Source organism: Corynebacterium sp. NML140438 (assembly GCF_001875725.1).
Lineage (GTDB): Bacteria > Actinomycetota > Actinomycetes > Mycobacteriales > Mycobacteriaceae > Corynebacterium.
This window is the reverse complement of record NZ_MLCQ01000029.1, coordinates 222,479-277,537: the sequence shown is the minus strand read 5'-3', so window position 1 is coordinate 277,537 and position 55,059 is coordinate 222,479. Positions and strand designations below refer to the sequence as shown.

Here is a 55,059-nt window from a genome sequence, read left to right as displayed (position 1 = left end):
CAAGCCCAGACCACGCGCGGGCTGGCGCACGGCACCACGACGGTGAGTTTTGTCAACGCTGACCAGCTGGAAATGCAGGACCTGCCGCTGACCGCCGGGCGCTTTCTCGCCCACGACGACATTGAGGCGAACCGCGCCGTGGCGGTGATCTCGCCGGAGGTTGTGGAGCAGCTGTTCAATAATGACCCGGAGTCGGCGATCGGTCAGGAGGTCGAGCTGGACATCGGCGGACAGTACGCCTCGGTGCAGGTGGTTGGCGCGTACGGGCACTTTAAGAAGCAAGGCGTGCTGGTCGGAGATTTGTCACAGTCGATGATGGCAGTGCCGTACACGGTGCAGCCGGACATGATGCGTACCCCCGTGACAGGCGTGGACATGGTCAGTGTACGCGTCGCGGACGGCGCCGACCCCGACCAGGTTGCGCAGGACGTCCAGGCGTGGGCGGACCGTACCTACGAGGATGACCCCGACTACAAGGGGAAAGTCGCGGACATGAAGCGCGACATCGAGCAACTCAATCAGATGCTCACGACCATGAGCGTGGTGGTCTCCGCAATCGGCGGGATCTCGCTGCTGGTAGGTGGCATCGGCGTGATGAACATCATGCTCATTACCGTGACGGAACGCACCCGCGAGATCGGCGTGCGTATGGCGCTCGGGGCGACGCGGCGGATGATCCGCATGCAGTTCGTCACCGAGGCGATGATCGTCTGCCTGATCGGCGGCGTGTTCGGCGTGGTCGTGGGCGCGGGCTTCGGCATGCTCGGCGCGCTCCTGCTCAACGCCTTCGTGTTGCCCCCGATCACGGCAGTGCTACTCTCACTGGTATTCGCGCTGCTGATTGGCCTGTTCTTCGGCTACTACCCGGCCAACCGCGCCTCGAGAATGAACCCCATCGAAGCCCTGCGCTACGAATAACAACAACGTTTGGAGTGACACATATGGCAGCCACCGTGCTGACCACGGAAAACACGCGCCGGTACAAGCCCGAGCCCTCTGTGGCGACGGCCCTGAAAACACCGCGCATCCTGACGAAAGAGGTCCTCGCCGGGCTAGTTGTGGCGCTGGCGCTGATCCCGGAGGCGATCAGCTTCTCCATCATCGCTGGGGTCGACCCGAAGGTCGGGCTGTACTCCTCCTTCATCATGGCGATGGTGATCGCGATTACGGGTGGGCGACCCGCCATGATTGCGGCCGCCACTGGCGCGGTGGCGCTGGTCATTGCACCGCTGGTGCGGGACTACGGCTACGACTACATGGTGGCAGCCATCATGCTCGCCGGGGTGTTTCAGATTGTGTTGGCGGTAGCTGGCGTCGCAACGCTGATGCGCTTCTTGCCGCGCAGCGTGATGATCGGCTTCGTGAACGCGCTAGCGATCCTTATTTTTGTGGCGCAGCTGCCCGAAATTTTCGGTCACCACTGGGCGGTGTACCCGCTGCTGGCGCTGGCCATCGTGATCATGGTGGTGATGCCGAAGTTTACGCAGGCGGTCCCGGCGCCGCTCATTGCGATTCTGGTGGTCACGCTCATCGCGGTCGCTACCAAGGCGCCGGTGCCCACCGTCGGTGACCGCGGCGAGCTGCCGAGCAGCCTGCCCGAATTCTTCATCCCGCACGTGCCGCTGACCTGGGAAACGCTGCGGATCATCGCGCCGTACTCGCTCGGCGTGGCGCTCGTCGGCTTGATGGAGTCGCTGATGACCGCGAAGCTGATCGACGAAGTCACGGACACGCACTCCAACAAGACCCGCGAGAGCTGGGGGCAGGGCGTCGCCAACATTGTCACTGGCCTGTTCGGCGGGATGGGCGGCTGCGCCATGATCGGGCAGTCCATGATTAACGTGAAAGTCTCCGGTGCGCGCACCCGCATCTCCACATTCCTGGCGGGCACGTTCCTGCTCATCCTGATGCTCGCGTTCGGCGAGTACGTCGCCATGATCCCGATGGCGGCGCTGGTTGCCGTGATGGTGATGGTATCCGTGAGCACGTTCGACTGGCACTCGGTGACGCCGAGCACGCTGCGCAAACTCCCGGTGTCCGAAACCGTGATTATGCTCATCACGGTGGCGGTGGTGCTGGCGACGAACAACCTAGCCATCGGTGTCGTGGTTGGCGTGCTGGTGGCGTCGGTGATCTTCGTGCGCAATGTCGCCCACCTGGTCGAGGTGACCCGCGAAGTTGTCGACGGCGTCGCCCACTACGTGGTGTCCGGCCAGCTGCTGTTCGCCTCCTCCAATGACCTGACCACCTTGTTTATGTACTCGGAGGACCCGGACGAGGTCGTCGTGGACCTGCACCAGGCCCACGTTTGGGATGCCTCGACGGTCGCGGCACTGGACAGCATTGAGCAAAAGTACGCAGAGCGCAGCAAGCACGTGCGCTTTGTCGGCATGAACCCGAGCACCACGGCGTTCCACGGAAAGCTCACTGGCAACCTCGGGTAGGGCTCCACGGCGTCACTTTTTCCAGCAACTACACCGCGTGTAAAATTCGCCCCATGTGTGGAATCGTTGGATATATAGGTGGCGAGCGTGCACGCGAGCACGACGCCCTCACCGTCATTATTGATGGGCTTCGAAGGCTCGAATACCGCGGTTATGACTCGGCCGGGGTAGCAGTCATGCAGGGCGACACCATCGCGTGCAGGAAGAAGGCCGGCAAGGTCGCGGACCTTGAGCAGGCCATCGCCGAGGCGCCGCTTGCGCCCTCCAACCTGGGCATCGGGCACACCCGGTGGGCAACGCACGGCGGGCCTACTGACGCCAACGCCCACCCCCACGTCGTCGGCGATGGCGCGCTGGCCGTGGTGCACAATGGCATCATCGAGAACTTCGCGGCACTTCGTGCCGAGCTGAGCGCGAAGGGCTACACGTTCCGCTCCGAAACCGACACAGAGGTGGCAGCCACGCTGCTGCTGGACATCTTCAACACCGAGGCCAACAAGGACCTCACCGAGGCAATGCGCCTGACCGCCCTGCGACTCGAGGGCGCGTTCACGCTGCTGGCCATCGAGCAGGAATTCCCGGACCGTATCGTTGCGGCGCGCTGGAACTCCCCGCTGGTCATCGGTCTGGGCGAGGGCGAGAACTTCCTCAGCTCTGACGTTTCCGGCTTCATCGAGTTCACCCGCGACGCGGTGGAGATGGACAACGGGCAAATCGTCACCCTGACTGCCGACAGCTACGACATCATCGACTTCGAGGGCAACAGCGCCGAAGGCAAAGAGTTCCGCGTCGAGTGGGACGTCACCGCCGCGGAGAAGGGCGGGTTCGATTCCTTCATGGCGAAGGAAATCCACGACCAGCCAGCTGCCGTGCGCGACACCCTCTACGGCCGCTTCGACGCGGAAGGTAAGCTCACGCTCGACGAGCTGCGGATCGACGAGTCGGTGTTGCGCAGCGTCGACAAGATCATCATCGTGGCGTGCGGCACCGCAGCATACGCGGGGCACGTGGCGAAGTACGCCATCGAGCACTGGTGCCGCATCCCGACGGAAGTCGAGCTGGCGCACGAGTTCCGCTACCGCGACCCCATCGTCACTCCGAACACCCTGGTTGTGGCCATTTCGCAGTCCGGCGAGACCATGGACACCCTCATGGCGGTGCGTCACGCGCGCGAACAGGGCGCGAAGGTCATCGCGATCTGCAACACGGTCGGCTCCTCTATCCCGCGTGAGGCCGACGCCTCCCTGTACACCTACGCCGGCCCAGAGATCGCTGTGGCGTCGACGAAGGCGTTCATCTCGCAGATCGTGGCGTCGTACCTGCTGGCGCTGTACTTGGCGCAGGTGCGCGGCAACAAGTTCGCTGACGAGATCCAGACGATCATTGGCGAGCTCGAGGAGATGCCGGAGAAGATCCAGCACATCCTGGACAACGAGGCGGAAATCCAGGAGCTTGGCCGCGAGCTCGCCGACGCGAAGTCGGTACTTTTCCTCGGCCGGCACGTCGGCTTCCCGGTGGCGCTCGAGGGCGCGCTGAAGCTCAAGGAGGTCGCCTACCTGCACTCGGAGGGCTTCGCCGCAGGCGAGCTGAAGCACGGCCCGATCGCCCTGGTTGAGGAGGGGCAGCCGGTGTTCGTCATCGTGCCGTCGAAGCGTTCGCGCCACAACCTGCACGCCAAGGTTGTCTCCAACATTCAGGAGGTTCGCGCGCGTGGCGCCGTCACCATCGTGATCGCGGAGGAAGGTGACGAGGACGTGAACCGCTTCGCCAACCACGTGATCCGCATCCCGCAGTCGGCAGGCCTCATGCAGCCCCTTTTGTCGACGGTCCCGCTGCAGATCTTCGCCTGCACCGTCGCGCAGGCGCGTGGCCTGAACGTGGACCAGCCACGCAACCTGGCCAAGTCGGTCACGGTGGAGTAGCGCGCTAGAGTGGCCGCATGAAGAAGTTTGGGTTCCTTTCATTCGGCCACCACGCACCACCCGGGCGCCAAGGGATGACCGCGCGCGAGGCGCTACAGGACACCGTGGAGCTCGCACGCCAGGCGGACGGGATCGGCGTCAACGGCGCCTACGTGCGCGTGCATCACTTTGCGCCGCAATTCGCGTCGCCGATTGCGCTGCTTGGGGCGATGGCGTCGGCGACGAAGCACATTGAGGTGGGTACCGGCGTCGTCGATATGCGCTACGCTAACCCGCTGCAGCTCGCAGAGGACGTCGCGGCCCTCGATCTGCTTAGTGACGGCCGCCTCGCCTTCGGTGTCTCCCGCGGGTCACCGGAACCAGCCGATAGGGGGTGGCGCGCCTTCGGCTACGAGTCGGAGGCGGCGAACGGCTCCGACCTGGCGCGCGCCCACTTCCAACGCTTCATCTCCGCGCTGCGCGGGGACCCGATGGCGCTCGCAGCGTCCCTCGAGGAGCAGTACCCGCAGATGTACCCGCCAGCCAGCCCGCTATCGGTGCTGCCGCACTCCGAGGGTGCGGCGCGCCGGGTGTGGTGGGGTGCGGGCACGTTCGCCAGCGCGGAGCAGGCTGCTCGAGACGGTGTGAACCTGATGAGTTCCACGCTGATTTCGGAAGCCGACGGCCGCAGCCTCGGCGAGCTGCAGGCGGAACAGATCCAGCACTACCGCGAGGCGTGGGCGGCCGCGGGCCACGACTGGGAACCGCGCGTTTCGGTGTCGCGGTCCATTTTTCCGATCGTGGACGAGGACACCGAGCGGCTGTTCGGCTTGCTGGATACGGAGGAGCAGATCGGCCAGATCGAGCGTGGTGTGTACACAACGTTTGGCAAGACGTACGCCACAGAGGCCGACCAGCTCATTGAGGAGCTCGGCAACGACCCGGCCATTCAGGCGGCTGACACGCTGATGCTCACGGTGCCGAACCAGGCCGGGGTGGACGTGTGCATGCAGATCCTGCGCGGGTTCGCAGAGCACGTCGCACCGGCGCTTGGGTGGGAGCCGGCGAACGCCGCTTCTTAGTCCAGCTCGTGGGCGAACGGTGTGTCGGCGCCGGTGCGAGACACCGTGATCGCGGCCGCGCGGGTGGCGAACGTGAGGATCTCGCGCCACTCCTCCTCGCCGAGGGCAAGCAGGGCGTCGCGGTCCAGGCCGCGGGCGTCGAACTGGTGGACCAACGCCGCCATAACTGTATCGCCGGCGCCGATCGTGTCCGCGACCGTGACCTGCGGCGACGGGACCTCCACCGTGCCGAACGGCGCACGGACCCGCAGGCCGTCTGCGCCGAGCGTGGTCACCACGACGGGCACGTCGGAGGTGTCGCCGAGGAACTCGACCTCCTCGTCGGAGAGCTTGAGTACTGTCACCGAATCGAGCAGCCCACGCAAGAACAGGCGGTGCTTCTCGGAGGCGAACGCCGGGCGGATATTCGGGTCCAGGCAGACGATCGCGCCGTGCTCCGCCGACTGCGACGCGGCCTCCGCGTAGCGCAGCGACGCCGGTTCCAACGCCAGCGACAGGGTCCCGAACACCGCGTAGCCGTCCCGCACGGGGACGGGTTCCGCGAAGCGGTCGGCCGTGCCGTCGACATAGAACGTATAGGTTGCCGAGCCGTCCGCCTTCAACGCCGTGACCGCCAGAGTGGTCGGCTCATCCCCGCGTCCGCAGTGGGTGAGGTCCACGTGGGCGTCGACAAGCGATTGGGTGAGTGCCTCCCCGAAGTTGTCGCGAGACAGCCGCGACTGGAAGGAGACGTCTGCGCCGAGTCTGCCCAGCGCACGGGCTACATTGAACGGGCCGCCACCGAGCGCGGGCACCAGCGGCGCGAGCGGGGAAGGGTCCTGGGGGACAAGGTCAACGAGGGCTTCGCCATACACAGTGATCATGAACCCACCGTAGACTAAGCCGCATGACATACCGACCAAAGTTTCATTTGTCCCCGCCGCAAGGGCGCCTCAACGACCCAAACGGGGTCACGCTGATTGGCAATGAGCTGCACATGTTTTACCAGCATGACCCATGCTTTCCGCACGCGTCGAAGCGCACCGGCTGGGGCCATGCCGTCACCACTATTGGGGGTGAGGAGGGCCTAGGCCAGTGGCGCCACCTCCCGGACGCGCTGTACCCCGACTTCCCGTATGACAAGCACGGGTGCTATTCCGGCTCCTCCGTGGTGCACGACGGCGAGGTCATGCTGTTTTACACCGGCAACGTGAAGGAGGATGGGCGTCGCCTGGCTACGCAGAATATGGTGCGCGTTGAGGACCTCGAAGGGCCGATGGGTGGGGTGTACCACCGGGCGCCGGAGAATCCGCTGATCGATGGCCCTGCCGAAGGCTTCACCGCCCACTACCGAGACCCGCACGTCACCCGCAACGAGGACGGCACCTGGCGCATGGTGCTCGGCGCGCAGCGCGAGGAGGAACGCGGCGCGGTGGTGCTGTACGAGTCCCCAGACCTGCTGACCTGGGAGTTTGTGGGCGCTTTGCAGTTCGAGCGGCTGGATCCGCGCGTCGAGTCTGCGTACATGTGGGAGTGCCCGAACCTGCTGCGGATGCGTGATCAGGCGACGGGGCAGTGGCGCGAGGTATTAGTGCTGTGCCCGCAGTACCCAGGCTCGGACGAGTGCGGCTACGTCGTGGGCACGCTTGACGGCCTCCGCTTCCGTGTGGAGTCGCAGTTCCGGCCGTTGGATTTTGGGCACCAGTTTTACGCGCCACAGCTGGTCGCCGATGGCGAGGGGGGTGCGCTGTTGCTCGGCTGGATGGGCCTGCCGGCACGCGACGACACGCCGACCATCGCCGCCGAGGGCTGGGTGCACCAGCTGACCCTGCCACGCAAGCTCCAGCTTGTCGACGGCCAGCTCCGCACCGAACTCCTCCTGCCAACCGACCCCGCGGGGATGGTCGTGCATCGGGAGCTTCTGGGGTCGGAGCCGTGGGTGGCCGACCTGGTCGACGAAGTCGGCGGCGTTGGTGCGCACATGGCGTGGCGGCCGGGTGCGTCTGGGCGCGGGACGGTGCTGGTGACGATAGGTGGGGATGAGCGCAGCGCCGAGTGTGCTCAGGGTGAGCTCGTGGTGTGCGCTGACGGAGCGGCGCTCGAGGTTGTCGCTGGCGACGGGGAAGTGGCGTTCTCCTCGGCGGTGTTCAGCCCGGGTGGCGTTGCGTGGCGTGAAGTCCGCCACAACCGGGGGTAAACAGGCGCAAACGGGCAGGATAAGGGCTAGTTTTATGTTTGAATGTGTGGGAAGAGAAAGGATTCCCACATGGACCACAAAGAAGTAGCCCGGCGGGTCCTCGCCGGGGTAGGGGGCGAGGACAACATCGTTGGCGTCGCCCACTGCGCGACGCGACTGCGTTTCGTGCTCAAGGACATCGACAAGGTTGCCCAGGACGCGCTGGAGAATGACCCTGACCTGAAAGGGACATTTGCTACTGGCGGCATGTTCCAGATCATCGTCGGCCCCGGCGATGTGGACATCGTCTTCGACCAGCTCGACGGAATGACCAGCAAGAACATCGCGGTCTCTACGGACGACCTCAAGGAAGTTGCGGCGAACCAGGGCAACTGGTTTACCCGCTTCATCAAGGTTTTCTCTGACATTTTCGTGCCGCTGATCCCGATCCTGGTCGGCGGCGGTCTGCTGATGGCGCTCAACAACGTCCTGACGGCAGAGGGGCTGTTCGGCGACAACTCTCTGGTGGGCATGTTCCCGCAAATCCAGGGTCTCACCGAAATCATCAACGTGTTGGCTTCCGCGCCGTTCGCGTTCCTGCCGGTGCTCGTTGGGTTCTCCGCCACGAAACGCTTCGGCGGCAACGAGTACCTTGGTGCCGGCATGGGTATGGCGATGGTGCACCCGGCGCTGGTCAACGGCTACGACGTAGCAAACTCCGTGGCAGACGGAACGATGCCGTTCTGGGACTTGTTCGGCTTGCCGGTCGCGCAGGCGGGCTACCAGGGCGCGGTGTTGCCGGTGCTGGCGGTCGCCTGGATCCTGGCAACGATCGAAAAGTGGTTCCACAAGCGGCTGAAGGGCACGGCGGACTTCCTGATTACTCCGCTGGCAACCTTGCTGATTACGGGCTTCATCACATTCATCGCCGTTGGTCCGTTTGTTCGCTGGCTCGGCGACCTGCTGATTGTCGGCCTATCCAGCATGTACGACTTCGGCGGCCCTATCGGTGGCCTACTCTTCGGTCTTGTCTACTCGCCGATCGTGATTACTGGCCTGCACCAGTCCTTCCCGCCAATCGAGCTTGAGCTGTTTAACCAGGGCGGCTCCTTCATCTTCCCGACGGCCTCCATGGCGAACATTGCACAGGGTGCTGTCGCCCTGGCTGTGTACTTCCTGGCGCGCAACGCGAAGCTGAAAGGCCTCGCCGGTTCTTCGGGTATTTCGGCCGTATTTGGTATCACGGAGCCCGCAATCTTTGGCGTGAACCTGCGCCTCCGTTGGCCGTTCTTTATCGGCCTCGGTGCGGCCGGTATTGGCGCCATGCTGATCGCGCTTTTCGACGTCAAGGCAGTTGCGCTTGGTGCAGCGGGCTTCATTGGCGTGGTCTCCATCCGCGCGAACGACATGGTGACCTTCCTGATCCTCGGTGTCATTACGTTCGTGATTGCCTTCGTGGCGGCCTACGGGTACGGGCGCTACCTGGTGAGCAAACAAGGCACCATCGACCCGGATGCCACCGAGAACCCGGCTGCGGACGCAGCCACCGAGCAGGCGCTGCTTGAGGCCTCCGACGAGGCGCTCCACGTCGTGGCGCCACTGGAGGGCAACGCTGTTCCGCTTTCCAGCGTCAGCGACCCGATGTTTGCTCAGGGCAAGCTGGGGAACGGCGTCGCTATCGTCCCGACCGTTGGGGAGCTGCGCGCGCCCGTCGCCGGCACCGTCGCGGTCACATTCCCGTCCGGCCACGCCTACGCGATCCGCACTAAGGGGACCGACGGCAAGAACGTCGAAATCCTCATGCACATCGGCTTCGACACCGTGAACCTGAAGGGCGAGCACTTTACCGCGCACGTGAAGAAGGGCGACGTCGTGGAGGCAGGCCAGCTATTGGCAACGTTCGACATTGACGCCATCCGCGACGCGGGATACGAGGTAACAACACCCGTTGTGGTGTCGAATACGAAGCGGGTAGGGGAGATTGGGGCGCCGAGAAGCCTTCCTGCAGACACGAAGTTTGGCGACGACCTCTTCTTCGTCGAGCCGAAAAAGGTAGCCGAAGAGGCTAAATAAAAACTGGCAATAACAAACGCCCCCTTCCCAACCCGGAAAAGGGGCGTTTTTGCTTGCGAGGCTACCGGCGCGCCGCCAGCGGCGTTGCCGGGGTGCCGCCCTTGTTGAGCCACGCGTAGACGCCGCCCATGATGAGGCCGCCGCCGATATAGTTGCCGACCCACACGATGAACCAGTTCATCAGGCCGTTCGTCAGCGTGAACCCGGCGAAGTGCTCGGCGCCGAGGCCGTAGCCCGCCAGGGAGAAGACGACGAAGCTGGCGATGGAGTGCTCGTAACCCATTGCGGCGAATGCGGGAACGATCAGCATGATGGCGAGAAACTTCGCGGTGAAGTCTTTTCCAGCTTGGATGGCGAGCAGCACACCGATATTGACCACGATGTTGGCGAAGATGCCTTCCATGAACAACAAGCTGTCCGGCTTCGTGAGCTTGGTCTCAACGGTTGCGGCGAGGAAGCTGTCCATCCCGATCGGCTGGAACGCCGTAGCGTGGACCAGGAACACCGCGGTGATGAGGACCCCGAGCAGGTTGAAGATGGTGCAGGTCGAGACCATCATGAACCCCTTGAGCCATGGGAGGCGTCCCGAGGCGCTGCCGTAGGTCATGAACATCATGTTGCCGGTGGCGAGCTCCGCCCCCAGGACAACGATGACGTACAGCGAGAGGCAGAAGATAGCTGCGAACACGAAGCGGCCGTAGCCGGGGGCGCTGCTCTCTACTTGGGTGGAGGCGACGGTGGCGAACGCCGTCATGATCGTCAAAAACATGCCGGCGAGCATGGAGCGTACCGCGAACTTGGGGAGTTCGTAGGTGTAGAGGTACGACTTGAAGCCGATTGAATCCGCAAGTGTGCCATCGAAGTTCATAGGTATGACCATACCAAAGGTCAGAACCGGGCACGAATCAACATAAACAAAAGTGGCGGTTTGCAGGGGCGAAGGTTCCGTGCTTTAATGTTCCAGTTGTCTTTTGCCGCGTGTTTGCTCTGCGCGTTTCCGAGCTGGGCATGTACGCCTGCGGTGCCGAAGGTGCCGTCGACAAGCGAAAAGACATCGAAGACATTGACCACGTGCGTATAGGACGGAAATCTAACGCACATCGACCCAGGTCAGGAGACCAATAGTGATTCAGAAGGAATCGCGCCTGAAGGTCGCCGACAACACCGGTGCACGTGAAATCCTGTGCATCCGTGTCCTCGGCGGATCCGTTCGGCGCTTCGCCGGCATCGGCGATACGATCGTCGCCACTGTGAAGGAAGCTGCCCCAGGCGGCAACGTCAAGGAAGGTGAAGTCGTTAAGGCTGTCATCGTCCGCGCGAAGAAGGAGACCCGTCGTCCGGACGGCTCCTACATCTCGTTCGACGAGAACGCTGCAGTGCTGATCAAGAACGACACCGAGCCACGCGGCACCCGTATCTTCGGCCCAGTTGCTCGCGAGCTGCGCGACAAGAAGTTCATGAAGATCGTTTCTCTCGCACCGGAGGTGATCTAGGGATGAAAATCAAAAAGGGCGATATGGTCCAGGTCATCTCTGGCAAGGATAAGGGCGCGCAGGGCAAGGTTATCGAGGCATACCCGAAGCGTCAGCGCGTTCTCGTTGAAGGCGTGAACCGTATGAAGAAGCACGTCGCGAACTCTTACAACGAGCGCGGCGCAGAGTCCGGCGGCATTGTCACCCAGGAAGCTCCGATTCACGTCTCCAACGTGATGGTCCTGGATTCCGACGGCAAGCCGACGCGCGTGGGCTACCGTTTCGATGAGAACGGCAAGAAGGTCCGCGTTGCAAAGTCGAACGGGAAGGACATCTAAGCATGGCTGAGAACTACACCCCTCGTCTGAAGACCCAGTACAAAGAGGACATCCGTACCAAGCTCAACGATGAGTTCAAGTACGACAACGTCATGCAGATCCCAGGTCTGACCAAGATTGTTGTCAACATGGGTGTCGGCGACGCTGCACGTGACTCCAAGGTCATCAACGGCGCACTCGAGGACCTCGCTGCGATCACCGGCCAGAAGCCACAGCTTCGCCGCGCGAAGAAGTCCATCGCTAACTTCAAGCTCCGTGAAGGCATGCCAATCGGCGCGAAGGTCACCCTCCGTGGCGACCGCATGTGGGAGTTCCTGGACCGCCTGCTGACGGTCGCTCTGCCACGTATTCGTGACTTCCGTGGCCTCAGCGACAAGCAGTTCGACGGTGCAGGCAACTACACCTTCGGCCTGACCGAGCAGACGATGTTCTACGAAATCGACATCGACAAGATCGATCGCGTCCGCGGTATGGACATCACTGTCGTCACCACCGCAACGAACGACGACGAGGGCCGCGCACTCCTGCGCCACCTCGGCTTCCCGTTCGCTGACAAGGACGGCAAGATGCAGCGCGCATAACGCGTCACTGCTTTTTCGACGAGCACCCCTGCGACCCAACCGGGTTGCGGGGGTGTACGTCTTTTGGGGGGACCTGCAGCCCACACCCGAATAGTACGCATGTACTGCTTTTGAGAAACATTCGATAGACTGGCTCCTTGCAACAATCTCTCAGGTGAATTTGAGGAGGCCACAATGGCTTTGCAGGAAATGGTCCACGCAGGGGCCAAAAAGAAAGAACAGCTTCTCGATAATGAGATGCCCCGGTTTTTCGTCCGCGCGATTCTCGCCGGCATTTACCTGACCGCTGGCACGGCGTTCGCCGCGGTGGCGGGAAATGCGGTCAATGAATATGCGCCGGGGCTCGGCTCGGTTGTGTTCGCCTTGCTGTTCGGGCTTGGCCTGTTCGCGATCGTTATCCTGAACGCGGAGCTTGCAACGGGCGACATGATGTTTGCGTCCTGGGCGGCGACGGACAAGGTGTTCAGCTGGGGCAAGGGTATTTGGCTCGTTGTCGTGGTCACGGTGGCGAACCTGGTTGGCGCGATCATCTTCGCGGCTGTGATGAGCCAGTCGGCCAAGTTTGGTTCGATGGATAACAGCCACCTGATTGTCACTCTGGTTGAGGGCAAGCTGTCGAAGCCGTTCTTCGGCGCGCTGCTTGAGGCGATCTTCGCGAACTTCATCGTCAACATGGCGATTGTTGGCGCACTGCTGGCGAAGGAGTTCATCTCCAAGTTCGTCGTGATCCTGCCGCTGATCGCTATCTTCGTTGGCCTGGGCCTCGAGCACGTCATCGCGAACTTCTCGCTGTTCTCCCTGGCGTTCCTGTCCAGCACGCTGCCTGAAGGTTTCACCGCCACGGCGATCCTCAGCAACTGGGTTGCTGTGTGGATCGGCAACTTCATCGGTGGTGGCCTGTGCATCGGCGGTGTCTACGCTTGGCTCAACAAGACGAAGACGGTGTACAAGGACTAGTCTGCAAGCTCCCCGGAGTACAGATTGAAGCGCTCGCCGCGCACAAAGCCGGCGAGCGCCATTTTTGTTTCGCGGGCCAGCTCGACGGCAAGGGAGGACGCCGCCGAGACCGCCACCATTGCCGGGAAGCCGGCCATTGCTGCTTTCTGTACTAGTTCGAATGACGCGCGGGAGCTGACAACCAGGATGAGGTCGCTGGCTGGTAGCAACCCCTCGAGTAGGAGGTGGCCAATCACCTTGTCGGTCGCGTTGTGGCGGCCGATGTCCTCGCGGATGACTACAGGTTCACCGTCGAAGGTGAACGCGCCTGCCGCGTGGATGCCGCCGGTTTTTCGGAACTGCTTTTGGCCAGCGGCCAGGGCGTCGGGAAGTCGCATCACGAGGTCCGGGTCGAGGGGCACCGGAGTGATCGGCTCGGGCACCTTATCCATAATGTCGTCGATCGACTGGGTGCCGCACACGCCGCATGCGCTGGTGGTCGTCGTGAGACGGATGAACTGTGGGGCGGCTGAGGAGGCGGCGGGCCCGAGGTCGATGTCGAGCGTGTTGTACGTGTTTTCGTTGTGCGGCCCGACTGCACCCGCGCAGTAGCGCGCGGAACGAACGTCTTCTGCGCTGCTGATGAGGCCCTCCGCGAACATCCAGCCGTGCGCCAGCTCGATGTCGTGGCCGGGGGTGCGCATCGTGGTGGTCAATGTGTCGCCGGTTGCGCGGATGGCCAGTGGTTCTTCCACGGTGACGGTGTCGGCGCGGGTGTCGCGCGCGAACCCGTTGTCGGTGCGGGTGACTTTCGTGACGGCGAAGCGTCGATTAATTCTGCTCATAGGTTTCCAGGAGTTTCGCCACCTTGGCTAGCGCTTCGCGGGTCGTTGCTGCGTCCACGGCTTCATCGCCCTTGAGCGCCGCGCCGGTAGCGACGCCGACTACGAACGCAGTCGTCGGGGCCGCCGGGCGCGAGGGGCCGTTGTGGGCCACGTCAGCAGTCATTTTCAAAATGTCGCCGACCAGCGTCCGCGTGAGCTCCGGGGAGACGTTGAGCTCGCGGGAGACCTCGTCGAGCCACTCGTGCGTTGATTGCAAACCTTCGTTGTTAGCCATGTGTGCCACTCTAGTCGCGCCCCTCGCTGACGAGCCACGCGCTCGCTGCGGTGACCATCGCTTCGGCGCCGCGGTCCAGTGTCGGCTGCAGGTCGGGTGCGAATGCGGCGGAGTGGTTGCCCGGCGCATGTGGGTAGCTGGCGAAGCCGCCGAGCCCCCAGAAGGTGTACGGTACGCCGAGGGCATCCGGGATGATCGAGAAGTCCTCGCTGGCAGGGACTTGTTCCAGCGTCTGGGCTTCGTCGCCGAACTGCTCCTCGAAGGCCTTGCGTACCCGCCGCGTCACCGTTTCGTCATTGCAGGTGAGTGGGTAGGCGTCGTAGTACTCGAACTCGGGTGCTTGTGGGCTGCGCGCTGCCTCGCACTCGGCGCGCACGGTGCGCTCGATGGCCTCCTTGAGGTGCTCGCTTGTCGCCTCCGAATAGGCGCGGGTGTTGATGAGCAACTCAGCGCTATCAGGGATGACGTTGGACTTTGCGCCCGCGTGGATCGCCCCGACCGTTAGCACCGCGGTCTCCGAGGCTGCGACCTCGCGGGACACCACTGTGTGCAGCCTCGTCACAATTGTCGACGCCAACAAGACCGCGTCAACGCCCATCTCAGGCATGGAGCCGTGCGAACCCACGCCGTGCACCGTCACTTTGACCGAGAACGCCTGGGACAGCACCGGGCCTGGCCGGGTCCCCACGTGTCCCAACGGAAGGGTGCCGAGCACGTGCTGGCCCAAGTACACATCAGGGTGGGGAACCGTGTCGGAGATGCCGTGCTCAACCATGGAGCGCGCACCCGACGCAGTTTCCTCGCCGGGCTGGAACACCCCCACCAGCGTGCCCGACCAGACGTCGCGGCAGGAATTGAAGGCGTTGAGCGCCGCGAGTACCGAGCAGATGTGGAAGTCGTGACCACACGCGTGGGATACTGGCACCTGTTGACCAGTCGCCGCATCCACCTGGGTTCGGGTGCAGGCGTAGTCCTTGCCGGAATCCTCCTTGACGGGCAGGCCGTCGGTGTCGCCACGCAGCGCGACCACGGGGCCGGGGCCGTTCTCGATGGTGGCGACGACGCCCGTCTCGCCCAGCTGGCTAAACCGAATTCCGGCGGCTTCGAGCTCCTGTATGATGCGCTGCGTCGTTTCGGTTTCCTGCATCGACAGCTCCGCGTGCTGGTGGAACCAGCGGTAGAGCTCCTCACGGTGCGAGCGGGTGGCGGAGAGGGCGTCGAAAAGTTCGTCAAGGTGCTTCATGCTGCCGACTATACGACGACGCGCATCGCCGAACGCGACTTGTTTCCTGCGGGCAGAAGGTGTAATGTGGCCGAACGGACTTGTGCACAGATGGTTGTCTGCGCGCAAAATCCGAAAGAACATTGTACATCCAACTTTGTTGCAGGCCCCCCGCCGAGAAGCGGACCGCGTGCAAGGGAGGCGGCGAGCGCCCCGCGTTATTGAGCGTGGGGAGCGTGAAGTAGCCCCCGACAGATCATGCGGAAAACGCGACCTGGCACGACACAGTCTTGCTGGTCAGGTGGGTAGGGAACCGCAACGAGAAAGGTAAACGGTCACATCTTATGACGATGACTGATCCAATCGCAGACATGCTGTCTCGCGTGCGCAACGCGTCGCACGCACAGCACGAGAGCGTGACGATGCCTTCCTCCAAGATCAAGGCGAACATCGCCGAGATCCTGAAGCAGGAAGGCTACATTGCTGATTACAAGGTTGAGGACGCCAAGGTTGGCAAGCAGCTGACCCTGGACCTCAAGTACGGCCCGACCCGTGAGGCAGCCATCGCTGGCCTGCGTCGCGTGTCCAAGCCTGGTCTGCGCGTGTACGCAAAGTCCAACGACCTGCCGCAGGTGCTGGGTGGTCTGGGTGTGGCGATCATCTCCACGTCCCACGGTCTCCTCACCGACCGTCAGGCCCAGGAGAAGGGTGTAGGCGGAGAAGTTCTCGCCTACGTCTGGTAAAGGGAGGTTGAAAAGACTATGTCGCGTGTAGGTAATGCACCCATCGCCATCCCGAATGGTGTCGAAGTAAACGTTAACGGTCAGGTCGTAGAGGTCAAGGGCCCAAAGGGTTCCCTGAACTTCGAGATGCCTGAGCCAATCACCGCTGCGGTTGAGGACAACGAGATTGTCGTCTCCCGTCCGGACGATCACCGTAAGCACCGTGCGCTGCACGGTCTGTCCCGCTCCATGATCAACAACCTCGTTGTTGGCGTGACCGAGGGCTACAAGATCAACATGGAGATCTTCGGTGTCGGCTACCGTGTCCAGGCCAAGGGTAAGAACCTCGAGTTCTCGCTCGGCTACTCCCACCCGATCCTCATCGAGGCTCCGGAAGGGATCAGCTTCGCAGTCGATGGAACTACCAAGTTCTCCATCGAGGGCATTGACAAGCAGCAGGTTGGCCAGATCGCGGCGAACATTCGCCGCCTCCGTAAGGATGACCCATACAAGGGTAAGGGCATCCGCTACGAGGGCGAGCAGATCCGTCGCAAGGTCGGAAAGACGGGTAAGTAATCATGAGCAATTCTGCAGAGAACACCAAGCGCACTCCGGTCGGCAAGGATATTTCCTCCCGCCGTCGCGAGGCTCGTGCACGTCGCCACTTCCGTATCCGCAAGACGCTGCGCGGCACCCCAGAGACTCCACGTCTCGTTGTGCACCGCTCTTCGCGTCACATCCACGTCCAGGTGATCGACGATCTCGCTGGCCACACGCTCGCAGCAGCGTCCTCCATCGAGGCCGACGTGCGTGCGTTGGAAGGTGACAAGAAGACAAAGGCAGCCAAGGTTGGCCAGCTGATCGCTGAGCGCGCCAAGGCTGCAGGCATCGAAGCTATCGTCTTCGACCGCGCAGGTTACAAGTACCACGGTCGCGTCGCAGCTCTTGCCGACGCCGCTCGTGAAGGTGGTCTGAAGTTCTAATGACCACCGCAATCATCACCATCAACGGAAGGATCGCGTAATGGCCGAACGTGAACGGCGTGACGGCGGACGCTCCGCCGACAACCAGAACAAGAAGAATGAGCGCAACAACCGCGGTGGCCGTGGCCGTCGCGATGACCGTCGCAACCAGAACGATGACCGCGACAAGTACATTGAGCGCGTCATCACCATCAACCGTGTCGCAAAGACCGTGAAGGGCGGACGCAACATGTCCTTCACCGCTCTCGTCGTCGTTGGTGACGGCAAGGGCATGGTCGGCGTGGGCTACGGCAAGGCGAAGGAAGTTCCTGCCGCTATCCAGAAGGGTGCAGAAGAAGCACGTAAGAACTTCTTCCGCGTCCCAATGATCGGTGGCACCATTCCTCACCCAGTCCAGGCAGAAGAGGCCGCTGGCATCGTTATGCTGCGCCCGGCTGCTCCAGGTACCGGTGTTATCGCCGGTGGCGCAGTCCGTCCAGTGCTCGAGTGCGCTGGTGTCCAGGACATCCTTGCGAAGTCGATCGGTTCTGACAACGCGCTGAACGTTGTCCAGGCAACGGTTGCTGGTCTCAAGCAGCTCGTACGCCCAGAGGAAGTTGCTGCGAAGCGCGGCAAGGACCTCGAGGACGTCGCACCTGCTCGCATGCTGCGCGCACGCGCAGGACAGGAGGCGTAAGAACAATGGCTTTGAAGATCACATTGCACCACGGCAAGGTTGGCGAGAAGCCGCTGACCCGTAAGAACCTCGAGGCACTCGGTCTGCGTAAGATCGGCCAGTCCGTCATCAAGAAGGACAACGCCGCTACTCGTGGACAGATCCTGAAGGTTCGCCACCTCGTTACCGTCGAAGAAGTTGCAGGGGAGTAGAACAACATGGCTGAAATTATCAAGCTCCATGATCTGCGCCCAGCAAAGGGCGCGAACAAACCAAAGTTCCGCGTAGGTCGCGGTGAAGCAGGCAAGGGCGGCAAGACCGCTGGCCGTGGTACCAAGGGCACCAAGGCTCGCAAGCAGGTTTCCGCAGCATTTGAGGGTGGCCAGATGCCACTTCACATGCGTCTGCCGAAGCTCAAGGGCTTCAAGAACCCGAACCGCGTGGAGTACCAGGTAGTCAACGTTCAGGCGCTCGCAGAGGCGTTCCCGAACGGTGGCACCATCACCATCGACGACATCGTCGCAGCTGGCTTGGTTCGCAAGAACCAGCCGGTCAAGGTGCTGGGCAACGGCGACATCAACGTCAAGTTGGACGTCACCGCTACCAAGTTCTCCAAGTCTGCGGTTGAGAAGATCGAGGCTGCTGGTGGCTCCACCACCCAGGCGTAAGCTTTCATCTTCGCACCACAGCGAATAGCAAAGCTCCCCACTCGTCCAGGACGAGGTGGGGAGCTTTCGTATTAGAGAGTTTCGACGGCGGCGAGCACGCCCCGCGCGAGCCCAGGAAGTGCCCGGTAGATTGCGGTGTTCGCGTGCTTTTCGATGCACCCGAGCACTTGCTCGGCGAACCTGGCGGGGTGCTCGGTGGTGAACGTTTTGAGCGCTCCGAGCGCCGCGGTGCGCGCCTCCTCGCCGGAGGCGTTGAGCGCCAGGGCGCACAGGTGGCTGATGCAGCGGAACTCGAGCCCGATGTGGTCCGGTGGCAAATTGTCCGCACCGGGGGCGAAACCTACCTGGTGGTAGAAGGCGGCGACTGCCGCGGTGTCATCGTCCATGACGAGGCCGTCCTTGGAGAAGTACGGGGACTCGTACGGTTGGGCAAGTGGGGAGCTTACGCCGATGAAGAGGTAGAGGTGGTCGCGCTGCAGGGCCTCGGCGGTGTCGCGCTCTGCCTGAAGCAGCCCGGTGATGGCCTGCTGCGATGTGTTGTCCTCGAGCGGCCATGACTGCAGGAAGGAGGGGTCGGAGAGGGCGTCGAGAAGCGGGCCCTGGGGCTCGTCGAGGAAGAGTTGCCCCACGATGTCCGCTGCGATGCGGCAGCGCTCAAGTAGCTCTGTACCCATCAGATTCCGATCCGGTCAACTGCGCCGTAGAACATGAACCGGCCGAGCAGCTCCGCGATGACCACCAGGATGTAGGCGACGGTGATCCACAGCATCGCGCTCCCGGTCGGGCGGCGGGTGCGGCCACCGAACGCCAGGATGAGCCCGACGATAAACGCGCCGATGAGCAGCAGGCCGATGCGGATGACGAACGCGGTCATGTTGAACTCGAACTGCGCCGGGTTAGGGCCGGCGGGGCGGCCGTAGTTGAAGATCATCACGATGAAGATCAGCGGTACAACGACGGTCAGTGCGATACCGATCCAGCGCAGCGATGCGTGGATCAGGTCCCAGACCTCTTCCTTTTGGGCCTCGGTCTGGTCCTCGTTGCGCGCGGACGGGATGAGCTTCTTGATCAGCGCGGAGTCCTCGAGCCAGTTGTAGGCCGTGAGCGCGACCGCAATCGCGAGGAGTCCTGTGACCGCCGCGGAGAGGTAGAACGCCGCCGGGGTGGTCCAGTGGTTCCACGAAGGGATTGTTGGCAGCATGTAGAGGCGCGCCATGGTGGCGATGAACCCGATGCCCGCAATCGCGGTCACCACAGCAATTGCCGTGCGGGTGCCCACGGAGCCCCAGTCGAAGAATTGGCAGGCCGCGAACAAGAACCCGAGTGCTGCGAAGATGCAGCCACCAACCAGCTCTTGCGTGAGCCCGGAGGAGCTGATGTGGCGCATCACGTTCAGCGCGTTAATTGGGTTGCCGAGGTGGAAGAACGCGAGGCAGAAACCCGCGATCATGATTGGGCCGATTGCGTAGAGCGCTGGCACGCAGATGCGGTTGATTGCGTTGGCGGAGTAGCGGGTGCGTCCGAGCATTGTGATCACGCCGAGGACGAAGAACGCGCCGACTGCCATCTGTCCGAACGTGGTGAAGAACGTCAGGGGCCATTCGTGCATATTCATGGGTTAGACCTCTTCCGGGTTCATGATCTCGCCGGCGTCGGTCGCGTCCCAGCGTTTCGCGTCCTTGTGCGGCTTGATGGTCAGGCGTGGTTCGGTAAACGTCGGGTCCGGCAGCGGGGCGATGCCAGCGACGTCGCCGTGTTCCTTACGTAGTTCGTCGATTGGGCCCCAGTCGAGCGCGCGCGACGGGCAGGCCGCTACGCAGGCGGGGTCTTTGTCCTCGGCGCGGTAGTCGGCGCACAGGTCGCACTTCGTCATGACGCCCTTTTCAGGGTTGAACTGTGGCGCGGAGTAGGGGCACGCCCATTCGCAGTAGCGGCAGCCGACGCACTTGTGTGGGTCGACGGAGACCACGCCGTCTTCGCCAATGTGCATCGCGGTGGTCGGGCAGACCTTGGTGCAGATCGGGTTGTCGCAGTGGTTGCAGGACACCGATGTGTAGTAGGTGAACGTGTTGGTGGTCAGCTCGCCGTCGGCGTTGCGGTTCCAGTCGCCGCCGGAGTACTCGACGACGCGGCGCCAGTTCACCCCGAGTGGTGTGTTGTGCTTGTCCTTGCAGGCGATCTGGCAGGCCTTGCAGCCGTTGCACAAGGTTTGGTCGAAGAAGAAACCAAGGCGCTTGCTTGGCTTGTCGTTGCTTTTAGCCATGTTGTTGTTTCACTCCTTGGTGTTCTTATTTCGCTTTTTCGACTTGGCACAGTGCGGTGTGCTGCGCGTTGCCCTTGGCAAGAGGGGAGGGGTGCCAGCTGGTCAGCGTATTTACGGACGCCCCTACGTCCACGCCGCCATCCTTCGGGTTGAACCAGGAGCCCTGCGGAACCGAGATGACACCGGGGGCGATGCGCGGGGTGACGCGGGCGATGGAGCGGATCCGGCCACGCTTGTTGTAGGCGTAGACGGGGTCATCGTTTTTGATGCCGCGTTCCTTGGCGTCGATGGGGTTGATCCAGAGGACTTGCGGGTGGGCGTCGTCGCGTAGCCAGTCGACGTTGCCGTAGGAGGAGTGGGTGCGGCCCTTGGTGTGGTGGCCAATGACCTGCAGCGGGTACTCCTTGTTGTCTGCGGCTTCCTCGGCGCCTTCCCACGTGGCGACGTGCTCCGGCAGTGGCGTCAGCTTGTCACCGGCGATGTTCGGGTCGAATTCCCACTCCTTCGACATCTCGTAGAGCTCGGAGGAGAAGATCTCGATCTTGCCGCTTGGGGTCTCAAGCGGGTTGGCCTCGGGGTCCTCGCGGAAGTCCTTCAGCGCGACTGTGGTTTCGCCTTCTCGACGCCACACACCCATCTTCTTGAGCTCCTCAAAGGATGGCAGCTCCGGGATCTCCTTGCGGGATTCGTCGAGGGTGTAGCGCAGCCACTCTTCCTGCGTGCGACCTTCGGTGAACTTGTCGCGCACGCCGAAACGCTCGGCGAGGTCGGCGATGACGTCGTAAATCGGGCGGCAGTCGTAGAGCGGCTTGATGGCGTTGGAGGCCAGGATGGTGTACTCCAGGTTGCCTGCCGAGCCCTGCTGGATGATATCGGTCTGCTCCGCGGTGGAGCAGTCCGGCAGGACGTAGTCGGCGTAGCGGGCGGATACGGTCATCTGGATGTCGCTGACGACGATGAGTTCGGCCTTGGAGTCGTCGCGAAGCAGCTCGACGGTGCGGTTCAGGTCGCCGTGCTGGTTCGTGTTGGTGTTGCCGGCGTACTGCCAGATCATCTTGATCGGGACGTCGAGCTTGTCCTTGCCCCGCACGCCGTCCTTTGTCTTGGTCATTGCTGGGCCGTGGTCGACGGCCTGCGGCCACATCGCAACCGAGATCGAGGTCTCCACCGGGTTCTCGTACTGCGTGTTGAACGGGTACGTCATCGGCAAGCTTGCCGAGCCTTCGCGAGCACCGGTACCACCGCCGGGGATGCCGATCTGCCCGAGCAGCGCCGCAAGCGTAAACACCGCGCGCGACTGGTTCTCGCCATTCGCGTGGCGCTGCGGGCCCCAGCCCTGGGTAATAGCGGTCGGCTTTGCGGTGCCCATCTCGCGGGCGAGCTGGCGGATCTTCTGCGCGGGTACACCGCAGACGCGGGCGGCCCACTCGGGAGTCTTCTCGACGCCATCCGGCCCCTTGCCTTCAATGTAGGAGCGGTACGAGCCGTTCTTCGGCGCACCCTTCGGCATGTGGTCCTCATCAAAGCCGACGCAGTACTTGTCCAGGAACGCCTGGTCGTGCAGGTTCTCGGAGAGTAGCACGTGCGCGAGGCCGGCAACCAGCGCTGCGTCGGTGCCGGGGCGGATCGGGACCCATTCGTCGCCAAGCCCGACGGCGGTCTCGGAGTAGCGCGGGTCGATCACGATGGTCTTCACGCCGTACTTGCGCTTCGTCTGCTGCGTCACGAACGTTTCGCCGCCACCGGACATGCGGGTCTCCAGCGGGTTGTTGCCGAACATGACCTGCAGCTTCGAGTTCTTCACGTCGTCGAAGGAGTTCGACGTGACCCACGCGCCGTAGTGGTACGGGTAGGCGGCCGTGATCTGGGCGGTGGAGTAGTCGGCGTAGTGGTTCAGGTAGCCGCCGATGAGGTTCATGAAGCGTGCGAAGGGGGTTTCAGCGGGTGGCCAGGAGCGTGCCACGGTGCCACCGATGGTGCCGGTGCCGTACGCGAGGTAGATGGACTCGTTGCCGTACTTGTCCAGGATGCCCTTCATCTGGTCGGCAATTTCGTCGAGCGCCTGCTCCCAGGAAATCTCGACCCATTCGCCGTCGCCGCGCTTCGTGCCAGGCTTGCGCTTCAGTGGCGTCTTCAGACGGTCCGGGTTGTAGATCCGGTGGCGGATCGATCGGCCACGCACGCACGCGCGGATCTGCTGGGAGCCGATGGTGTTGTCGCCGCCGTCGTCGGGGAGGACGCGGGTGACGCGGCCGTCCTCGATCTGCAGGCGCAGCGGGCAGCGTGAGCCGCAGTTGACGGTGCAGGCGGACCAGACGAACTTTGGGTCGGTGCTGGAGCCTTCAGCGGCTTCCGCAGCGCCGACGCCCGGCGTGCCTCGAAGCAGCGTGCCGGAGGCGGCGGTCGTGGCTACGGCTGCACCGCCCACGAGGCCTGACCATTGGAGGAACTTACGCCGACTGACGGGAGTCCGCGTCGTTGGCGGTGTTGGTGCTGTGCTCATCGCTGTCCCTTCACATGCGAAGAATTTTTACGGAAAAGTCGTGAATAAATGTAATGCCAATTACCTATTGGTGAGTGTAGTGATTTTCAACCGAAAGTTGGAAACGTTTCGAGGTGTGCTGGCCAAAGCGGGGGTTTGCGCTGCTAACTGGTAGAGTGGTGGGGTCAATCCTGTCTGGAGTGTCTCGTCTGACCGCCGCGGTGGTTGTGACGTGCACTTTTGGCAACCGTACTGTCCACTATCTCCTGCGTGAGTGCTGCAGGAGCCAGGAGGCTTTGTGTCCGCTATATTCCAAGCGTTCAAGGACCCGGATCTTCGGAAGAAGATTCTGATTACCCTTGCGTTGATGATTCTGTACCGCATTGGTGCCCAGATTCCGACGCCTGGTGTCGACTATGCGTTGATCAACTCCCGCCTGCAGGAAGTCGCAGACGGGGATAACGCCACGATGTTCTCCATCATCGGGTTGTTCTCCGGTGGCGCGCTGCTGCAGCTGTCCATCTTCGCGATTGGCATCATGCCGTACATTACGGCGTCGATTATCGTGCAGCTGCTGACTGTCGTGATTCCGAAGTTTGAAGAACTGAAGAAGGAAGGGCAGTCCGGCCAAACCAAGATGACGCAGTACACGCGTTACCTCACGGTGGCGCTGGCGCTGCTGCAGTCCGCGGGCATCGTCGCGTTGGCTGACCGCGAGCAGCTGCTCGGTCAGGGGACGCCGGTGCTAGTTGAGGATCGCAACATCTGGACGCTCATCATGATGATCATCGTCATGACGTCGGGTGCGGTCTTGATCATGTGGCTTGGCGAGATCATCACCGAGAAGGGCGTCGGCAACGGCATGTCCCTGCTGATCTTCGCTGGTATTGCGACGAAGCTTCCGTCCGAGGGTGCCTACATCCTGAAGAACTCCGGTGCGGTTACTTTCGCCATGGTCGTCGCGGCGATCGTCGCGTTGGTGGTGGGCATTATCTTCATCGAGCAGGGCCAGCGTCGCATCCCGGTGCAGTACGCGAAGCGCATGGTTGGGCGTCGTCAGTACGGCGGTTCCTCAACGTACCTTCCGCTGAAGGTGAACCAGGCAGGCGTTATTCCTGTGATCTTTGCTTCCTCGCTGATGTACGTGCCCGTGCTGATCACGCAGATTGTCACCATGAACAATCAGACCCCGCCGGACAACTGGTGGATGAACAACGTCATGGCGTGGCTGCAGAACCCGGGCTCCTGGCAGTACATCCTGGGGTACTTCGCCATGATCATCTTCTTCTCCTACTTCTACGTCTCCATCCAGTACGACCCGGTCGACCAGGCGGAGAACATGAAGAAGTACGGCGGCTTCATCCCGGGAATTCGTCCGGGCCGCCCAACCGCCGAGTATCTCTCCTTTGTGATGAACCGCCTGCTGTTCGTTGGTGCGCTCTACCTGGCACTCATCGCGATCCTGCCGAACCTGGCACTCGACGCCGGTATTGGAGGCGCTGGCCGAGGTGGCATGAGCGCGTTCGGTGGTACAGCCATCCTGATTATGGTTTCTGTAGCATTGACTACGGTTAAGCAAATTGAATCCCAACTTCTCCAATCCAACTACGAAGGACTGTTGCGATAATGCGACTTGTACTACTTGGCCCTCCCGGCGCTGGCAAAGGCACTCAGGCAGCGATTCTCTCCGAGAAGCTCGGCGTCCCTCACATCTCCACCGGCGACCTGTTCCGCGCAAACATCGGACAGGGCACTCCGCTCGGTGTTGAGGCGAAGAGCTACATCGATGCAGGCAAGCTCGTCCCGACGGACGTCACCGCGCGCATGGTGGAAGACCGCCTCAACCAGGAGGATGCCGCGAACGGCTTCTTGCTCGACGGCTTCCCGCGCACCGTTGAACAGGCAGAGATCCTCAAGGAGCTGCTGGGCAAGCAGGGCCTGAAGCTGGACGGCGTGCTCAACTTTGTTGTCGACGAGGATGTGGTCGTCGAGCGCATGCTCGCCCGTGGTCGCGCGGACGACAACGAGGAAACGATCCGCACCCGCCTCAAGGTCTACCGCGACGAAACCGCGCCGCTGATTGACCACTACGGCAACGAGATCATCTCCATCGACGCTGTCGGCGATGTTGACGAGATCAACGAGCGCGCGATGGCGCAGCTGAAGAAGTAACAAACAGCGCCTGTAGAAGCACAAGGGCCGGTAGGGACTCGGGGAGTGCCTACCGGCCTTTTCACGCAGCATTATAAGGAAGGAAACAGATGATGGGGTTCCGGAAGCGCAAGATTGTCGCGAAGACGCCTGAGCAGCTCGACGCGATGGAAAAGGCTGGGCGGATCGTTGGTCTGGCGCTGCAGGAGGTACGTGCGTCCGCCGCACCGGGCGTGTCGACGCTCGACCTGGACAAGGTTGCGGAGACCGTCATTCGTGATCACGGTGCAACGCCGACGTTCCTGGGGTACCAGGGCTTCCCGGGGTCGATTTGCGCGTCGGTCAACGAGGTTGTTGTGCATGGCATCCCGAATAAGGAGACTGTGCTGCACGAAGGCGACCTGGTGTCCATCGATTGCGGCGCGACGCTGGACGGCTGGGTGGGGGACTCCGCGTGGACGTTCGGTGTGGGTGAGCTCGAAGAAGGCGTCGAGAAGCTGAATCAGGCGACCGAGTGGGTCCTGTACGAGGGGCTCAAGGCGATGGTGCCGGGCAACCGCCTGACTGACGTCTCGCATGCGCTCGAGCGCGCGACGTACGCAGCGGAGGAGAAGTTTGGGGTAGAGCTCGGCATTGTCGACGGGTACGGCGGGCACGGCATCGGCCGGACGATGCATGAGGATCCGTACCTCGCAAACGAGGGGAAACCAGGCCGGGGACCGCTCATCCAGGAGGGGTCCGTGCTGGCCATTGAGCCGATGCTGATCCTCGGCGGGGAAATTGATACGGAGGTGCTCGGCGACGATTGGACGGTCGTTTCCATCGACGGTGCGCCCGCCTCTCACTGGGAACACACGGTTGCTGCGACGGCCGACGGGCCGCGCATCCTCACGGTGCGAGACGCGAAGTAAGCTATACTGCCGACATGCGTTATCAACCTCGACATGCGAAGCCGTCCCAGCTGAGCCGCAAGCTTGCTGGCATTGGCGTTGGAATCGGCGTTGCTGCTTCACTATTTGCCCAGCCAGTGCTGGCGGAGGCACAGCAACAGCCAGCGATGTCCTCGGAAGGCGGATTGGGCGCGCTGCTTGAGCAGACGCAATCTCAGCTTTCGAGCATCGGCTCCAGCACACCTGACGCTCGGGAACGTGCTTGGCAGACGCGTAACTCGCTGCGTGCGCAGGCCGATGGCCTGGCGGTCATCAATAAGGACCTGCCAGCACAGGCAAAGGCGAGCATCGACGCGACTGTCGAGCGCTTCTACCCAGGCCTGATCGCTGAGAAGACCCCGAAGCCTGCGCCGAAGCCCGCCGCGCGCCCTGCTCCTCCTGCGCGCCCTGCTCCTCCTGCGCAGCCGGCCTTCGACTACGGCCCGTGCCCGAAGGACGCGAAGGTGTGCGTCGATACCGGCGGCCGCCGATCCTGGCTGCAGAACAACGGTCAGATGTACTACAAGGCTGACCTCATTGGCCCTGGTAGGCCAGGTCTTGATACGCCGAAGGGTACGTTCTACGTCAACCGCAAGGTCAAGGACGAGATCTCGTGGGAGTTCGGCAACGCGCCGATGCCGTACGCGACGTACTTCACTAACAACGGTATTGCGTTCCACCAGGGCGATCCATCGATCCTCTCGCACGGTTGCGTGCGCATGTACCGCGCCGACGCGCAGCGCTACTTCCAGGACTTGGCAATCGGGGACAAGGTCTTCGTCTTCTAGCCGTTCGCACTTTTCGACGCCCACCTGCGGACCTCACCGTCCCAGGTGGGCTTGTGTTTGTGCTGGTGAAGGGCTATAGTTGATCACCGGTGTTTATGCACCACGTAGTACAAGTATGTTTTACGTCAGCTACCAGCGGAAACACTGTGTGTCACTGTGTGCGACCGTGTTTCGCGGGTTATAGGAAGTGGAGTGTATGGCAAAAGAAGGCGCCATTGAGGTAGAGGGTCGCATCGTCGAACCTTTGAAGAATGCTATGTTCCGTGTCGAACTCGACAACGGGCATGAGGTCCTTGCTCACATCAGTGGCAAGATGCGCCAGCACTACATCCGCATCCTCCCGGAAGACCGGGTCATCGTGGAGCTATCTCCGTACGACCTGGACCGTGGGCGTATTACGTACCGCTACAAGTAATTTCGTTTGAAGCCTCCTTACCCAGACGCGTGGCGTTGCTGCGCGTCGCTTACCTTTGGCTACGGTGGCCAAAGCCACGTGTATCACGACCCATCCTCCGGTACGGTCCGGATAAAGAGTCGGTTGGCGTGGACGGATAGGGAGAAAACCGCCGTAACAACCCGAAAGGTACGTTCCACATGGCACGTCTAGCTGGTGTTGATCTTCCGCGCAATAAGCGCATGGAGATCGCACTTACTTACATTTATGGCATCGGCGCTACCCGCGCCAAGGAGCTGCTCGAGAAGACGGGCATTTCTCCAGACCTGCGTACGGACAACCTGAGCGACGATCAGCTGTCCGCACTGCGTGACGCAATCGAGTCCTCCTACACCGTAGAGGGCGACCTGCGTCGTGAGGTGCAGGCAGACATCCGCCGCAAGATTGAAATCGGCTCCTACCAGGGCCTTCGTCACCGTCGTGGCCTGCCTGTTCGTGGGCAGCGCACCAAGACGAACGCTCGCACTCGTAAGGGCCCGAAGAAGACCATCGCAGGAAAGAAGAAGTAATCCATGCCTCCTAAGACTCGTTCCGGTGCGCGCCGTGGTGGCCGTCGCATCGTAAAGAAGAACGTGGCAGCTGGCCACGCATACATCAAGTCGACCTTCAACAACACCATCGTCTCGATCACCGATCAGACCGGTGCTGTGATCTCCTGGGCTTCCTCCGGCCACGTTGGCTTCAAGGGGTCCCGCAAGTCCACGCCGTTCGCTGCTCAGATGGCAGCTGAGAACGCTGCTCGCAAGGCGATGGACCACGGTATGAAGAAGGTTGACGTTTTCGTCAAGGGTCCAGGCTCCGGCCGTGAGACCGCAATCCGTTCGCTCCAGGCTGCTGGCCTGGAGGTGTCCTCGATCTCTGACGTGACCCCACAGCCGTTCAACGGCTGCCGTCCGGCGAAGCGTCGTCGCGTTTAAGGCAGAAAGGAAAAGAGGTAATACATCATGGCTCGTTATACCGGCCCTGCTACCCGTAAGTCCCGTCGCCTCCGCGTCGATCTCGTCGGTGGTGACATGTCCTTCGAGCGTCGCCCCTACCCTCCAGGGCAGGCTGGCCGCGCTCGCATCAAGGAATCTGAGTACCTGCTCCAGCTCCAGGAGAAGCAGAAGGCTCGCTTCACCTACGGAGTGATGGAGAAGCAGTTCCGTCGCTACTACGAGGAGGCCAACCGTCTCCCAGGTAAGACCGGCGACAACCTGCTGATCCTGCTTGAGTCCCGTCTGGACAACGTTGTCTACCGGGCAGGTTTGGCGCGCACGCGCCGCCAGGCACGTCAGCTTGTTTCCCACGGCCACTTCACCGTGAACGGCAAGCGTATCGACGTTCCTTCCTACAAGGTCACGCAGTACGACATCATCGATGTTCGTGACAAGTCCCGCAAGATGCTCTGGTTCGAAGAGGCCCAGGACAACCTGCTGGACGCCGTTGTTCCGGCATGGCTCCAGGTCGTTCCGGACACCCTGCGCATTCTCGTGCACCAGTTGCCGGAGCGCGCTCAGATCGAGGTGCCGCTGCAGGAGCAGCTCATCGTCGAGCTCTACTCGAAGTAAGCCCGCTTACTTCACCCCGCGCTACGTCGATACGTGGTGCGAAATCGTTCCGAAAGTCCATATTCTCGCGGCTTCATATAGTGGTAGCCGGAAAAGGAGAAGTTCATGCTCATCTCACAGCGTCCACAGCTGACCGAGGAGTACATCGATACCAACCGCTCGAAGTTCGTTATCGAGCCGCTCGAGCCAGGTTTTGGGTACACGCTGGGTAACTCCCTGCGTCGTACGCTGCTGTCGTCCATCCCGGGCGCGGCGGTGACCTCGATCAAGATTGATGGTGTGCTCCACGAGTTCACCACCATCAACGGTGTGAAGGAAAACGTTTCCGAGATCATCCTCAACATTAAGGACATCGTGCTGTCGTCGGAGTCCGACGAGCCAGTCGTGATGTACCTGTCCGTTGAGGGGCCCGGGGTCGTGACCGCCGGCGACATTGAGACGCCAGCTGATGTTGAGATCCATAACCCGGATCTGCACATCGCGTCGCTCAATGAGCAGGCACGCCTTGAGATGGAGCTCGTCGTGGAGCGTGGCCGTGGCTACGTTCCGGCGGTGCCGAACTCTGGTGGGGAAGCCGGTCGTATTCCGGTCGACCAGATCTACTCCCCAGTGACCCGTGTCGCCTACAAGGTTGAGGCAACCCGTGTCGAGCAGCGCACCGACTTCGACAAGCTGATCATCGACGTGGAGACGAAGAACTCCATGTCCGCTCGTGACGCGCTTGCGTCAGCTGGTTCCACCCTGGTGGAGCTGTTCGGCCTGGCACGTGAGCTGAACACGGCAGCAGAAGGCATCGAGATCGGCCCGTCCCCACAGGAGACGGAGTTCATCGCGGCCTACAACCTGCCGATTGAAGATCTCAACTTCTCCGTCCGGTCCTACAACTGCTTGAAGCGCGAGGGCATCAACACTGTCGGCCAGCTGGCCGAGTGCTCTGAGACCGACCTGATGGATATCCGCAACTTTGGCGAGAAGTCCATCAACGAGGTCAAGATCAAGCTCGCCTCCATGAGCCTGACGCTGAAGGACGCTCCGGAAGATTTCGACCCGACCCAGATCGAAGGCTACGACGCCGAGACTGGTGACTACGTCGACGACACCGCGGAAGAAACCGAGTAAACCAAGAGCACGCGCTCACAATCCCATACGAGGAGTACGAAAATGCCTACCCCGAAGAAGGGTGCCCGTCTCGGAGGGTCCGCCGCCCACCAGAAGCACATTCTGTCTAACCTGGCGCAGTCCCTGTTCGAGCACGGCGCCATCACGACGACCGATGCAAAGGCGAAAGCACTTCGCCCATACGCAGAGAAGCTGATCACCAAGGCGAAGGGTGGTTCCCTGCAGGAACGCCGCGCTGTGGCTGCGAAGCTTCCGAACAAACAGATCGTTGCACACCTGTTCAACGAGCTTGCACCGAAGTTCGAGAACCGTGACGGCGGCTACACCCGCCTGATCAAGGTTGCACCTCGCTCCGGCGACAACGCTCCAATGACCCAGATTTCCCTGGTTCTGGAGCCAGCTGAGGCGAAGGCTGCCAAGGAGGACTAAATCCTCCGCTGAGCCAATTCTTCTGGCTCGCTAGCACGATGCCCCGCGTCCACCCACACGGTGTGGCGTGGGGTTTTCGCATTCCAGCGGTGCGTCTCCTGTTTGCTAGCCTGGTACGAATGAACACGATGCGCCTGCGTTTCGATATCGCCTACGACGGCACCGACTTCCACGGCTGGGCCCGTCAGAAGGGGGACCTTCGAACAGTGCAGGCGACCGTGGAGGATGCGCTCGCATTGGTGCTGCGTCACCCCGTTGCGCTGACAGTCGCCGGTCGCACGGATGCGGGGGTGCACGCCCGCGGTCAGGTGGCGCACGCGGACATCGACCCGGAGGCGTTGCAACAACGCTCGCTGGACGGCGACCCCGCCCGCTTGGTGCGGCGCCTGGCGAAGCTGCTGCCCGAGGACATCCGAGTGCACTCGGTGCGCGAGGTTTCCCCTGATTTCGACGCCCGCTTCTCCGCGCTGGCTCGTCACTACATCTACCGCGTCACTACCAGCCCCGCCGGGGCGTTGCCGACGCGCGCCCGCGACACCGCGGTGTGGGCCAGGCCGGTTGATCTGGCGCTGATGCAGCAGACCGCCGACGTGCTGCTCGGTTTGCACGACTTCGCGGCGTTCTGTAAGCCGCGCCCACACGCGACGACGATCCGCGACGTGCACTCCTTCCGGTGGGTGGACGCATCCACGGAGGCGGAACCGCAACTGTACGAGGCGCACATTAGCGCCGACGCGTTCTGCTGGAACATGGTGCGCGCACTGACGGCGACGTGCCTGACCGTCGGGCAGGGCAAGCGCGACCTCGCGTGGGCGACCGGGCTGTTGGACGCGACCGAGCGTCGTGCGGATGTGCCACTCGCCCCTTCGAAGGGGCTCACGTTCGACCATGTTGTGTACCCGCCGGAGCGGGAGTGGGCGGCTCGCGCCGCAACGACGCGCGATCGGCGTTCGCTCTGAGCGCCTAAAGCGATAAGATTTCATCGTTACTGTTCTGAGCGCGCGAAGGAGTACGTGTGGTCACTGCCGGGATGTTTCTAGCTGCTGTGCTTGTGTTTGTGCTGCCCGGATTTGTGGTCAACGTTGTTTCCGGGATGCGGGTGCCGGCGTCGGTGGTGGCGTCGATACCCGTGAGCTTCGGCATCATTGGGCTCAGTGCGTGGTCGTGGGGTCTGACGTCGGCGAAGTTTTCGCCGTGGACGTTCTCGGTGAGCGTGGTCTTCGCGGTGTTGTGTGCGGCTGGCTGGCGCTGCGCGTTCGCGCGGCGCGCCCGAAAGCGCTGGGCCGGCGCTGACGCATTGTCGTGGAGCCGAGCGCTGTTGCCTGGGACCCCGCAGGAGCGACGCGAAGGCAGCGTGCTTGATCCCACGTGGGTGCTGCCGCTGCTCGGCGTGTTGGTGGGCTCGGCGATGCTGATCAGCGATAAGTTGCGCTGGCTCGAGGAGACGCCGCTGGGCCTGGCCAACATCGTGCAGGGCTGGGACTCGCAGTGGCACGCCAATACGGTGCGTTTCATTATGGAAGAGGGTGTGGCGTCGCCGACGCGGATGGGTGAGCTGATGTATCAGGAGACGCACAGCTCGCTGTTGTACCCCTCGGGCTATCACGCGGGCGTGGCGCTCTTTGCAAAGACTGCTGGGATGGCGCCGATCCCCGCGTTGAACGTGGCGCAGGCGATCGTGCCGTCGGTGGCGGCGTGTATGTCTGTGGCGTGTTTGGTGTTTGCGTTTCTGCGGTCGCGGGGGCTGACGGCGCAGATCGCGGCGGGGTTTGCACCAATCCTGGTCTATGGTGCGCCGCAGCTGATGTGGGTGTCGGATTACGTCGGCATGTGGCCGTACATGATGGCGGTTGCGCTCACTGGCATTGTGATCTGGCAGTTCCTGGAGGTGCCGAAGCACCACAATGCTGCGTTCGCTGCGGCCATCGGATTCTTCGGGGTGGTGGCGGTGCACCCGTCGCCAGTGACGACGATTGCGTTCGCTGTGGCCTTCGCCTGGTGCTTCTCGACGCTACTTCGCCCCGTCCGTTCCCGCCTCGTTGACACGGTCTGGTTGGTGGCCCCGGCGTTTGTCGGCGCGGTGCTGTTCTTGCCCCAGGTCTTTGCCGGGTCCGAGCAGGCGCAGGAGGTCGCGGGGTGGGCCACCCCGGAGGACGGCAAGGCTCCCAACCCGTGGGCGCTTGCGATCACGATGGACACGCGCCACGTCACTGAGTACTTCCCGAACTATAACCCGACGGTGCTGCTGTGGCTGGCGCTGGTAGGGGCGGTGGCGCTCGTGGTGTGGCGTGGACAGGTCTGGCCGGTGGTGTTCTACGCACTCTCGCTGACCACGGTCGTGCAGGCGGCCGCGCCGCTTCCTCCGGTGCTGGATGTGGTGCCGTCGCTGATTGCTGGGCTGCATTACAACACGGCGCACCGCCTGGTGTTGCCGGTAGTGATGTGCGTGATCGCGGCGGCGGCAATTGGGCTGGCGGTAATCATCCGGATGCTGACGTTGGCGCCGGTCGCGGAGCGTGTCGGGACGGTGGTGGCGAAGGGGGCGTCGACAATTGGGGCGGTGCTTGTGGCGCTCGTGGTTGCGGCGAGTACTGCGACCGTCGTGCACGCGAGTACGGCGCAGGCCGCGGAGAATATCTCCACCGCCCCACGTATCAGCGGGCGGATGGTGAACAACAATGACTTGGCGGCGTTCGACTGGCTCGCGACGCAGCCCGCGGCGTGGGAAGGCGTTACCTACGGCGAGCCCGCGGACGGACACTCGTGGATCTACGCCTACAACGGCGTGCCGACGCTCTCCCGGCACTACCTGTGGCCGGCGAAGTCGCGTGGCGACGACACCGCAACCGCCTTGTTCGACGTAGAGATGCTCGGACGCGGGGAGCACGGCGACGCGACTGCGAAGAACGCGGTGGACCGGGCTGTTGAACGGCTGAACATCAAGTTCTACATCGCTTCGCCTCCGTCGTTCTGGGCACAGCAGCCGCCGCGCGTGAACTTGAACAACGGCACGGCCAACAGTGGGCTGACCCCGGTGTACGTGAAGGGGGACACGTTGATCTTCGCCGTCAACGAAGCGTTTACGCGCGCAGAGCTTCGTGCGATGCAGCGCGACGCCGTCAAGCACGGCTCGGAACCGTTGGAGCTTTGGTAGGGTAAGTCAGCGTTATTCGTTATCGGGGGATACAACATTTGGGGGAATTAATGCAGCAACGTTTGTTGCCAACAACGCGACCGCAGGTGTCGGGGCACAGGTTTATGCAGCGTCGCGTGGAGCACGGCCTTATCTATGGCGACATCCGGATGATCCACGACCCGCTGGCGGCGCGACGGCGCGCCGGGATCTTCGGGGCGGTCGGCGTCGTGCTGATTGCCGCGGTGATGGGGCTGTTCGCCTGGATGAGCCCCAACCCGCACCCCGGCGAAGCCCCCATCGTGCGCGCTACCGACGGTGGCCTGTACGTGCGCGTCGACGGCACCCTGCACCCGGTGACGAATCTGACCTCCGCTCGGCTTATCGCCGGGGAGTCGGCGGAACCCGCCCGGGCCGGCGGGGACTACTTGGCTACGGTGCCGCGCGGCCTGCCGGTGGGCATCGTCGCGGCGCCCGGCATGTTCGCCTCGGAGGCGACGGAGGCGCACGCCTGGTCAGCATGCCATGGAAAAGACAAAGTGACGGTGGTCGCGGGTCAGGCAGCGGCGCCGCTGCCGCAGGGCACAGCGGTGTTGGCGGTGGCGGATCACCGCGAGTGGGTCGTCGACGCGCACGGTCGCAGGCAGCTGCCGCCATCCACGACGCCGGAGGGGCGCATCATGCGCCGCGCACTAGGCATCGACGGCGCGACGCCACGCTGGTCGCCGCCGAACGCGGTGCTCGGCGCGCTGCGCGAGGGCCCGGCCTTTGTTCTGCCGCCGCGCCTTCCGGAAGTCCTGCGCACGCCGGAGGCCGCCTGGGTGCTCACCGAGCACGGCGGTGTGCAGCAAGTCTCGGACACCGCGGCCCAAGTGCTTCTCGACGCCGGCGCCGCCTCCCGCAACGTCAACCGCGCAGACATCGCGCACTACCCGGACGCGCAGCCACCACTGGACCTGCGCATCCCGCACGAGGCGCCGCGCTGGGTACAGCCAGCGCAGGACACGGTGTGCGTGAACGGCACACATGACGCCGCTATCTGGCCGAAGGATGCAGGTGAAGTGCTTGAGGGGGCGATTGCGCTGGCGGGGACCGGTACCGCAACCCATTTCGCGGGGCTGCGTGAGGGCGCCGTCGGCGTGGATACAGGGCAGGGGCTGCTCGTGGTCTCCCCGGAGGGCACCCGCCACGAGGTGGCGGGGCAGGCCACGCTGGACCTGATCGGTGTGCGCCATACGGAGGACGCGCCGTGGCAGATCGTGTCGCTGCTCCCAGCTGGCGCGCCGCTCGAGCGGGCCGTGGCGCTGCGACCGGTGACGTCTTAGCGCACGCGGTCCCCGCGCAGGGAGCGCGCCACGATGGTCAGCGCGATGAGCGCTAAGAGCCCGCCGAGTGCCAACCCGGCGCGCCGGGCTGCGAGCGAGGTGGTGGGCAGTGGTGCGTCGATGGCGGTGACGGTGGCCGCGCGGGGTGGCGTGGGTGGGAGTTGGGTGACGATGTCTTCTGGGCGCAGCGCCCCGCCGTGTGGTTCGGCTGCGGCGTAGACGATCTCGCGGATTTGCTTCGGTGAGAGGTGCGGGTAGCGCTCGAGGAGGAGGGCGATGGCGCCACTGACGATGGGCGCGGCGAAGCTGGTACCAACGTAGGGTTGGATGGTTGGTGTGCCGTCGGGTTGGAGTTCCCCGGCGACGCCGGTGGCGAAGCCTGTGCCGTCGGATGCGAGGACCACGGGCGTGGTGCCGCGGGCGGACAGTGGGGGCTTGGGGGATGGGATTGAGTAGTCGGCGACGGCGTGGGTGTCCTCGCGGGCGCCGACGGCGAGGACGGTGGGCATGTGGGCGGGGAAGACGGCGAAGCCGTCGGCGCATTCGTTGGTGGCGTTTCCGGCGGCGGCGACGATGACGGCGCCGGAGGTTTCGGCGCGGTGGAGTGCGGCGTCGAGTTCTTGGGTGTCGAGGCGTGCGGCGAGGTAGGGTGCCATGCAGGAGACAACGGAGATGTTGATGACGCGTGCGTGCTCATCGAGTGCGTTGTGGATCGCTTGGCTGAGCGTGGCGAGGGACCCAGAAGCGTGTTCTTCGCGGTAGCGGGCGGAGGTCTGCCGGATAGCAATAAGTTGCGCGGCGGGGGCGATGCCGAGGTCGCGACCGGCGATGATGCCGGCGACGACGGTGCCGTGGCTGTCGCAATCGAGAAATGGGGCAGGGTCGTCGGGTGTGACAAAGTCTCGGCCCGGGGTGACTGGCGGTAGCTGTGGGTGGCGGGCGATGCCGGTGTCGATGACGGCGACGCGCACCCCGCGCCCGCTTGCGTGGCGGCGCGCGGCGGCGACAGAGGGATCCGGTTCCGGTGGCGTGTCGCGGTCTGGTTGCAGGTGGGCGGGCCGGGCGCAGGCGTAGTCCTGGGCCAGCGCAGGCGGAGCCGGAGCCGCGATGGGCAGGGTCGCACCAACGGCGAGCGGGACGCAGAGGGTAGCGAAGAGGTGTCGAGAAGCAAGGGGGCGCATGGGCTTAGAGCCCCCTGATGAGGTCGAACAGGCCGGTGAGGTGCACCGCGAGCGGGATGACCGCGATGATGGCGACGGCCTCGGCGCGCTCGAACCACACCACCGTGGTGGGTTCGAGGTCGGGGACGTGGCGCGACCAGATGATCGCGGTGGCGCACACAACGGCGATGGCGCCCGCGGCAACGAGGAAGGCGGGGTGCGGACTGGGCTCGACAACGGTGGCGAGCACCACGGCGCCGAGCGCGCCGAGCGCGAGCGCCGTCAGCGCGATACGCGGGGTGGGGTAGTGGTGGCGCACCGCGTGGATGAGCAGCGCGCCCGCCACACAACCGGCGAGTGCGACGCGCCAGCCCAGCGCGACGTCCATCGTTGCGATGCCGTAGAGCGCCGGCAGGCAGCAGGTGGTCACGGCGCACGCGATCGCGGCCGCTACGGTCAGTGCGGCCTGGCTGCGCGTATCGACGTCATGCTGGTACACATCCGAGCGGTCAAAGTCCTCGCCTGCGGTGGGAATGCGTGGTACCTTCAGGCCCGCGGAGACCGTCGCGATGTGGGGCGTGAGCATCACCAACAGCAGCCCGAGCAACACAACCACCGCCGCCCCCGCGTGGTGCTGCGGCAGCCACGCGCCGAGCGAAGCCGCCGCCAGCTGCAACGCGCACACCGCCACGAACGTCGCGACGGCCGGGCCGCACAGCCTGAGCATCGCGCCTATGACCACGCAGGCCACGGTGGTGAGTGCCGCGGCGAGCATCCCGATCGCGGTGTCGCTTGTTGCGCCCCAGCCCGCAGGAGGACCAGCCACCCAGGCGCCCACCCCGAACGTGGCGGCGCACAGAAACGCCACGTAGACCGCGCTGCTTCGCGCCGCCAGCGACAACACCAGCGCCGCCGCAGCCGCCAGGCCCGCGCCGAACGCCCAGCCGCCGACCGTGCCAGCCACCGCTGCAATACACAGCAGGCCCAGCATCGTCGCGCCAATGTGCAGGCCACGCACGTCGCGCGCAGAGGCCGCGGCCGCACTGAGCGAATGGGCCGCGTCGCGGATCACGGGAGGCGACGGCTGCTCCTGCGGGCGCATCACCACCGTCGCACCGTTTCTCATCTTCAGCTGGTATAGCGGCGCATGCCCGTCGAGCGGGATACCGGCCACGCTGGTGAACTCCCACGGGCGGTGCAACTGCGGCAGCTCCACAAAACGCGCGATCTCGGGTATCAGTTCTTGGAGCGACGAGGACGTCGGCAAACTGAGGTCGATATCGCGGTGAAGCGAAGCGACGTCGATACGAATGGTGACGTGCACGATGTGATGCGTTGCAGAAACTGCCACGATGAATCCCCCCGGAAAACAAACAAATGCGCGACTTGGCGCTTAACTTGAACAATGTAGCGCACCATCGCCTAGAATGCATGCAGAAGTTGCGCGAGGGGGATTGCGCAACCGGGGAATGCATGAGGGGGAAAGCATGCTTGGTCTTGACCACGAACCAGTCGTGACACCATCGACGGCGCACACACTCGCGCCGCCACCACCACTGCCGACCGGGCAACTCCGCGCCGAAGCAGTGCCACAGGCGCACAAGGACCAACCGATGCCGCTGCTGAAAGTGCTACTGCCGGTGGTCATGGTGGTTGCCATTGGTGCTGTGATGGCGCTGATGGTGATGTCCGGGCGCACCGTGAGCCCAATGATGCTCATCTTCCCGGTCATGATGCTCTTCGGCATGGTCACCATGTTTTCGCCACAGGAACGCCAAGGCGACATCGACGAGACGCGCCGGGTCTACCTGCGCCACCTGGACGCCCTCGCTCACCGAGCGCGAAGCAACGCCGAGGTCCAGCGCGAGCACGCCGAATACCTCCACCCGGCACCGAACGCCCTGCTCACGGCGGTGCCTGCGGAGCGCGTCTGGGAGCAGCACGCCGCCTCCCCGTACGCGCTACAGGTGCGGATCGGCGTCGGGGCGGTCGCGCTGCACACCCCGATCGAGGTTGACGACCCAGGCTCGCCCGAGGACCTCGACCCCGTGTGCGCGGTGAGCCTGCGCAGGACGGTCGCTGCGGTCAACACGGTCCAAGAGATGCCGATCGTGGTGGCACTCAACGCGTTTCCAGTGATCACGCTGGTAGGGCCACGTGCGGCGGAGGTCGCGCGCTCGATTATCGCACAGCTGGCGTTCTTCCACGGCCCGGAGCTCGTCGGCATCGACGCCACCCAGGCTCCAGCAGACTTCGCGTGGGCGAAATGGCTGCCGCACTCCGCCACGCCGGAGGCAGCACAATTCCAGCTCATACTTCTCGACGCCACCACCCACCCCTCCGTGATCTCCTTCAGCACCAGCGCCGCCAGCAGCGAGAACGTGTGTGTGCTCGTCATCCACCCGGACCCGGACTGGCTGGTGGACGAGGATGCGTTCCACCTGGTCTGCGACGACCAACTCCACGCGCTGACCGGGATGGGCCTGGAGTTTCTGGGCAAGCCCGACAGGATCGGCGTCGCGGAGGCGGAACTGATCGCGCGCCAGCTCGCGTTCTACCGCCGCCCGGAGCTCCTTAGCGCCGAAAGCGCCTCCCACGGCGGCAAGCTGCTCCCGATGCTTGGTATCAACGACATCGCCGAACTGGACGAGCACACCATGTGGACCGGGCGCGACGGCACCCGCCAACGCCTCATGGTCCCGATCGGATCGACTGCCCAGGGCCAGGCTCTCTACCTGGACCTGAAGGAGTCCGCCCAGGGAGGGATGGGCCCGCACGGGTTGTGCATTGGTGCGACGGGGTCCGGTAAATCAGAATTGCTACGAACACTCGTGGTGGCACTCGCCGCCACGCATTCGCCGGAGGAGCTCAACCTCGTGCTCGTGGACTTCAAGGGCGGCGCAACGTTTCTTGGTTGCGAGTCGTTGCCGCACACCTCGGCGGTAATTACCAACCTGGAGGACGAGTCCATCTTGGTCGAGCGCATGTACGACGCCATCTCTGGTGAGATGAACCGGCGTCAAGAGCTGCTGCGCAAGGCCGGTAATTTCGCCAACATCACCGACTACACCGCGGCCCGGCTCGCGGGCGAGGACCTTGCACCGCTTCCGGCGCTGGTCATCATCTTGGACGAGTTTTCTGAGTTGCTCAGCCAACACCCGCACTTCGCTGACCTGTTCGTGGCCGTCGGCCGACTTGGCCGCTCGTTGGGCGTGCACCTGCTGCTCGCCTCCCAGCGCTTGGAGGAGGGCAAGCTGCGCGGGCTGGACTCGCACCTTTCCTACCGTATCGGTCTCAAGACCTTCTCAGCGGCCGAGTCGCGGCAGGTGCTCGGCGTGCCGGACGCCTACGAGCTACCCAGCGAACCCGGCGCGGGCTTCCTGTCTACGGGCTCTGGCCAGCTGGAGCGTTTTCGCGCGGCGTACGTGTCGGGCCCGTTGGAGCGGGCCCGCGGCGTCACCAGGAGAGAGGCGGCCGCGGCGGTGCGCCTGTTCCACGGGTGGGAGCCACCGCGGGTGGAGGACGCGGAGGAACATGTGGGCGTCGATGCTGATGTGACGACGACGTTGTTGGAGGCGGTCGTCGAGAAGTCGAGGGAGGTCGCGAACGCCCTGGGGATGCGGGCGCACCAGGTGTGGTTGCCACCGCTGCCTGCACAGATTGAGCTTTCGCAGGTCTACGGTGGCAGTGAGTCGATGCCGAAGCTGCAGGCGATTATCGGGGTGATTGACGAGCCGATCAAGCAGCGCCAGGTGCCGCTCGTGCTGGACTTGTCGGTGGCAGGTGGCCACGTGGCGCTCGCCGGCGGGCCGCAGACTGGCAAGTCGATGGCGGTGCGCACGATGGTGGCGTCGCTCGCGCTGCGGCACACCACGGACGAGCTGTGCTTCTACATTATTGACGCCGGCTCCGGTGACTTCAGCGACCTGTCCGAGCTGCCGCACGTGGCGGGCGTCGCGCAGCGCACGGACGAGGAGCGGGTGCGCCGCGTCGTTGACGAGCTGGTGGAGGTCCTCGACGCCCCGCAGCGGCGCACGAACCGCCACACCGTGCTGATCGTGGACGGTTGGCACACGTTGCTCGCACCAGATGCGAAGACGGAGGACCTGCGCGAGCCGCTGACGCGCCTCGCTGCGGAGGGGCCGGCCGTCGGCATTCACCTGGTGGTGACCACGCAGCGCTGGAACGCGATCCGCGCGAACGTGCGCGACGTGATCGGCACCAGGATTGAGCTGCACCTGACTGAGCCGATGGATTCGGTCATCGATAGGAAGGTACAGGCGAAGCTGCCGGCGCTGCCCGGTCGAGGCATCACAGAGGAAGGGGCGTTCATGCTGGTCGCGCATACCTCCGCGCAGGACGTGGCCCACGTGCGCGCCGCGACGCAGGGCCAATCGCCGGTGCCGCGCCTGCGGGTGTTGCCGCACCACGTGGAGGTGGCGGAGCTGCTCACCCCTGGCGGGCAACGGTTGCCGCTCGGTGTCGGCGGGCCACGCCTTGCGCCGCTGTGGAGCGAGTCTGGCCACCTGCTCGTCATCGGCGCGAGTGGCGCCGGTAAGTCCACCGCGATTGCCTCGGCTATCACCGCTATTGAGGCCATGGGCCGTGAGCAGGCCCGCATGGTGATTCTGGACGTGCGCCGCACGCACCTCGGCCGGGCGAACCCGGACATGGTGGCGGCCTACGCGGCCTCGACCAGCGCCGTCGATGAGGCGGTGAGCGCGCTGATCACCACGCTGCGCGGCAGGCTGCCCGGCGCGGACGTGACCCCGCAGCAGCTGGCGCAGCGTTCCTGGTGGGAGGGCCCGGAGCTCTACCTCGTCATCGATGATCTCGAGCTGGTCCCGGAGGACACCCTGCGCGAGTTGGCCACTTTGTTCCCGCACGCTCGCGACATTGGCCTGCACGTGGTGGCTGCCCGCAAGTTCGGTGGCGTATCGCGTGCCATGTTCGGCAGCTTCCTGTCCTCGCTGAAGGACCTGCTGCCCGACGTAGTCATCCTCGACGGCACCAGGGACGAAGGCGCGCTCTTCGGGGTGCGCCCAGCCCCGCAACCACCCGGTCGAGGCCTGCTCGTCCAATCAGGTGAGGCCCGAGGCCTGGTCCAAGTCGCTGCACCCTACTCCGAAGGAGCCACCCTATGAAACCCGATCTTCGCATCACCATGACGCCCACGAACACCGTGTTCACCGGCGCCGCCAACGTGCACCGCTTCGACGCGCCCGGCCCGCGGGAAGTTGCGCAGTACGTGCGTGGGCTCTTCGGGCCCAACCCGGGAGGCGCGGTGATCCAGATCGCTGCCAGCCCCGAGGACCTCGACCAGTTCGAGCAGGCCCTGAGCGGCTACGACGTCACCATCGCCGCCGAGCCCCTCGAAGTGGAGGTTGACCCGCCGACTGAGGAGCAGCCCGCGATCACCGCCGCTGACCTTACGCCGCGTCGCGCGTGGTGGCCGTTCGTTGCCCTCGGCGTTGCCGTAGTCGCGGTAGCGGCTATCTGCGGGTTTGTGCTCTTTCGTTTCTTATCGACGCCATCTTCGCCCACCACAGCCCAGGCCGGGTCCGGGGCAACGTCGACAACTGTGTTACATAGCCAGTCGGTGGCCTCGCGGGCGTCGACAAGTCCTGCTCCTTCTGCGGCGAGCGAGCCGACCGCCGTGCGACTCGCGCAAGACGGCCTGGCGATTGAGCTGCCTCCCGGGTTCCAGCTCGCGCAGCATGAACAGGGGTGGATGGCCACCGGCGCTGACCCCGACATGCGCGTACTGATCTCCGCAGAGAACCGCTACACGCTGCCGCCCGAGCAGTTCGTGTCCCAGTTGCTCGGCGGTATCGAGCGCGACCCCGAACTCACGCTCGTGGACCACAACCTCCACGCCGTGACCTACCGCGAGGTTGCCCCGGGCGGCGCCGAAACGCTGTGGCGCACCTGGGCGCACGACTCCTACCAACTCTTTGTGGCGTGCCAAACGCGGCAAGCACCCAGCCGAGTGCAGCAAGCGACGTGTCAGATGGCCTTCGATACCGCTGAATTCACGCCACCGGCAGGGGAGGGGTGAGGCAAACTCGCAGGCGAAAGATGGTGGGAGGGCGGGAAGAAAAGTTTCTTCAACATTGAGGGAACCGGAACGCAGGTTTTTGCGTCCAACTCTATGAACAGCTTGGAACGCTGTCGTTACAACCAAGACACAGTACCTAGTAGGGGGATTGAACATGGAACAGTTCAGAACAGAAGCCGACGTCATGCGCGCAACTGCCGATCGGGCAGACGACACCAACGCAAGCGTCAACCGAGAGATCGACCGCGTGCAGCAGGTCGCAGAGTCCACGCGCAGCTACTGGGTGGGCAACGCGCAGCGCAGCTTCGATGACTTGATGGTCCGCTACGACGACGCGCAGCGTCGCCTCTCCGAGGCGCTGCGTGACATCGCGAACAACATTCGCGACAACGCGAAGAACTACGAGAGCACCGACGCTACGAATACCGACAATTTCCGCTTGCTGTCCGGCTCAGCAGGCTTGGCGCTCTAAACCTGCCAGGCTTTTTTGAAAGCCGACGCAACGACCATCTTTCCAACGTAAAAGGACATATCTATCATGCAAATCAAGTACGACTTCGCCCAGATCGCTAACGCAGCCGAGGACATGCGCTCGTCTGCGACGCGTATCACCAGCCAGCTCAATGAGCTGAAGCAGATCATCCAGCCGATGGCGCAGACCTGGGAAGGTACCGCAGCATCCGCTTACCAGGCCCACCAGGCGAAGTGGGACCAAGCCGCTGAGGACCTCAACACCATCCTGAACCAGATCGCCAGCACCGTCGAAGACGGCAACTCGACCATGCTGGCTGTCAACAACGCCGCGGCGAACAGCTGGGGATAACAACACATAGCAGCCGCTGAACAGCAAGGCGCCAGGGGGAGCGTCTTGCTGTTCAGCGTTTTGTGCTGTAAGGTTTCCAGCTTGTGTGCCGTGCTGCTTGTCGGGTCTCCACCGGCCGCCGTCTGAGCAGGATACAGCGCACAGTTTTATACGTTATGGCCGGCAGCCAACTAGACAGACTTGAAGGAGTCATGCATGTCTACTTACCACCCAAAGAGCGGTGACATTACCCGTAAGTGGTACGTCATCGACGCCACGGACGTGGTCTTGGGCAAGCTTGCGTCGACCGCAGCGGATATCCTGCGCGGCAAGCACAAGCCACAGTTCGCACCGAACGTTGACACCGGCGATCACATCATCGTGATCAACGCCGAGAAGGTCCACATTTCCTCGAACAAGCGCGATCGTGAGATGCGCTACCGCCACTCCGGCTACCCGGGTGGTCTGACTGCTATGACGCTTGGTCGTGCGCTCGACGAGCGCCCGGACCGCGTTATCGAGGAAGCTGTCAAGGGCATGATGCCGCACAACAAGCTTTCCCGCGAGTCCATCAAGAAGCTTCACGTCTTCGTCGGCTCCGAGCACCCATACGAGGCTCAGAAGCCGGAAACCTACGAGTTTAAGCAGGTGGCACAGTAATGGCTGATCAGAACAACATCGCAGCTGAGACCGACATCGACGCGGCAACCGCGGCGACGGAAGAGTTCAACTACACCATCGGTGACGCTATTGCTCCAGAGGTCGAGGAGACCCAGGACACCGTTGAGGTTGCACCGCTGCACGAGGGCCCAATCCAGACCGTTGGTCGTCGTAAGCGCGCAATCGCTCGCGTGACCGTCGTTGAGGGCGAAGGCAAGATCACGGTTAACGGCCGTGAGTTCGAGGACTACTTCCCGAACAAGCTGCACCAGCAGGACATCTTGCTGCCACTGACCCTGCTCGAGCGCGAGGGCCAGTTTGACATCAAGGCAAACATCAAGGGTGGCGGCCCAACTGGTCAGTCCGGTGCGCTGCGTCTCGCGATTGCCCGTGCGCTGAACATCTACAACCCGGCTGAGCGCCCAACCCTGAAGAAGGCTGGCCTGCTCACCCGTGACGCTCGTGCGGTCGAGCGTAAGAAGGCTGGTCTGCACAAGGCCCGTCGTGCACCGCAGTACTCCAAGCGTTAATCACTACGCTGGTTGTATCACCAACCGCCCCCTGGCACTCGCCGGGTGGGCGGTTGTTGTTTTTGTATAACAGTCGGTAGTGCATAATAAACAGCATGACTCGATTGTTTGGAACTGATGGTGTCCGTGGTCTCGCCAATGAGCGTTTGACGGCGTCGCTGGCGCTGAAGCTCGGTGCTGCCGCCGCGACCGTACTGACGAAGGATCGCGGGGCTTCAAAGCGTCGCCCCACGGCGCTGATTGGCCGCGACCCGCGCGTGTCCGGTGAGATGCTGGCGGCTGCGATGGCTGCGGGCATGGCGTCGAAAGGCGTGGATGTCCTGCGCGTTGGAGTAATCCCCACTCCTGGGCTGGCGTTTCTTACCGATGACTACGGTGCGGATATCGGCGTGATGATTTCCGCGTCCCACAACCCCATGCCGGACAACGGCATTAAGTTCTTCTCTGCTGGCGGCCGCAAGCTACCTGACGAGGTGGAGGACGAAATCGAGCGCACCCTGGACACGCTGGAGGACGGCGGACCAACCGGCACCCGTATCGGCCGCGTGATCGAGGAGGCCCCGGACGCCCAGGACCGTTACCTGGCGCACCTCAAGGAAGCCATGGGGACCAGCCTCAAAGGCATCAAGGTAGTCGTGGACTGCGCGAACGGTGCCGCCTCTGAGGTCGCCCCGAAGGCGTATGAGACTGCCGGGGCTGAGGTCGTCGCCATCTACAACGAACCGAACGCCTTCAACATTAACGACGGCTCCGGCTCCACCCACATGGACAAGATCCAGGCGGCCGTCGTCGAATACGGCGCGGACCTTGGCGTCGCCCACGACGGTGACGCGGACCGCTGCCTCGCCGTCGACGCCGAAGGCAACATCGTCGATGGGGACCAGATCATGGCGATCCTTGCCTGCGGCATGAAGGCGGAGCACACCCTGCGCGAGAACACGCTCGTTGCCACGGTGATGAGCAACCTCGGCCTGACGCTTGCGATGGAGCGCGAAGGCATCGAGTTGAAGCAGACCGCGGTGGGCGACCGCTACGTCCTGGAGGAGCTCAACCGTGGGGACTACTCGCTGGGTGGCGAGCAGTCCGGCCACATTGTGGTCCCGGAGCACGCAACCACAGGCGACGGTACCCTGTCCGCACTGTTGCTGATGGAGCAGATGGCTGAAACCGGCAAGAGCCTCAAGGAGCTCGCGCAGGTGATGCAGGTGCTTCCCCAGGTGCTCATCAATGTTCCTGTGTCGGAGAAGTCGAAGATCATGAGCTCGCAGGAAGTGCTTGCGGCGATCGCTGAGGCCGAGGAAGAACTTGGCCACTCCGGCCGCGTACTGCTGCGTCCTTCGGGCACGGAGGAGCTGTTCCGCGTCATGGTGGAGGCCGCCGAGGAAGAGCAGGCTCGAAAGGTGGCGGGTCGCCTCGCGGCGGTCGTCGCGGCAGTGTAGAGTCCGTTGTAAGAAATGTTGGCCTCGCGGGGAACCGCGGGGCCGTTGGGGGAGTCTAACTAGGGGAACCTGTTAGAGCTGTCGGCTTTTGGTCGACGTGGATTTTGGGGGAAATTTTGAACACGGTAAGCACTGTGAACAACAGCGGCGTCAACCTCGACGTTGACGCGGTGCGGTCGTATTTTGCCGACGCCATCTCCGCCTACGAAGACACCGCCACTGACTTTGCCCGCCAGCAACCCGACCTGGGTGTCAGCGATTTTGGTGCTGGGTTTGCGGAGCAAGGCCAGCGCATCACTACGGCTGTGCAAGAGGTCTATGCGGACTCGCTTCGGCTGCTGCAGGAGCGAACACAGCAGTGGGAAGGGATCCGAAGCCTTGCCCAGGAGGTCCAGGGCGCTGACGAGGACGCTGCTGACGCTATTTCGGGGGTGGGTGGCGCATGGTAACCAGCGATGTTGTGGAGCAGGGGGTGCAGCGGTTCTCGCAGTCCGTTGCGACGGCCCCAGGACTCGAAGGGCCCGAACGTGACGAGCTGCAGGCGCTGGCGAGGGACGTCATTCGGGAATTACAAAACACACGCTGCCAAGACTTGGGCGGGTTCCGCCAGGTCGGCGTTTCGCTGAGCGCGTTCAATTGTGACGCCGTTGGCTACAGGTTCTCGTTGAAGTCGCCGTGCCGGGACACGCCGGGCAGCAGCGAGTGGTTTGAGCAGATCGGGGTGGGGCCGCGGGAGCGGTGCTCTGCAGATACGGAGAAACGCCATTTCGCTCGTCTCAACGAACTGGGTAGCTCGATCACGTCGTGCTGCTGCACGATTGACGACGTCAAAAAGACGTCGAACCTGGCCATAGAACAGTTCATCACCCTGGCTCATTCGCACCTGGAGATGTTGGCGAAGCTGGGGATCGCAACCCTGATCCGGCCGTTGGTGCAGGTGGTGGTGGAGGCGATGCGGCAGGCGAGCCAGACGGCGAAGGAATGCAACGTGGCGGTCTCGGAGTGCCTCGACGCGATCGCGGTGTGCGTGGAGGAAGTGCAGCAGCCGTGTAGCCAGCCACCGGGAGGGAAGCCAGTTGGGGCTGTGGCTGCTGCAGCGTCGGCCACGGCGGCCGCGAGTGTGAGCGTCGCTGCGCCGCCTGCGCCTCCGGCCCCAGCACCCGCACCTCCAGCTGCGCCAACACCACCGTCGACGCCGGCCCCAGCACCAGCACCGCCGACGGCGCCGCAGCCATGCGAGCGCCTCATCTCTTTGGGGAGCGTCGGTACACAGTCGGCATCGGCGGCCCTGGCAGGCGCGGCCGGGTTGAACGTGGCCTTCAATTTCGATGTTGACGTGCACGTCAACGCACCAATCGAGGCCATGACCCGCGATGCAGCAGCGCTGTTTGCGCCGATCCAGCAGCAGTGTGACACCGCGCAGGCCTTTACGGGCACGTTCGCGCAAACGGGTGCGGCCGTGGTCATCGAGAGCATCAACGTGTTTGCCGCAAACATCGATGCGGCGTGGCAGTGCGCGACGGAGACCGTAGAGGTGCCGTGTGACGTCGCCGAACCTGCGCCCGAACCCGCTCCTGCGCCCGCTCCGAAGATGGATGCGAACGGGGTATTCGTGCCGCCAGAGCACCTCGGCCAGGTGGAGCAGCCACCGGTACCGGCAGAAAAGCAAGCGATGACAGCACCGGCCGCAGCGGAGGCATCATCAGAACAACACGCTGAGCAGCAGTCAGAGGACACACACCCGACTGATGCTTGGGGCGTCAAGAAATTGGGGGAATGGTAAATGGATTTCTCAAGGTTTGCAGCGGAGTACCGTCAGCGCACGGCGATGCGGATGGAGAACTTTGAAAAGATGATCGCTGAGCACCATCGCCAAATGGAGATGATGCTGACTGAGCAGCGGCGCGCTGCCGCGCTTGGATATAAGCGCCAACCGGTCGTCATTCCGCAGGGCGGTGAGCGGTTGTTCCCGATTCGCCGACCGGTCCAGGGCGGCATCGCCTCGATCCGTACCGAGGCGCGCCCGAACACCGCGGATGCCTCAGTAGATGTGCGGCGTCCCGATCAGTCCGGAGTGCTAGAAGAATGAGAAGAGGCTGTCGTCCTTGGTAAGCCCTGCCAGTTCGGCGAGGTCTTCACCGGTGTAGGACGTCACGTTTTTTCCCGTGGCATCCGGGGCGGAGTAAGAAGCGTACTTCTTTTCGTCGGCGAGCTGGTGGAGGAGGAACCCCGTGAGCAGACCACGCACCGTGGTCTGCAGCGAGGCGCTTGACTTGCCCAGGCCGAGCAGACGCTTGGTCAGTGTGTCCTCCGAGAAGCTTTGCTGGTCGCCTTTCTTGATGCTGCGGTAGGCCACTTCACCCGCCCAGTTGTACGCGAGCTTGGCAGGGTTACCCGGGTCAAAGAGTGAGTCGCCGTCTTCGCCGGGCCCGATGATGAGACCTGGGCGAAGCGCGCGCCGGGCCGCCTCTACTGCGGAGGGGGCCACGTTCGCCGGGTAAATAGCCGCGACTGCCTGCACCTTCGGGTTTTCTACCGCGGCGAGTACGGCTGCGCCGCCACCCATGCCGTGGCCGACAACGCCGAGGCGCTGCGGGTGGATGCTAATTTTGCCGTTGCCCAGGCGCACGCCGGTCAGGATCTGCAGGGCGGTCTCTAGATCGGCAGCGAAGCCAGCATGGTCGGGCCGCCACCCTTTTTCGGTATCTGGAGCGGCGACAGCAATCCCCCAACTGGCGAGGTGGCGCAGCGTGCCGTGGTAGTCGTCGACGCTCTGGCGCCAGTCGTGGCCGAAGGCGACGGCGGGCAGATTCTTGCCCTCAGCAGGAGTGTAGACCTTGCCGGGCAACCCGGTGTATCCGAGATCGCCTTCCAGTACCTTGTGTGGGCCTCGTTTGGACAGTTCAGCTAACTTCTTCAAATTCGCAGACACGCAACCCACCCTACTTGAATTCTGCAGTACTGAAATAGCGCTTCAGCGTTTTCGTAGTTTAGGGTTAGGGACCAGTTCGAGATGGAGTCGCGCAGAAGGAGAGTTACATGCTTGGAGCGTTGTCCTTTGCGTTTATTGATTCCATCAACGTGCTGTTGATCGGTGTCATCGTGGCAGTCGGGGTGGTTGCCTCCCAAGCGCAGCACCAATACGCGAAGATCACGGCGCTGCTCATTGCTGGCGACTGGCTCGGAGTGGCGAGTCTCGCGGCGGTGATGCTCTTCGTCTTCGATGGGCTCGGTCCGGTTGTGCAAACGTTCGTCGAAGGTCCCATATTTGGGTGGCTCCTCATTGCCACTGGCCTGCTGACTGCGGTGCTGGCGCTTCGCGGGGGAGACAACCGCGCGCTGGTTGAGCGGGTGATGCGCCCGCTGCGCGCGCCCAATGCGCTGACGGTGCTGACCGGGTTCGTGCTGGGGATCGTGCAGTCGGCGACGTCGTTTCCGTTCTTCGGCGGGCTCGCGGTGCTCTCCGCGACGGGCATCGATACCGCGACGAAGTACAGCTTCCTGGTGCTCTACGCGACGGTCGCGCTGTCCCTACCCACGCTGTGCGCCCTGCTGGTCGGTTGGGTACGGGCGAAGCCGGACTCGTTGGCCGGGCGTGGTTTCGCGTGGGCGCGCTCACACCCGGATACGGTTGGTTTGACTGCAACGTGGGCAGTATCGCTGCTGCTAGGGGTAGTCGGCGTGGCGCATTTGCTGTGATCGTTGTTCAATAGATGCCCATGAACGCTTTGAAACTTCGCATTGACCTGGCGGCGATTGCGCATAACACGAGGCAGTTGCGTCGTCAGGCTGGTGGCGCGCGTTTGATGTGTGTGGTGAAGGCGGATGCCTATAACCACGGAGCGGCGAAGTGCGTCCCCGTCATGGAGGCGAACGGTGCGGATGCGTTCGGCTGCGCCACGATCGCGGAGGCGGCCAGTGTGGCGAAGCTGACGTCGAAACCCGTGATGGCGTGGCTGTGGGCTCCGGGGGAGGAGCTGGTGGAGGGCATCGAGATGGGTGTGCCGAGCCTCGCGCACCTGCGCGCGCTTATCGACGCCCCCTTCGCCACCACCGTGCACCTGATGATCGACACGGGGATGAACCGCTCGGGTGTGGATGAGGAACAGTGGCCGGAGCTGTTCGCGATGGCCGCCGAGGCGCAGCGTGCCGGTCAGATCCGCGTGGCTGGGCTGATGAGCCATTTTGCGTGCGCGGATAACCCAGCGGACCCGTACACGGACCGCCAGCTGGCGACGTTCCGTCAGGCGCTCCGCCAGGCGCACCAGGCGGGCTTGGAGGACCTGGTGAACCACGTGGCGAACTCACCAGCGACGTGGACGAGGCAGGACGCGCGCTTTGAACAGATCCGTCCCGGGATTGGCCTGTACGGGCTGGAGGCGATCGACGGCACCGACAACGGGCTGCGGCCTGCGATGAGCTGGGTCGCAACGGTGACCGCCGTCAAGCCGATCCGGGCGGGGGAGCCGGTGAGCTATTCGGGCACATGGACCGCGCCCGAGGACGGGTGTACCGCCGTGGTGCCCGCCGGCTACGCGGACGGCGTGATGCGCATTTGGCAGGACCGGATGGACGTCACCATCCGTGGGGCGCGCTACCCCCAAGTGGGCCGGGTGTGCATGGACCAGATCGTGGTGTGGCTGGGCGCGAACGAGGCCGGGGTCGCGCCAGGCGATGAGGCGGTGCTGTTCGGCGTCGGCGGCGTGAGCGCGGACGAGTTCGCGCTGCGGGCGAACACCATTCACTACGAGGTGCTGTGTGCACCGAAAGGACGGACAGTGCGGGAGTACGGCGGCAGGCGCGTCTGCGAGACACGCGAGGAAACACAGGCGTTGGGGCGTGAGCTGGGGGAGACCTTGCGCGCCGGGGACGTGGTGATTCTCGACGGTCCGCTCGGAGCCGGGAAAACCACCCTGACGCAGGGCATTGCCGAAGGGATGCAGGTCAAGGGGCGTGTGACGAGCCCGACCTTCACCATCGCTAGGGAGCACCGCGCGAAGGAGGCGGAGGGGGCGTCGTTAATTCATGTTGATGCCTACCGCCTGTTGGGGGAGGGCGGATCCGGCGACCCGCTGGGTGAGCTCGACGCGCTGGACCTCGAGTCGGAACTGGACCGCAGTGTCGTGGTGGCCGAGTGGGGAGGTGATCTTGCAGCTCACCTCAGTGACGAGTACCTCTTGGTCACGATTGATCGCACCACACTCGTGGAGCGAGACGACGACAGTGAGGGCCGCATCATTACATGGCGGTGGGTGCACGCAGAATAGGAAGATGTAGGCTGTTAGCCATGCTGAAGCTGAACAATACTAGCCGTGGTTGGGTCGCTATTGCGTGTGCGCTGTGGGTGATTGTGCTCGTCGCTCTCATCTTCATCCCGTTGACCAAGCCGTCCCCGATGGCGGCTGCGACGCCAACGAACTCTCTTTCCCGCTCCCTTGAAGAGGTCAAGCCTGGTGGTGAAGCCGTTGCGGGCCAGCTGATCGACCTGACTCGCGTTTACGACAAGGACTACATCGGGTTCACCACGCTGTGCCCGAACGAGCCTGACCAGCTGCTGCTGAGCAAGCTGCAGGCGCTGAAACTTGACCAGGACCGCTTCGACTTCTCCGGCGACTGGGGGTACATGCTGCTGTTCCAGGAGGACCAGAACGCGGAGATCGACCTGGATAAGGTGGAGCTTTCCAAGGTGAACATCTGTTCCATCCCGCAGTCGGAGATGTTCCCGATGAACACGCCGCTGCCGTTCCACAAGGACGGTAATGGCTGGGTCATGGGAGTAGCGGCTTAATGCTGACGCTGGCGCTCGATACCGCCACGCACGACTTGGTTGTCGGTGTGGGCGATCAACAGTCGCGCCGCGTGGACGCACAGCGGGTGATCAGGACCCGCTCCCATAACGAACTTTTGGTCCCCACTGTCAACGACCTACTGGCGGAAGTCGGCCGCTCCTACGGTGAGCTCGACGCCGTTGTTGCTGGCGTGGGGCCTGGCCCGTTTACGGGGCTGCGCGTAGGCATGGCCACCGCGTCCGCGTTTGGGCAGGCGCTGGGGGTGCCGGTCTACGGCGTATGCACCCATGACGCCATTGCCGCCGAAGCCGGGGACACCGACGGGAAACGCGTGCTGGTGGTCACCGACGCGCGCCGCCGCGAGGTGTACTGGAGCCTCTACCGCGACGGCGCGCGCGTCGACGGGCCGCACGTCAGCGCCGCCAGCGCGATCGAGGTCGAGGGCGACGCGGTAGATCTCCTTGTCGTCCCGGAAGCACTGCGCGAGGCTGTGCCGGTCCAGGCTGGCGAGGTACGTGATCTCGCGCCGGGCGTGCGTGGCCTGCTGGCCGCGTGCGATTCGTCCGTTGCGCCCGGGCCGCTCACGCCTCTGTACCTGCGCCGCCCGGACGCCGTGCCGCCCAAGCCGCGCCCGCGCTCTGCTGCGCTGCCGGACATCAAACTGTGAATATCCGGGAACTGACAACCAGCGACGCAGACGCCGTCGCCGCGCTGGAGGCGGTGCTGTTCGCCGATGAGACCCCGTGGTCGCGCGAGGTGCTGCTGACGCAGTTCGCGCAGCCGTACACGTTCTATATCGGCGCCTTCGATGGTGAGGGGGCGCTGCTTGGCTACGCCGGCCTTGCGATGCTCGGCCCCCGCAGCGACCCTGAGTTCGAGATCCACACCATCGGGGTCGCACCCGCCGCGCAGCGCCGCGGGGTGGGCAGGGAGCTGATGGATCAGCTCGTCCACGCCGCCGACCTTCTCGACGGCCCGATGTTCCTCGAAGTGCGCACCGACAACGTCGCGGCGCTCGGGATGTATGACCGCTACGGCTTCTCCGTGGTTGGCACGCGCAAGAACTATTATCAACCTTCTGGGGCGGACGCGTTTTCCATGATGCGCCCGCGTAAGAGCGAAAGGGAGCAAGCATGATCGTTGCCGGGATTGAGTCCTCGTGTGATGAAACGGCCGTCGGAATTGTCGACGTCCACTCCGACGGCACCATGGAGATCCTTGCGAACCAGGTGGCGTCCTCGATGGAGCAGCACGCCCGCTTTGGCGGCGTGGTACCCGAGATCGCGTCCCGCGCCCACCTTGAGGCAATGCCGCAGGTCATGGCAGCAGCCCTGGAGGAGGCCGGTATTGATGCCCCGGATGTTGTCGCTGCAACTATCGGGCCGGGATTGGCGGGTGCGCTGCTGGTCGGGGCGTCCGCGGCGAAGGCGTACGCGGCGGCGTGGGGTGTGCCGTTTTACGCCGTGAACCACCTCGGTGGCCATGTTGCGGTGGCGAACCTGGAGGGCCAGGAGCGGCTTCCGCACTCGGTGGCCTTGCTTGTTTCTGGCGGGCATACGCAGTTGTTGGAGGTTGAGGCCGTCGGCAAGCCGATGCGCGAGCTGGGCTCCACTCTTGACGACGCCGCCGGCGAGGCCTACGACAAGGTCTCTCGCCTACTTGGGCTTGGTTACCCCGGCGGCCCGGTGATCGACCGCCTGGCTGCGAAGGGTAACCCGGATGCGATCCCGTTCCCGCGCGCGCTGAGCAGGGCCGACGATTTGCGGGGCGAGCACCGCTTCGACTTCTCGTTCTCCGGCTTGAAGACTGCCGTGGCGCGCTACGTGGAAAAGGCTGAGCGTGAAGGCTGGGTGGTCAACGTGGAGGACGTGTGTGCGTCGTTCCAAGAGGCGGTGTGCGACGTGCTCGTCCGCAAGGCGATGTTGGCGCTGGAGGAGACCGGCGCGAAAACGCTCCTGCTTGGCGGCGGCGTGGCGGCGAACAGTCGCCTGCGCGCTCTTGCCCAGGAGCGTTGCGAGAAGGCCGGGGCGGAGTTGCGCGTGCCGCGCTTCGGGCTGTGCACCGACAACGGTGTGATGATCGCAGCGCTGGCCGGCCAACTCATCCACGAGGGGGCGCAGCCTTCGGCGCTGTCCGTGGCGACGGATACGTCGCTGGAAGTGGAGATTCCGCTCGTTCACCAGTAACTATTGGTGAGAGCCGTCACAATGTTGAGTGTTAGCACTCGCAGGGGTAGAGTGCTAACAAGGTTGTTGAGAGCGCAGTTGTACACCCGCGACGACGGCTGGGCCTTCGAATAACCACACACTACTGAACTGATAGATACAACATTGAAGGAAGGCGTTCAGATCATGGCAAACGTCAACATCAAGCCACTGGAAGACAAGGTTCTGGTACAGATCGCTGAGGCGGAGACCACGACGGCATCCGGCCTGGTTATCCCTGATTCCGCCGCTGAGAAGCCGCAGGAGGCAGTTGTTATTGCTGTTGGTCCTGGCCGCTTGGATGAGCAGGGCAAGCGCATTGCTGTCGACGTCAACGAGGGCGACACCGTGATCTTCTCCAACTACGGCGGCACCGAGCTGAAGTACAACGGTGAGGAGTACCTGCTGCTTTCCGCTCGCGACCTGCTGGCCGTCGTCGAAAAGTAATTGAAGGGGGCATAGCCACCAATGGCAAAACTTATTGCATTTCATCAGGAGGCCCGCGAAGGCATCAAGAAGGGTGTTGACACCCTGGCGGATACCGTCAAGGTCACCCTTGGCCCGCGCGGCCGCAACGTGGTGCTTTCGAAGTCGTGGGGTGGCCCGACCGTCACGAACGACGGTGTGACGATCGCCCGCGACATCGACCTCGAGGAGCCGTTCGAGAACCTCGGTGCGCAGCTGGTGAAGTCCGTCGCTGTGAAGACGAACGACATCGCCGGTGACGGTACCACGACCGCGACGCTGCTCGCGCAGGCGCTGGTCACGGAGGGGCTGCGCAACGTGGCGGCTGGCGCGAACCCGATCCAGCTCAACAAGGGGATCCAGGCTGCGGCAGAGAAAGTTATCGAGGAGCTGAAGTCGCGCGCGACGGAGGTTTCTTCCTCCGCCGAGATCGCCAACGTCGCCACCGTTTCCTCCCGTGACCCTGAGGTCGGCGAGATGGTTGCCGGTGCGATGGACAAGGTCGGTAAGGACGGCGTCGTCACCGTCGAAGAGTCCCAGACGATCGACTCGTTCGTCGACGTCACTGAGGGCGTGTCCTTCGATAAGGGCTTCCTTTCGCCGTACTTTATGACGGACCCCGACGCCGGCCAGGCGGTGCTGGAAAATGCCCGCGTGCTGCTGGTCCGCAACAAGATTTCTTCGCTGCCGGACTTTCTGCCTCTGCTGGAAAAGGTTGCGGAGGCTTCCGTCCCCCTGCTGATCATCGCCGAGGATGTCGACGGTGAGCCGCTGCAGACACTCGTGGTGAATACGCTGCGTAAGTCCCTGAAGGTTGTCGCTGTGAAGTCGCCGTACTTCGGCGAGCGTCGTAAGGCGTTCATGGACGATCTGGCTGTGGTGACCAACGCGACCGTCATCGACCCTGAGGTCGGCATGGCGCTCAAGGACGCCACGCTGGACGACCTCGGCTCGGTGCGCCGCGTCACCGTGACCAAG

The 55,059-nt window shown here is 63.6% G+C and carries 58 protein-coding genes and 1 pseudogene (2 of these 59 only partly in view); 47 read left to right on the top strand and 12 right to left on the bottom strand.

Going from position 1 to position 55,059, the window contains the following annotated elements:
- The 4 genes in view from BJP08_RS09900 to BJP08_RS09885 are tightly spaced (at most 53 nt apart) and all read left to right on the top strand, a layout consistent with a single transcriptional unit that may run on beyond the window.
- Positions 1-918, top strand: the 3' portion of a protein-coding gene (locus BJP08_RS09900; RefSeq protein ID WP_071569408.1) for an ABC transporter permease. 345 nt of this gene lie to the left of the window's left edge; the window shows 918 of its 1,263 coding nt (coding positions 346-1,263); its start codon lies beyond the left edge, outside the window; its stop codon occupies positions 916-918.
- Between the two features lie 23 nt (positions 919-941).
- Positions 942-2,444, top strand: a complete 1,503-nt coding sequence (locus tag BJP08_RS09895) for a SulP family inorganic anion transporter (RefSeq protein WP_071569407.1) — start codon at positions 942-944, stop codon at positions 2,442-2,444.
- 53 nt (positions 2,445-2,497) lie between these two features.
- The gene (gene glmS / locus BJP08_RS09890) at positions 2,498-4,366 is read left to right on the top strand and encodes a glutamine--fructose-6-phosphate transaminase (isomerizing) (protein WP_071569406.1); all 1,869 of its coding nucleotides are present in this window, start codon (positions 2,498-2,500) and stop codon (positions 4,364-4,366) included.
- 17 nt (positions 4,367-4,383) lie between these two features.
- Positions 4,384-5,427: an LLM class flavin-dependent oxidoreductase gene (locus BJP08_RS09885; protein WP_071569405.1), complete on the top strand. Its 1,044-nt coding sequence runs from the start codon at positions 4,384-4,386 to the stop codon at positions 5,425-5,427.
- On the opposite strand, the gene BJP08_RS09880 is transcribed toward BJP08_RS09885, so the two are convergent.
- Positions 5,424-6,290, bottom strand: coding sequence for a carbohydrate kinase (locus BJP08_RS09880; protein ID WP_083428511.1), 867 nt, complete (start codon positions 6,288-6,290; stop codon positions 5,424-5,426). The genes BJP08_RS09885 and BJP08_RS09880 overlap by 4 nt on opposite strands.
- A gap of 23 nt (positions 6,291-6,313) precedes the next feature.
- On the opposite strand from BJP08_RS09880, the gene BJP08_RS09875 reads away from it, so the two are divergent.
- Both BJP08_RS09875 and BJP08_RS09870 read left to right on the top strand, forming a co-directional pair.
- Positions 6,314-7,603, top strand: a complete 1,290-nt coding sequence (locus BJP08_RS09875) for a glycoside hydrolase family 32 protein (RefSeq protein ID WP_071569404.1) — start codon at positions 6,314-6,316, stop codon at positions 7,601-7,603.
- A 69-nt stretch (positions 7,604-7,672) separates the two neighbouring features.
- On the top strand, positions 7,673-9,655 hold the full coding sequence (locus tag BJP08_RS09870) for a sucrose-specific PTS transporter subunit IIBC (protein ID WP_071569403.1): 1,983 nt from the start codon (positions 7,673-7,675) through the stop codon (positions 9,653-9,655).
- Positions 9,656-9,716: 61 nt separating this feature from the next.
- Here BJP08_RS09870 and BJP08_RS09865 read toward each other — a convergent pair whose 3' ends face one another.
- Positions 9,717-10,523 (bottom strand): formate/nitrite transporter family protein, encoded by an 807-nt coding sequence (locus BJP08_RS09865; RefSeq protein WP_071569402.1) that lies wholly within the window; start codon positions 10,521-10,523, stop codon positions 9,717-9,719.
- A 256-nt stretch (positions 10,524-10,779) separates the two neighbouring features.
- Here BJP08_RS09865 and rplN point away from each other — a divergent pair, with 256 nt between their 5' ends.
- The 4 genes from rplN to BJP08_RS09840 all read left to right on the top strand — a co-directional run bounded on the left by rplN (position 10,780) and on the right by BJP08_RS09840 (position 13,003).
- Entirely contained in the window at positions 10,780-11,148 is a 369-nt protein-coding gene (rplN, locus tag BJP08_RS09855) for a 50S ribosomal protein L14 (protein WP_071567389.1), read from the top strand.
- A 2-nt stretch (positions 11,149-11,150) separates the two neighbouring features.
- Complete coding sequence (rplX, locus tag BJP08_RS09850; RefSeq protein WP_070363082.1) at positions 11,151-11,465, top strand: 50S ribosomal protein L24; 315 nt, start codon at positions 11,151-11,153, stop codon at positions 11,463-11,465.
- A 2-nt stretch (positions 11,466-11,467) separates the two neighbouring features.
- Positions 11,468-12,046 carry a 50S ribosomal protein L5 gene (gene rplE, locus BJP08_RS09845; protein ID WP_070363081.1) on the top strand — a complete coding sequence of 193 codons (579 nt, stop codon included), beginning with the start codon at positions 11,468-11,470 and terminating at the stop codon, positions 12,044-12,046.
- A gap of 174 nt (positions 12,047-12,220) precedes the next feature.
- Positions 12,221-13,003 carry a formate/nitrite transporter family protein gene (locus BJP08_RS09840; protein WP_071569400.1) on the top strand — a complete coding sequence of 261 codons (783 nt, stop codon included), beginning with the start codon at positions 12,221-12,223 and terminating at the stop codon, positions 13,001-13,003.
- On the opposite strand, the gene fdhD is transcribed toward BJP08_RS09840, so the two are convergent.
- Genes fdhD through BJP08_RS09825 form a run of 3 tightly spaced genes read right to left on the bottom strand, consistent with a single transcriptional unit; the run spans position 13,000 to position 15,344 of the window.
- Entirely contained in the window at positions 13,000-13,827 is an 828-nt protein-coding gene (gene fdhD, locus BJP08_RS09835; RefSeq protein ID WP_071569399.1) for a formate dehydrogenase accessory sulfurtransferase FdhD, read from the bottom strand. The genes BJP08_RS09840 and fdhD overlap by 4 nt on opposite strands.
- Entirely contained in the window at positions 13,814-14,101 is a 288-nt protein-coding gene (locus BJP08_RS09830; RefSeq protein WP_071569587.1) for a DUF6457 domain-containing protein, read from the bottom strand. The genes fdhD and BJP08_RS09830 overlap by 14 nt, the downstream gene beginning before the upstream one ends.
- Positions 14,102-14,111: 10 nt before the next feature.
- The gene (locus tag BJP08_RS09825) at positions 14,112-15,344 is read right to left on the bottom strand and encodes an amidohydrolase (protein WP_071569586.1); all 1,233 of its coding nucleotides are present in this window, start codon (positions 15,342-15,344) and stop codon (positions 14,112-14,114) included.
- A 323-nt stretch (positions 15,345-15,667) separates the two neighbouring features.
- Between BJP08_RS09825 and rpsH the strand changes: the two genes are divergently transcribed.
- The 6 genes from rpsH to rplO are packed head-to-tail and all read left to right on the top strand — an operon-like array spanning position 15,668 to position 18,351.
- A complete protein-coding gene (gene rpsH, locus BJP08_RS09820; protein WP_071567385.1) occupies positions 15,668-16,066 on the top strand; it encodes a 30S ribosomal protein S8 in 399 nt (132 codons plus the stop codon).
- A gap of 18 nt (positions 16,067-16,084) precedes the next feature.
- Complete coding sequence (gene rplF / locus BJP08_RS09815) at positions 16,085-16,621, top strand: 50S ribosomal protein L6 (RefSeq protein ID WP_071569398.1); 537 nt, start codon at positions 16,085-16,087, stop codon at positions 16,619-16,621.
- A 2-nt stretch (positions 16,622-16,623) separates the two neighbouring features.
- Positions 16,624-17,028 (top strand): 50S ribosomal protein L18, encoded by a 405-nt coding sequence (gene rplR, locus BJP08_RS09810; RefSeq protein WP_071569397.1) that lies wholly within the window; start codon positions 16,624-16,626, stop codon positions 17,026-17,028.
- Between the two features lie 40 nt (positions 17,029-17,068).
- On the top strand, positions 17,069-17,704 hold the full coding sequence (rpsE, locus tag BJP08_RS09805; RefSeq protein ID WP_070363075.1) for a 30S ribosomal protein S5: 636 nt from the start codon (positions 17,069-17,071) through the stop codon (positions 17,702-17,704).
- Between the two features lie 5 nt (positions 17,705-17,709).
- Positions 17,710-17,895 carry a 50S ribosomal protein L30 gene (gene rpmD / locus BJP08_RS11250; protein WP_070363074.1) on the top strand — a complete coding sequence of 62 codons (186 nt, stop codon included), beginning with the start codon at positions 17,710-17,712 and terminating at the stop codon, positions 17,893-17,895.
- Positions 17,896-17,901: 6 nt separating this feature from the next.
- Complete coding sequence (gene rplO / locus BJP08_RS09800; protein ID WP_083428509.1) at positions 17,902-18,351, top strand: 50S ribosomal protein L15; 450 nt, start codon at positions 17,902-17,904, stop codon at positions 18,349-18,351.
- Between the two features lie 71 nt (positions 18,352-18,422).
- Here the strand turns inward: rplO and BJP08_RS09795 are convergent, their stop codons facing one another.
- Genes BJP08_RS09795 through BJP08_RS09780 form a run of 4 tightly spaced genes read right to left on the bottom strand, consistent with a single transcriptional unit; the run spans position 18,423 to position 23,117 of the window.
- The gene (locus BJP08_RS09795; protein ID WP_071569396.1) at positions 18,423-19,025 is read right to left on the bottom strand and encodes a molecular chaperone; all 603 of its coding nucleotides are present in this window, start codon (positions 19,023-19,025) and stop codon (positions 18,423-18,425) included.
- Positions 19,025-19,966 (bottom strand): DmsC/YnfH family molybdoenzyme membrane anchor subunit, encoded by a 942-nt coding sequence (locus tag BJP08_RS09790; protein WP_071569395.1) that lies wholly within the window; start codon positions 19,964-19,966, stop codon positions 19,025-19,027. The genes BJP08_RS09795 and BJP08_RS09790 overlap by 1 nt, the downstream gene beginning before the upstream one ends.
- Before the next feature lie 3 nt (positions 19,967-19,969).
- Positions 19,970-20,614 (bottom strand): DMSO/selenate family reductase complex B subunit, encoded by a 645-nt coding sequence (locus BJP08_RS09785; protein WP_071569394.1) that lies wholly within the window; start codon positions 20,612-20,614, stop codon positions 19,970-19,972.
- Positions 20,615-20,639: 25 nt separating this feature from the next.
- Entirely contained in the window at positions 20,640-23,117 is a 2,478-nt protein-coding gene (locus BJP08_RS09780; protein WP_071569393.1) for a DMSO/selenate family reductase complex A subunit, read from the bottom strand.
- A 277-nt stretch (positions 23,118-23,394) separates the two neighbouring features.
- Between BJP08_RS09780 and secY the strand changes: the two genes are divergently transcribed.
- The 13 genes and pseudogenes from secY to eccB all read left to right on the top strand — a co-directional run bounded on the left by secY (position 23,395) and on the right by eccB (position 34,974).
- On the top strand, positions 23,395-24,723 hold the full coding sequence (gene secY, locus BJP08_RS09775; RefSeq protein WP_071569392.1) for a preprotein translocase subunit SecY: 1,329 nt from the start codon (positions 23,395-23,397) through the stop codon (positions 24,721-24,723).
- Positions 24,723-25,268, top strand: coding sequence for an adenylate kinase (locus BJP08_RS09770; RefSeq protein ID WP_071569391.1), 546 nt, complete (start codon positions 24,723-24,725; stop codon positions 25,266-25,268). Before secY ends, BJP08_RS09770 begins: the two co-directional genes overlap by 1 nt.
- A 92-nt stretch (positions 25,269-25,360) precedes the next feature.
- Positions 25,361-26,158 (top strand): type I methionyl aminopeptidase, encoded by a 798-nt coding sequence (map, locus tag BJP08_RS09765; protein WP_071569585.1) that lies wholly within the window; start codon positions 25,361-25,363, stop codon positions 26,156-26,158.
- Between the two features lie 14 nt (positions 26,159-26,172).
- On the top strand, positions 26,173-26,964 hold the full coding sequence (locus tag BJP08_RS09760) for a L,D-transpeptidase (protein ID WP_071569390.1): 792 nt from the start codon (positions 26,173-26,175) through the stop codon (positions 26,962-26,964).
- 196 nt (positions 26,965-27,160) lie between these two features.
- Positions 27,161-27,379, top strand: a complete 219-nt coding sequence (gene infA, locus BJP08_RS09755) for a translation initiation factor IF-1 (protein ID WP_018017508.1) — start codon at positions 27,161-27,163, stop codon at positions 27,377-27,379.
- 179 nt (positions 27,380-27,558) lie between these two features.
- A complete protein-coding gene (gene rpsM, locus BJP08_RS09750; protein WP_070477572.1) occupies positions 27,559-27,927 on the top strand; it encodes a 30S ribosomal protein S13 in 369 nt (122 codons plus the stop codon).
- 3 nt (positions 27,928-27,930) lie between these two features.
- A complete protein-coding gene (gene rpsK, locus BJP08_RS09745; RefSeq protein ID WP_070363064.1) occupies positions 27,931-28,335 on the top strand; it encodes a 30S ribosomal protein S11 in 405 nt (134 codons plus the stop codon).
- Positions 28,336-28,362: 27 nt separating this feature from the next.
- Positions 28,363-28,968 carry a 30S ribosomal protein S4 gene (gene rpsD / locus BJP08_RS09740; RefSeq protein WP_070363063.1) on the top strand — a complete coding sequence of 202 codons (606 nt, stop codon included), beginning with the start codon at positions 28,363-28,365 and terminating at the stop codon, positions 28,966-28,968.
- A gap of 105 nt (positions 28,969-29,073) precedes the next feature.
- Complete coding sequence (locus BJP08_RS09735) at positions 29,074-30,087, top strand: DNA-directed RNA polymerase subunit alpha (RefSeq protein WP_071569389.1); 1,014 nt, start codon at positions 29,074-29,076, stop codon at positions 30,085-30,087.
- A 42-nt stretch (positions 30,088-30,129) separates the two neighbouring features.
- Positions 30,130-30,483 (top strand): annotated as a pseudogene (gene rplQ, locus BJP08_RS09730) (50S ribosomal protein L17); the annotation flags it as partial.
- Between the two features lie 152 nt (positions 30,484-30,635).
- Positions 30,636-31,475: a tRNA pseudouridine(38-40) synthase TruA gene (gene truA, locus BJP08_RS09725; protein WP_071569388.1), complete on the top strand. Its 840-nt coding sequence runs from the start codon at positions 30,636-30,638 to the stop codon at positions 31,473-31,475.
- Between the two features lie 56 nt (positions 31,476-31,531).
- Positions 31,532-33,670: a DUF6541 family protein gene (locus tag BJP08_RS09720; RefSeq protein ID WP_255364818.1), complete on the top strand. Its 2,139-nt coding sequence runs from the start codon at positions 31,532-31,534 to the stop codon at positions 33,668-33,670.
- 50 nt (positions 33,671-33,720) lie between these two features.
- Complete coding sequence (gene eccB / locus BJP08_RS09715; protein WP_071569387.1) at positions 33,721-34,974, top strand: type VII secretion protein EccB; 1,254 nt, start codon at positions 33,721-33,723, stop codon at positions 34,972-34,974.
- On the opposite strand, the gene BJP08_RS09710 is transcribed toward eccB, so the two are convergent.
- Positions 34,971-36,155 carry a S8 family serine peptidase gene (locus BJP08_RS09710; RefSeq protein WP_071569386.1) on the bottom strand — a complete coding sequence of 395 codons (1,185 nt, stop codon included), beginning with the start codon at positions 36,153-36,155 and terminating at the stop codon, positions 34,971-34,973. The genes eccB and BJP08_RS09710 overlap by 4 nt on opposite strands.
- A gap of 4 nt (positions 36,156-36,159) precedes the next feature.
- A complete protein-coding gene (eccD, locus tag BJP08_RS09705; RefSeq protein ID WP_071569385.1) occupies positions 36,160-37,485 on the bottom strand; it encodes a type VII secretion integral membrane protein EccD in 1,326 nt (441 codons plus the stop codon).
- A gap of 136 nt (positions 37,486-37,621) precedes the next feature.
- On the opposite strand from eccD, the gene eccCa reads away from it, so the two are divergent.
- The 10 genes from eccCa to BJP08_RS09655 all read left to right on the top strand — a co-directional run bounded on the left by eccCa (position 37,622) and on the right by BJP08_RS09655 (position 47,712).
- Positions 37,622-41,278 carry a type VII secretion protein EccCa gene (gene eccCa / locus BJP08_RS09700; protein WP_071569384.1) on the top strand — a complete coding sequence of 1,219 codons (3,657 nt, stop codon included), beginning with the start codon at positions 37,622-37,624 and terminating at the stop codon, positions 41,276-41,278.
- The gene (locus tag BJP08_RS09695) at positions 41,275-42,192 is read left to right on the top strand and encodes a type VII secretion-associated protein (RefSeq protein WP_071569383.1); all 918 of its coding nucleotides are present in this window, start codon (positions 41,275-41,277) and stop codon (positions 42,190-42,192) included. The genes eccCa and BJP08_RS09695 overlap by 4 nt, the downstream gene beginning before the upstream one ends.
- Positions 42,193-42,346: 154 nt before the next feature.
- Complete coding sequence (locus BJP08_RS09690) at positions 42,347-42,664, top strand: WXG100 family type VII secretion target (RefSeq protein WP_071569382.1); 318 nt, start codon at positions 42,347-42,349, stop codon at positions 42,662-42,664.
- 66 nt (positions 42,665-42,730) lie between these two features.
- Positions 42,731-43,015, top strand: a complete 285-nt coding sequence (locus BJP08_RS09685; protein ID WP_070477587.1) for a WXG100 family type VII secretion target — start codon at positions 42,731-42,733, stop codon at positions 43,013-43,015.
- A 195-nt stretch (positions 43,016-43,210) separates the two neighbouring features.
- On the top strand, positions 43,211-43,654 hold the full coding sequence (rplM, locus tag BJP08_RS09680) for a 50S ribosomal protein L13 (RefSeq protein ID WP_070363053.1): 444 nt from the start codon (positions 43,211-43,213) through the stop codon (positions 43,652-43,654).
- Positions 43,654-44,184 (top strand): 30S ribosomal protein S9, encoded by a 531-nt coding sequence (gene rpsI, locus BJP08_RS09675; protein ID WP_070363052.1) that lies wholly within the window; start codon positions 43,654-43,656, stop codon positions 44,182-44,184. Before rplM ends, rpsI begins: the two co-directional genes overlap by 1 nt.
- A gap of 95 nt (positions 44,185-44,279) precedes the next feature.
- Positions 44,280-45,623, top strand: a complete 1,344-nt coding sequence (glmM, locus tag BJP08_RS09670; RefSeq protein WP_071569381.1) for a phosphoglucosamine mutase — start codon at positions 44,280-44,282, stop codon at positions 45,621-45,623.
- Positions 45,624-45,757: 134 nt separating this feature from the next.
- Positions 45,758-46,072 carry a hypothetical protein gene (locus BJP08_RS09665; RefSeq protein WP_071569380.1) on the top strand — a complete coding sequence of 105 codons (315 nt, stop codon included), beginning with the start codon at positions 45,758-45,760 and terminating at the stop codon, positions 46,070-46,072.
- Complete coding sequence (locus BJP08_RS11725; RefSeq protein ID WP_071569379.1) at positions 46,066-47,406, top strand: hypothetical protein; 1,341 nt, start codon at positions 46,066-46,068, stop codon at positions 47,404-47,406. The genes BJP08_RS09665 and BJP08_RS11725 overlap by 7 nt, the downstream gene beginning before the upstream one ends.
- Positions 47,407-47,712 carry a hypothetical protein gene (locus BJP08_RS09655; protein WP_071569378.1) on the top strand — a complete coding sequence of 102 codons (306 nt, stop codon included), beginning with the start codon at positions 47,407-47,409 and terminating at the stop codon, positions 47,710-47,712.
- Here the strand turns inward: BJP08_RS09655 and BJP08_RS09650 are convergent.
- On the bottom strand, positions 47,701-48,555 hold the full coding sequence (locus BJP08_RS09650; protein WP_071569377.1) for a dienelactone hydrolase family protein: 855 nt from the start codon (positions 48,553-48,555) through the stop codon (positions 47,701-47,703). The genes BJP08_RS09655 and BJP08_RS09650 overlap by 12 nt on opposite strands.
- 107 nt (positions 48,556-48,662) lie before the next feature.
- Here BJP08_RS09650 and BJP08_RS09645 point away from each other — a divergent pair, with 107 nt between their 5' ends.
- The 8 genes from BJP08_RS09645 to groL all read left to right on the top strand — a co-directional run.
- The gene (locus BJP08_RS09645; RefSeq protein ID WP_071569376.1) at positions 48,663-49,322 is read left to right on the top strand and encodes a GAP family protein; all 660 of its coding nucleotides are present in this window, start codon (positions 48,663-48,665) and stop codon (positions 49,320-49,322) included.
- Positions 49,323-49,342: 20 nt separating this feature from the next.
- Positions 49,343-50,890, top strand: coding sequence for an alanine racemase (alr, locus tag BJP08_RS09640; RefSeq protein ID WP_143110093.1), 1,548 nt, complete (start codon positions 49,343-49,345; stop codon positions 50,888-50,890).
- Positions 50,891-50,910: 20 nt separating this feature from the next.
- Complete coding sequence (locus BJP08_RS09635) at positions 50,911-51,411, top strand: hypothetical protein (RefSeq protein WP_071569374.1); 501 nt, start codon at positions 50,911-50,913, stop codon at positions 51,409-51,411.
- The gene (gene tsaB / locus BJP08_RS09630) at positions 51,411-52,079 is read left to right on the top strand and encodes a tRNA (adenosine(37)-N6)-threonylcarbamoyltransferase complex dimerization subunit type 1 TsaB (protein WP_071569373.1); all 669 of its coding nucleotides are present in this window, start codon (positions 51,411-51,413) and stop codon (positions 52,077-52,079) included. Before BJP08_RS09635 ends, tsaB begins: the two co-directional genes overlap by 1 nt.
- Entirely contained in the window at positions 52,076-52,549 is a 474-nt protein-coding gene (gene rimI / locus BJP08_RS09625; RefSeq protein WP_071569372.1) for a ribosomal protein S18-alanine N-acetyltransferase, read from the top strand. The genes tsaB and rimI overlap by 4 nt, the downstream gene beginning before the upstream one ends.
- Positions 52,546-53,598: a tRNA (adenosine(37)-N6)-threonylcarbamoyltransferase complex transferase subunit TsaD gene (gene tsaD / locus BJP08_RS09620; RefSeq protein WP_071569371.1), complete on the top strand. Its 1,053-nt coding sequence runs from the start codon at positions 52,546-52,548 to the stop codon at positions 53,596-53,598. The genes rimI and tsaD overlap by 4 nt, the downstream gene beginning before the upstream one ends.
- A 165-nt stretch (positions 53,599-53,763) precedes the next feature.
- Positions 53,764-54,063 (top strand): co-chaperone GroES, encoded by a 300-nt coding sequence (groES, locus tag BJP08_RS09615; protein ID WP_071569370.1) that lies wholly within the window; start codon positions 53,764-53,766, stop codon positions 54,061-54,063.
- A gap of 21 nt (positions 54,064-54,084) precedes the next feature.
- Positions 54,085-55,059 carry the 5' portion of a chaperonin GroEL gene (gene groL, locus BJP08_RS09610; protein WP_071569369.1) on the top strand. It continues 636 nt past the right edge of the window, so the window shows 975 of its 1,611 coding nt (coding positions 1-975); it begins with the start codon at positions 54,085-54,087; its stop codon lies beyond the right edge, outside the window.

What these genes read in the sequence shown, in the direction of transcription:
- glmS (WP_071569406.1), top strand. Translation starts at nt 2,498, where the DNA reads ATGTGTGGAATCGTTGGATATATAGGTGGCGAGCGTGCACGCGAGCAC.
- BJP08_RS09830 (WP_071569587.1), bottom strand. Translation starts at nt 14,101, where the DNA reads ATGGCTAACAACGAAGGTTTGCAATCAACGCACGAGTGGCTCGACGAG.
- BJP08_RS09790 (WP_071569395.1), bottom strand. Translation starts at nt 19,966, where the DNA reads ATGAATATGCACGAATGGCCCCTGACGTTCTTCACCACGTTCGGACAG.
- BJP08_RS09795 (WP_071569396.1), bottom strand. Translation starts at nt 19,025, where the DNA reads ATGGGTACAGAGCTACTTGAGCGCTGCCGCATCGCAGCGGACATCGTG.
- BJP08_RS09655 (WP_071569378.1), top strand. Translation starts at nt 47,407, where the DNA reads ATGGATTTCTCAAGGTTTGCAGCGGAGTACCGTCAGCGCACGGCGATG.
- rplO (WP_083428509.1), top strand. Translation starts at nt 17,902, where the DNA reads ATGGCTGAAATTATCAAGCTCCATGATCTGCGCCCAGCAAAGGGCGCG.
- eccCa (WP_071569384.1), top strand. Translation starts at nt 37,622, where the DNA reads ATGCTTGGTCTTGACCACGAACCAGTCGTGACACCATCGACGGCGCAC.
- groES (WP_071569370.1), top strand. Translation starts at nt 53,764, where the DNA reads ATGGCAAACGTCAACATCAAGCCACTGGAAGACAAGGTTCTGGTACAG.
- BJP08_RS09635 (WP_071569374.1), top strand. Translation starts at nt 50,911, where the DNA reads ATGCTGAAGCTGAACAATACTAGCCGTGGTTGGGTCGCTATTGCGTGT.
- BJP08_RS09780 (WP_071569393.1), bottom strand. Translation starts at nt 23,117, where the DNA reads ATGAGCACAGCACCAACACCGCCAACGACGCGGACTCCCGTCAGTCGG.
- BJP08_RS09770 (WP_071569391.1), top strand. Translation starts at nt 24,723, where the DNA reads ATGCGACTTGTACTACTTGGCCCTCCCGGCGCTGGCAAAGGCACTCAG.
- tsaD (WP_071569371.1), top strand. Translation starts at nt 52,546, where the DNA reads ATGATCGTTGCCGGGATTGAGTCCTCGTGTGATGAAACGGCCGTCGGA.
- BJP08_RS09690 (WP_071569382.1), top strand. Translation starts at nt 42,347, where the DNA reads ATGGAACAGTTCAGAACAGAAGCCGACGTCATGCGCGCAACTGCCGAT.
- rpsK (WP_070363064.1), top strand. Translation starts at nt 27,931, where the DNA reads ATGCCTCCTAAGACTCGTTCCGGTGCGCGCCGTGGTGGCCGTCGCATC.
- rplF (WP_071569398.1), top strand. Translation starts at nt 16,085, where the DNA reads ATGTCGCGTGTAGGTAATGCACCCATCGCCATCCCGAATGGTGTCGAA.
- glmM (WP_071569381.1), top strand. Translation starts at nt 44,280, where the DNA reads ATGACTCGATTGTTTGGAACTGATGGTGTCCGTGGTCTCGCCAATGAG.
- rplE (WP_070363081.1), top strand. Translation starts at nt 11,468, where the DNA reads ATGGCTGAGAACTACACCCCTCGTCTGAAGACCCAGTACAAAGAGGAC.
- BJP08_RS09870 (WP_071569403.1), top strand. Translation starts at nt 7,673, where the DNA reads ATGGACCACAAAGAAGTAGCCCGGCGGGTCCTCGCCGGGGTAGGGGGC.
- BJP08_RS09840 (WP_071569400.1), top strand. Translation starts at nt 12,221, where the DNA reads ATGGCTTTGCAGGAAATGGTCCACGCAGGGGCCAAAAAGAAAGAACAG.
- fdhD (WP_071569399.1), bottom strand. Translation starts at nt 13,827, where the DNA reads ATGAGCAGAATTAATCGACGCTTCGCCGTCACGAAAGTCACCCGCACC.
- BJP08_RS09865 (WP_071569402.1), bottom strand. Translation starts at nt 10,523, where the DNA reads ATGAACTTCGATGGCACACTTGCGGATTCAATCGGCTTCAAGTCGTAC.
- BJP08_RS09695 (WP_071569383.1), top strand. Translation starts at nt 41,275, where the DNA reads ATGAAACCCGATCTTCGCATCACCATGACGCCCACGAACACCGTGTTC.
- BJP08_RS09735 (WP_071569389.1), top strand. Translation starts at nt 29,074, where the DNA reads ATGCTCATCTCACAGCGTCCACAGCTGACCGAGGAGTACATCGATACC.
- BJP08_RS09785 (WP_071569394.1), bottom strand. Translation starts at nt 20,614, where the DNA reads ATGGCTAAAAGCAACGACAAGCCAAGCAAGCGCCTTGGTTTCTTCTTC.
- BJP08_RS09710 (WP_071569386.1), bottom strand. Translation starts at nt 36,155, where the DNA reads ATGCGCCCCCTTGCTTCTCGACACCTCTTCGCTACCCTCTGCGTCCCG.
- rpsM (WP_070477572.1), top strand. Translation starts at nt 27,559, where the DNA reads ATGGCACGTCTAGCTGGTGTTGATCTTCCGCGCAATAAGCGCATGGAG.
- rpmD (WP_070363074.1), top strand. Translation starts at nt 17,710, where the DNA reads ATGGCTTTGAAGATCACATTGCACCACGGCAAGGTTGGCGAGAAGCCG.
- BJP08_RS09895 (WP_071569407.1), top strand. Translation starts at nt 942, where the DNA reads ATGGCAGCCACCGTGCTGACCACGGAAAACACGCGCCGGTACAAGCCC.
- infA (WP_018017508.1), top strand. Translation starts at nt 27,161, where the DNA reads ATGGCAAAAGAAGGCGCCATTGAGGTAGAGGGTCGCATCGTCGAACCT.
- rplR (WP_071569397.1), top strand. Translation starts at nt 16,624, where the DNA reads ATGAGCAATTCTGCAGAGAACACCAAGCGCACTCCGGTCGGCAAGGAT.
- map (WP_071569585.1), top strand. Translation starts at nt 25,361, where the DNA reads ATGGGGTTCCGGAAGCGCAAGATTGTCGCGAAGACGCCTGAGCAGCTC.
- BJP08_RS09875 (WP_071569404.1), top strand. Translation starts at nt 6,314, where the DNA reads ATGACATACCGACCAAAGTTTCATTTGTCCCCGCCGCAAGGGCGCCTC.
- BJP08_RS09825 (WP_071569586.1), bottom strand. Translation starts at nt 15,344, where the DNA reads ATGAAGCACCTTGACGAACTTTTCGACGCCCTCTCCGCCACCCGCTCG.
- BJP08_RS11725 (WP_071569379.1), top strand. Translation starts at nt 46,066, where the DNA reads ATGGTAACCAGCGATGTTGTGGAGCAGGGGGTGCAGCGGTTCTCGCAG.
- rpsE (WP_070363075.1), top strand. Translation starts at nt 17,069, where the DNA reads ATGGCCGAACGTGAACGGCGTGACGGCGGACGCTCCGCCGACAACCAG.
- BJP08_RS09880 (WP_083428511.1), bottom strand. Translation starts at nt 6,290, where the DNA reads ATGATCACTGTGTATGGCGAAGCCCTCGTTGACCTTGTCCCCCAGGAC.
- rpsD (WP_070363063.1), top strand. Translation starts at nt 28,363, where the DNA reads ATGGCTCGTTATACCGGCCCTGCTACCCGTAAGTCCCGTCGCCTCCGC.
- alr (WP_143110093.1), top strand. Translation starts at nt 49,343, where the DNA reads ATGAACGCTTTGAAACTTCGCATTGACCTGGCGGCGATTGCGCATAAC.
- truA (WP_071569388.1), top strand. Translation starts at nt 30,636, where the DNA reads ATGAACACGATGCGCCTGCGTTTCGATATCGCCTACGACGGCACCGAC.
- BJP08_RS09760 (WP_071569390.1), top strand. Translation starts at nt 26,173, where the DNA reads ATGCGTTATCAACCTCGACATGCGAAGCCGTCCCAGCTGAGCCGCAAG.
- rplM (WP_070363053.1), top strand. Translation starts at nt 43,211, where the DNA reads ATGTCTACTTACCACCCAAAGAGCGGTGACATTACCCGTAAGTGGTAC.
- BJP08_RS09645 (WP_071569376.1), top strand. Translation starts at nt 48,663, where the DNA reads ATGCTTGGAGCGTTGTCCTTTGCGTTTATTGATTCCATCAACGTGCTG.
- rplX (WP_070363082.1), top strand. Translation starts at nt 11,151, where the DNA reads ATGAAAATCAAAAAGGGCGATATGGTCCAGGTCATCTCTGGCAAGGAT.
- BJP08_RS09885 (WP_071569405.1), top strand. Translation starts at nt 4,384, where the DNA reads ATGAAGAAGTTTGGGTTCCTTTCATTCGGCCACCACGCACCACCCGGG.
- BJP08_RS09685 (WP_070477587.1), top strand. Translation starts at nt 42,731, where the DNA reads ATGCAAATCAAGTACGACTTCGCCCAGATCGCTAACGCAGCCGAGGAC.
- eccB (WP_071569387.1), top strand. Translation starts at nt 33,721, where the DNA reads ATGCAGCAACGTTTGTTGCCAACAACGCGACCGCAGGTGTCGGGGCAC.
- tsaB (WP_071569373.1), top strand. Translation starts at nt 51,411, where the DNA reads ATGCTGACGCTGGCGCTCGATACCGCCACGCACGACTTGGTTGTCGGT.
- rpsH (WP_071567385.1), top strand. Translation starts at nt 15,668, where the DNA reads ATGACGATGACTGATCCAATCGCAGACATGCTGTCTCGCGTGCGCAAC.
- rpsI (WP_070363052.1), top strand. Translation starts at nt 43,654, where the DNA reads ATGGCTGATCAGAACAACATCGCAGCTGAGACCGACATCGACGCGGCA.